Below are 57,671 nucleotides of genomic sequence, written 5' to 3' on the forward strand. Positions count from 1 at the left end.
TTGATTAATAAGATGCTGGGTTCTTTCGGTATGGAACAGGTACCTTTTTACCAAAGCGCCGGGGTGTGGCCCCTATTGCTGGTATTAATAAGGCTTTGGAAAGGGGTAGGTTTTGGAACAGTAGTATTCCTGGCAGCCATATCAGGCATTGGGCAGGAAATGTATGAGGCAGCAAAGGTTGACGGGGCTAACAGATTTCAACAGATTGTCTATCTGACAGTGCCGATGCTTAAGACAACAACAGTAGTGCTCCTCATCTTATCGGTAGGCAGTATCTTTGTAGGAGACTTCGGCATGATTTATGCCCTTCTTGGAGATAACCCTCTTCTTAGAGGTACGACAGATGTTATTGACACTTTTGTATACAGAGCATTAAGGACGCAAAATGACATTGGCATGTCAACCTCAGTCGGCCTTCTTCAGTCAATCCTTGGAGTTATTTTTGCAGTGGGAACGAACTACATAGCGAAAAGAATTGATGAAGACAATAAAGTATTTTAACGTTTTGCAAGCTTACGGAAAGAGGGAAAGAAAATGAAAGATAAAATCTTTGATCGTATTGTGCTGATAACGGCGTATGTGCTTACCGGTACATTTGCTGTAATATGCCTGGTACCGCTGTGGATGGCATTTTGTGCCTCCTTTACAAATGAAAATACCTTAATCAGAGAAGGTTATTCTCTGCTGATAAGACATTTTGATATCACTTCTTATAAGATTATCTTTACAAAGACCAATACTATTTATAAAGCATATTTGGTTACCGTAAGCATGACGGTGCTCGGGACGATGCTAACAGTATTTTTCACAGCCCTTACTGCGTATCCTTTATCGGTTAAGGGATTGAAATACGGCGGGAAGATAAATTTGTACATCTATTTAACCATGCTGTTAAACGGCGGTCTGGTACCGAACTATATTCTTATTACAAGGGTCCTGGATTTAAAGGATAATTTCCTGGTATTAATCATTCCTGGAATGATAAATGCCTATAACATCTTTCTGATGACCAATTATTTTAAAACACTGCCGGCTTCTCTGGCGGAATCCGCTAAAATGGACGGAGCAACAGATTTTAAGATCTTTATCCGGATAATACTTCCGCTTTCTAAGCCGATTCTTGCGACAATAGCGCTTTTTGCGGCAATGGGATACTGGAATGAATGGTATAAAGTATTGCTTTATATAGAGAAACCTGACTTATATACGTTGCAGTTTTTGATTATGAAGCTCCAGCGGGAACTGGATTTTCTCAAATCTGAGTTGGGAGCAAGGGCTATGGAAGCCATGGGGAATGTAACCCTGCCGTCTCTTGGTATCAGAATGGCTACGGCAATGCTTAGTATCGGCCCCATTGTGTTGGTATATCCTTTTTTGCAAAAGTATTTCATGAAAGGAATCATGATAGGCTCTGTGAAAGAGTAGAGGGATTTAATGCAATTATCAGCTGAATTGCGCGCAGGTTGATGATTGTTTAAATAAGTATTTTGACAATTAAGAAGGACATAGGAGAAGGAATTTAAACTAGGAGGTAAAAATTATGAAGAAAGCAGTAGCGGTATTATTATCCATCTTAATGGTAATGACTTTGTTTGCCGGATGCAGCAGTAAGAAAGATGCGAATGAGAATACATCCGGTAATAAAACAGCTGATGTAACAAAAGAAGCAGGGGAGACTACTGATACACCGTCTGCTCAGGCAGCAAAGGATCCTTATGAGATAACCTTTTTATATCCCGGAGAAGCAGCGAAGGATATGGATGTTGTTTTGAATGAGTTTTATGCAAAAACAAAAGATACTTTGAATCTAAAGCTTAATTTTCTTTATGGCGGTTGGGATGATATCGGACAGAAGGTATCCTTAAAAATTTCAGCAGGTGAGAAACTGGATTCCGCATTTCTTGCACAGTGGACTGCTCCGTCTATTCAGGAAGCAGCTTTGAATGACCAGTTGGTAAACCTGGATAAATATTTTAATAATGACCAGTATCCCGGACTGAAAGCAGCTTTTTCCGAAGATTATTTAAGTACAAATAAATTCCTGGGTTCTGACGGGGAATATCATGTTTACGGCATTCCTTTTTCTAATTCTTATGATGCCGGAGCGTATTTGTATTATAGAAAAGATTTAGCCGATAAATATGGAATCACCGTTAAAGGTGTAGATGATATTGAAGCTTATTATGATGCAATTCTGGCAAATGAAAAGGGAACGACTCCTCTGGCATTTTTAGGTTCACAGGATCAGCTAATGAACGCGTTTTACAGTAATAATGAGTTAGCAAAGCACAATTATTCAAGCAGAGGATTAATGCCAGGGGGTGTTCTGGCAGGAGGAGTTATTATTAAGGATGACGGTACTGCTTATGTATCCAGAAGCTATCTGCCGGCACTGGATCCGGAATATGCAAAATATCTGGATGCTAATGATAAATCCAAGAGTGATCCCTATTGGGCATATAAAATAGCAGTCAGATTCTATCAGAAGGGTTATATAAGCAAGGATGTTTTGAATACCACCGATGCACAGGCAGACTTTATGGCGGGCAGGGCAGCAAGTGTAATCCGTGGTGCGGATGTTTTTAATACCATAGCTACTCAGTTTAAAGAATCCTTACCCAATGCAGAGCTTGGTTACATTCCTTTTAATACTTTTGTGGCAAATGAGGCAGAACATCAGTCAGGTACTACTTTCCAGGCATGGAACTTTGCAACGGTTCCTGTTACCTGTGAGAATCCTGACCGTGTAATGGAATTCTATGATTGGATCTTCCAGTCACAGGAAAACCATGATCTCTTTGAACTTGGCGTGGAAGGAAAACACTGGAAAGCAGCAGATAATAGCAAATATGAGGTGACAGCTAACCCGGATACCGGAAATACTTATAATTTCGGCGGTTATTTAATGACCTGGAATCCTACAATGTTAAAAGTATCTTCTTCTATTCCTGATGATGTATACAACTATGTAAAGAAATTCTCTGATGAGAAATATTTCTATAAGGACATTACTTCCGGATTTTCATTCAACAGCGATTCGGTTAAGACAGAAGCAGCTTTAATTTCTGATGCCATATCCATAAGGACTGCTTTAGGAAACGGTATGATGGCAGACTATGAATCTGAAATAGCTAAGCTGGATAAGAAATTAAAGAACTCCGGATGGGAAAAGTACGCAGAAGAATTCGAGAAACAGTTTAACGAATTTTTAAAGACACATCCATATGAAGGTCAGTAATTAAGATAATATTTAAGGCTTTGGGCGGAGAAGCGATTCCCCGTCCAAGCATCTTTCACTATGAAAGGCATGGTTATTGATATGTATGAACAAATGTTACATGAAAGTAACTGCGATGTGGTTGTGGTGGGTGCAGGTCCTTCTGGAATATCAGCGGCAATAGCGGCAGCGAGAAACGGTACTAAAGTCATCCTTCTTGAGGAAGATTCCCTTCCCGGCGGAGCCCCTGTAGATATGTATGTCTGCATGACATGCGGTGATCCGCGTGTGGGCATTTATAGAGAATTGCTGGACTTTTTGAATGAAAACCATACCATTGATATGGAGCCGGTCATTCCCTTTCATGCAGGAATGGACGATAATAATCATTGGTGGATGCCGTATTCTTACGCACATACCATCAGTCATTTTCTAAGCCAAGAGCCGAATATCCGGTTGATTACGGGTGTACGTGCTACAAGTATATTATGTAAAGAGGATTCTAACGGACAAAAAAAAGTATCGGGTGTTATTGCGAGCCACGGATTTGGTACTCAGCCGTTGGTAATTCATGCGAAGGTTACGATTGATTCGACCGGAACAGGTATACTGGCTGAAATGGCTGGGTGCGATGTAAGATATGGAGCTGATACAAAGGCGGATTTTGGTGAAGAATATGCCCCCGATGAAAGAAATAATCGAGTAATGCCCTGTACCCTGATGTATATCACACAACGCATGAGTGGAGATACTATGCCGGATTTTTCGGATTTCAGAGGCGGCGGATTTGTTGAAGATAAACTTTATAATTGGTCATCCAGTATATATACGGAAGCTTTGGCCAGGAATAAAGGAATTTATCTCCATTGGGGAGCAACTGTAGAATGTGCGGATACAAGGGATGATATGCTTTTGGGAGAAGCATATATGCAGGCGCTGGTTCAGATAGAACATAATGCGAAAACTTGGTATGAGCATGGATTTACTGTACAGGCAGCACCTAAAATCGGTGTGCGGGAATGCCGGCGTGTGATGGGAGACTATGTCTTAACGATATATGATATGCTTAAAGGGAATTTTGAATATGATACGATAGCTGTCAGTAATTATGGCGTTGATTTATGGGGCTCTGCAAAGATTGATGAAAAAGGACTTAACAAAAAGTTTCGGACTTATGGCATTCCATATAGAAGCCTGCTTCCCAAACATACCGAAGGTCTTTTAATAGCCGGAAAATGTATCAGCGGCTCCCGCTTTGCATGCAGCTCCTATCGCGTACAGCCTATTGTGGCCTCCATAGGCCAGGCATGCGGAACGGCTGCGGCAATCAGTGTCAAAGATAATATCCAATTACGTGAAGTGTCTGTTACAAAAGTTCAGTCTATATTACAAAAATGTGGAGTGATAGATAGTTTATAATGAAACTTTAAAGACATATCCATATGAAAGTCAATATTAAACAGAAAGCGGCATAGATTTTGGATAGTCCTGCCCCCATCCAAATATCTTAAGAACGGGAGGTTTGCCATGAAGCTTAAAGAACAAAGGGAAGTGTTTGAGAGAGAGAAACAGATATATGAAAGCTGCAAGGTGAAATTCCTTGGTGTAGATGGATTTGATGTTTATAATTCTTCCATTCCGTTTTATTGGAATGGTAAAAGGTACATTTACGGAAGAGTTGAGAAGAGGAATGAATGGGCGAGGTCCTGGGCAAGACTTTTTGAAGAAACCGGCAGGGATGAATGGACATTGGTACAAGGTGATATGATTTACCAGCTGGAAGACCCCTACATAGCAGTTATTAATAGAGAGCTGATTCTTGGAGGTACTCACGTAAGGAAGAAACAAGGAGTCGTTGATACCTATTACGGGTATTTTTACAGAGGTGAAGATATACATGATTTGAACTATTTTACCACAGGTCCGGATTATATGAAGGATATCCGTTTGGTTCAACTAAAAGACAACAGGGTGGGTGTGTTTTCCAGACCCAGGAGTGAGGAAATCAGAGCCCTTCACGGAAGCGAATCCATAATCGGGTTTGCGGTAATAAACGATATCAGTGAATTGAATGCCGATGTTATCAATAATGCAGCAAAGATCGACGGTCTGTTTGAAGAGGATGAATGGGGCGGCTGTAACCAGTGCTATTATCTGGACAGTGGAAAAATCGGTGTTATCGGACATAAGAGTTATAAAAGAACCGATAAAGATGGAAAGGACATTCTGGCATATATGAACATGTCCTTTGTATATGACATGAAAGAGCACAAGGCTTTGGATGTCAAGATTATCGGAACCAGAAGCTGTTATCCGGAAGGTCCTGCAAAAACGCCGGCTCTGGTGGATTGCGCTTTTACATCCGGAATTGTAATGCGGGAGGATGGCAAAGCAGACTTGTACAGTGGTATCGGCGATGCGGAAGTTGGAAGGATCGTAATTGATTATCCCTTTGAGGGATATGGCAAAATAGTAAGCACAATATAACAGCAGGAATGCTTGGATAAGCAGAAAGTAGAATGCAGCGCACATCATGAATAATAGTTTTGGTATGATAGCGGATATACAAAGATGTTCCACCCATGACGGACCGGGAATACGGACAACGGTTTTTTTAAAAGGCTGTAATCTCCGCTGTGCATGGTGCCACAACCCGGAAACGGTTGATAGCAGGGAAGAATGGATGTACTATCCCGAAAAGTGTATTGGATGCGGTTTATGCAGTGAAGGCTGTTATTCCGGAGCCAAGGTGCTTTGCGGCAGAAAGATGACAGTGGAAGAGGTTATACGGACAGTAAAACTTGATGAGCCGTATTATTCCGGCGGAGGAGGAATGACAATTTCCGGCGGGGAGCCGCTATTGCAGCCGGAATTTACTTACAGGCTCCTGGAGGCAGCAAAGAATTGCGGTATACATGCTGCCATAGAAACCAATTTGACATTACCTTGGAAAACAGCAGAACCGATTGCAGAGCTTTGTGATTTGGTGATGATGGATATAAAATTATGGCAGGCGGATTTGCACCGGAAATGGACGGGCGGTGATAACCGGAATGTATTAGCCGGCCTAAAGGAATTATCGGCCAGAAAGAAACCTGTCATAGTAAGGACGCCGGTTATTCCCACTGTAAATGACAGGGTGGAAGAAATAAGCTGTATTGCTGAATTTGCAGCAGGATTTGATAATGTATTGTACTACGAACTGCTGCCTTACCATCCGCTTGGACAGTCCAAACAGCTGAAGGAAGGAGCATTCAAGCCGGAAATATTTGAAAAACCGGATAATTCTACAATGCTTAAGCTTGCATCAGCAGCCAGGAGTTATGGTATTAAGGTTTTGGTAGCGGGAAAAGAAATGCGGGACATTATGGATTATAATCCAAAGAAGGAGTCAGGATGGATAGAATGACATGGCAGGACAGGGCTGATCTGCTGCGTAAGAAGAAGGTGCAGCATACCCAGCAAAAGAAAGAAAAAAACGGATTTATGGATGCTGACGATTATGGTACGGTTCCTATGCCTGACAGCTTTACTTTTCAGGCAATACCAAATCACAGCAATGGTGGATTTTACGGTCCTACAGGGTGGTCTGTTAACTTTGAAGCATATATGAAAGAGTATCCGGTATATGTTGACCCCCTTGAGATATTATGCGGAAGATGGCGGGGGATGTTGATTCAGCATGCCAAGGGGTGGCCGCAGGATCTGTATCCGTATGAGGAATTAAAAAGGGAGCAGGAACTTTATGGCATTACAACCGGTATTGGTGCGGATTCTCATTTTGCCGGAGATTTTTCCATTGGACTGGCTTTAGGCTGGGGAGGCTTGCTTTCTAAGGTACGCGATTACAGGGACCTTCACGGTGAAGAAAAAAAGGAATTTTATGATGCCGAGGAACGAATCATTCTGACGATACAACACTGGATAGGGCGTCATATTGAGGAAATTAAAAGACTGCTCGAGGAAGAAAAAACGCCGGAAATCCGGGAAACCCTTGAAAAGATGCTAAGGTGCAACGAATGGGTGATAGAAGGTGCGCCCAGAACCTTTCTGGAGGCCTGCCAGTGGGTGGCCTGGTTTGCCACGGTGTCCAGGATATATGACAGAGACGGCGCGGGCTTTAATCTGGATGTACTTCTTTTGCCTTATTATGAAAGGGATACAGCAGCAGGAATACTGGATGACGGGGAGGCAAGATTTATAATTGCCAATCTTTTGCTCATTGACACCCATTACTATCAGGTATCCGGAGCAGATATAGATGGAAACGATTTAACAAACCACTTGTCCTATCTGGTATTGGAGGGAGCACATATGCTCAACATCTCCAATAATCTTACCGTAAGGTATCATGACAACATGGACAGGGAATTTTTTCATAAGGCAGTGGAGTATCTTTTTATAGACAAAAATGGATGGCCAAGGTTCTCAGGGGATACCGGTCTTATGAACTACCAGAAGAATAAAGGGGTTACCAAGGGCGACGCCAGAAACCGTATTGCCGTCGGCTGTAACTGGATGGCGGTACCGGGTAAGGAATATCCTTTAAATGACTGTATCAAGATCAATGTGGCAAAGGTACTTGACATTGCCTATCATCAGATGATGCAGGGAGAGGATTATTCTCTTGAGAAATTGATGAAAATCTTTGAAGAACACCTAAAGCGTGCGGTGGAAGTGACTGCCAAAGGAATAGACATTCATTTCAAACATATGCACAAGGTAATGCCGGAGCTGGTTTTGGATCTGATTATGCATGGGACCCTTGAGAAGGGCCTTAACATAAGCCAATGTGCACAACTTTGCACAGTGGGCATTGACGGAGTGGGTCTGGGAACTATTGCCGACTCGCTGGCAGCCATAGAACAGCGGATAGTTTTGGAAAAGAAGCTTTCCTGGCAGGAGCTGTACAAGGCAATACAAAGTAACTTTGAGGGTGTATCCGGTGAACGTACCCGATTGATGCTTAGAGCCTCTGAGCGTTACTGTCAGGGGGATTCTCTGGGAGATAAGTGGGCAGTCAGAGTCAGTGAACTTTTTGCCAGACTTGTAAAGGAACAGCCGGTACCGGAGGGCAGGGAACTGATTCCGGGATGGTTTTCCTGGTCCAGCACTATCATGTTTGGCAAACAGGTCGGAGCCACCGCCGACGGACGCAGGGCCTTTACTCCCGTTACCCATGGAGCGAATCCCAATCCGGGTTTTCGAAAAGACGGAGCTCCCACCTCCATGGCTACGGGTATAGCGAAAGTCCAACCGGGTTATGGCAATGCGGCACCTCTTCAACTTGAGATGGATCCCCACCTGTCGGCTCAGGAAGGCGGTGTGGAAAAGGTAATGCAGCTGCTGAAAACTCATATGGATATGGGTGGTACCTTGATTAATATTAATGTTTTGGACAAAGAAAAACTGATGGAAGCCCATAGAGATCCGTCATTGCATCCGGACCTGGTTGTAAGAGTAACCGGATTTACGGCATATTTTGCAACGCTGTCACCGGAATTCAGGCAGCTGGTAGTAGACCGGTTTGTGGAGGGCCTTTAGAAGGATGTTTCAACAAGAAAGGATGGCTGCGGTAAGCAGCAGGTGTATATATGTTTAAGGAGAATGAGATTGTTTTATTTCAGGGAGACAGTGTGACTGACTGCGGCAGAAACAGGGAAGATGAAAATGATATGGGTCCCGGGTATCCTCTGCTGATTAGTTCGTGGCTTCAGGCCAGATATCCCGAAAAAAATATCCGCTTTATAAACAAGGGAATATCAGGAGACAGGGTTTGTGATTTAGAGGCGAGATGGAATGAGGATTGTACCAGCCTGAATCCTACCTTTGTTTCTATCCTGATTGGCATCAATGATACATGGAGGCGTTATGACAGCAATAATCCGGTTTCAGCAAAAGATTTTGAAGATACGTATAGAAGAATCATCTCACAGGTAAAAGAAAAGACCGGTGCAAAAATAATGCTGTGCGAACCCTTTGTTCTGCCTTTTCCGGAGGACAGAACACAGTGGAGGGAGGATCTGGATCCAAAGATTCACGCTGTAAGGAATCTTGCCAGGGAATTTCAAACCCTGCTCTTACCTCTGGATGGACTATTCAACAGTGCCGCAGCGCAGAAAAGCCCGGAATTCTGGTCAGCGGACGGGGTACATCCTACCATGGCAGGCCATGGACTGATAGCACAGGAATGGCTTAGAAAAGCAGGATTTTGATGGAATGCAGTAAAAACAGTATATTGTAAGTGCAAAGGCAGATACTCTGAAAAAGTATCTGCCTTATGTATTAGTATTCCTGATGCACCATAATTTCTGGTCAGAACTTATACCGCTACATAAAATCTTAATGGAAATTTAAGGAGGAGCATCTGGTTCTAAATGCTGCCGATATGGTAAAGTAATAGAAAGACTTTCTGATTACAGGAGAAAGATTGATAAGGGAGGTTGGTATGTTACTTTTATTTTCGATACTGTTTTTGATTGCAGGTATTTTCTGTGTGTCCTATACCTTAATAATAACAGCCTATTCCGGGGCAGGGACAGCCTTTTTATGGTTTTGGATTATGGCCGGGACGGGGAGCCTTATAGCCTCTGTACTTTTCATGGTATTGCATCGGAAGAATATTTCGTTTCACAGGATATGGTATTGGTTATTTCTGTTTTTGATCCTATGTGCGGCCGGTGTGTTTCTTCTGGTGGAAGGGAATATTTATATTGCGGGGAGAGGGAAGGTTTCAAACAACGCAGAATACATGATAGTGCTGGGAGCCCAGGTTAGAGGAAAGACTGTCTCCAGAGCCCTTAAGAACCGCCTGGATACCGCCTGTAAGTATCTGAAGAAGAACACAGGAACAGTTGTTATCGTATCAGGAGGACAGGGAAGAGGAGAAGAGATATCCGAGGCGTTTGCTATGAAAAATTATCTGGAGAGTAAAGGGATTAATGGAGACCGGATATTGCAGGAGGATACATCGGTTAACACCTATGAGAATCTGAAAAACAGCAAAAAAATCATAGACAGCAGGGGGGACTTTAGAGACAGTTCCGGTAAGGTCGTTATAGTTACTAATAGATTTCATGTTTTCCGGGCAACATGTCTTGCCAGAACCCAGGGAATTAAAGGAGTTCAGGGTCTTGGTGCACCCAATGATGATATTCTGACCCTGCATTATTATGTCAGGGAATTTTTTGGAGTGATAAAGGATGTGCTGCATGGAAATATGAAATGGAATTGGCTGTCATAAGCTTTTATTTTGTGCAAAGTGCACAAAAAATCGCCATAAATTTTTTCGAAAAATTTCGAAAAAAATGTTCTTAAAAATCTTCTCCTATGATATGATAAGGTAGTGGACAATGCTGGAAGAGAAAATCAAACTTTCTTCCTAAAAAATTCCATTATAAGAAAAGGAGAAGGTATATGAGAGCAAAGCAGAAAGAAAAGAGATTAGTCAGTTTACTTTTAATTGTTACCCTGCTCTTTACAATGTTTCCCTCTATGCAGAAAGCGTATGCAGAAGGAAATACCGCAGTAAGAAGCGTAACAGATGAAGTAAGCGGACAAATTGGGGGACAGGCAGTGCCGTTATCTCTTTATCAGGGAGGTATTTACGAAGGTACTGTGAATGCAGTTTCCGGTTCTGCCATTACAATCTATGTAAATGGGCAGGATAAAGGAAGCACAAACTGGTCTGAAGGGAATTCGGGCAGTGTTTATGTGCGTTACAATTCTAAGACTGGAGAAGTTACCAATTCCATTTCGGATCCGGGGGCATATAAGAGTTCAGCTACCTGGGTAGGCAATTTTAGCGGACTTGGATTAGGCATCAATAGCTGGACACCATCCGATGCAAACGGTGACCTTAATTACCTTGGGGGAGGTATCTATGCAAAAACCTTTACTTTTCCGGCCCTTGCAAGTGATGTAACCATTGGGGACGGAGGCTATAAGGTTGCATACAATCACGACTGGGGACAAGGTGAGGTAGGAGATGATAAAAAGGTATCACTTACGGTACCTGCCGGAAGTACCGGTATAACGGTATTTGCGGACACTAATACAGGCTATATAACAGATTCTGTTAATACACCTTCTATACTACAGACGATCTCTTTAATCGGAACCGCCAGAGAAGCAGGAGGCGATGACTGGAATACAGCTTATGACGGATATGATTTCAGGTCCATAAGCCAGAATATTTATCTGTTTGATAAGACTTTTTTGGCAGCTGGTACCTATGAATATAAATACTATAACAGGTCACAGGCTGAGTGGATAGGCAGCAATAATAAAGCCATTAACATTGAAAATGGCGGGCAAAAGGTTCTTTTTCTTTATGATAAGACAAGCGGAAGCTTGTATGATACCGTAAATGATTATAATACCATAGCCGGTATTCTCGGCTTCCCGGCATCTGGTGAGACGGAGACTCTGCCGGATGTCTTTCCCGCCCAGCAGGGAGGAAACAGTGTATGGAGAGTCACGGGTTCTCTCGGAGAGTATGATAACTGGGATATAGGTAATGGCAATACAGTTATGACGCATCTGGTCGGAGAGTACTATGCCAAGTCCATGGTATTACCGGCAGGTACCTATGACTTTAAGTTTACGAAAAACGGTTCCTGGAACAGCGCTATCGGTTCTGACGGAATCAGCGATAACGCTGCTAATTTCAGCATGACTCTGGCGGAAAAATCCAAAGTGAATTTTTATCTCAACGATGAGTTAGAGGGCAAGGATAAGGTACGTACTAATATTACTGCCCTGGAAGAACAGGGTATTAAGCAGTATACGCCTGCCCTTTCAGAAAGCTCCTGGCCAAGGCTGGTAGGAAGTCTTCAGGAAGCATTAAGTGCCGGAGGCAATTGGACACCGGATCAGTCTAATCTGATGTTTGTGGATTACTACTTTAATAATTCCGTCTATAAAATACAGAGAACTCTTCCGAAGGGGTCCTATGAGTGCAAGGTGGTATTCGGAGATAACTGGGATAGCGCCAATTATGGAGACCCGGATAGCAGCAGTTCAAATCTTGCTGTAAATGTACTGGATGATACCGCTGGCGTGACCTTTTCCATCGATACCTTAGCGGAGAAGAAATTACTCACACATAATTATAAACCAAAAGATTCCCTTTATGATGGAGTTATCAACAAATCGGCTCTTTTCTTTGACAGCAGGGATATTACATATAAGAAGCCTTTTGGAGCCGTAAAGGAAAACAGCGAGGATGTTACCTTCCGTATTGCTGCCGAGGCAGGGGATGCACAGCTCGTTAAGTTGGAATTAATCGATTATAACGGTGTTTCCAGAGACTTTGATATGTCCGTGGCAACAGTTCTTGACGGAAAGGATTACTGGGAAGTTACCGTACCAAAAGAAACTTTCAATGAAATCGGTATCTGGAGCTACAAATTTATCGTTATTGACCAAAGTGCGAAGTTCGAGTATGGCGACGACGGTTTAAACGGCGGTACAGGGGCCGTATCTGAGGATGGACAGACACCCTATAACTTAACAGTCTATGACAGCAATTATGAGACACCGGACTGGATGAAAAATGCAGTGGTTTATCAGATATTCCCTGACCGTTTCTACGACGGGGATGCCTCCAATAACCATGCAAAGGATAAGGACGGCAGCAGAGGCGATAAGGTTCAGCTCTTTGACGGGGATAAATGGTCCGCCCTTCCGGAAAACCCGAGACAGTCAGAGGAAGCTAATAAGCCTTATTATCCAAATGCCACAACGGATGGCGTATGGACCAATGAATTCTACGGCGGAGACATAAAGGGTATAGAGAAAAAGCTTTCTTATCTGAAAACCCTTGGAGTAACGGCGATTTACTTAAATCCTGTTTCCTGGGCTGCGTCCAACCATAAATACGATGCCACGGATTACAAGCATCTGGATCCTATGTTTGGAGAGCCGGTATATAATACCCCGGGAGACCCTTCCTCCGGATTAAATTACGAGGCAACCAAAGCCGCCTCTGATAAAGTATATACGAACTTTTCAAAGGTTTGCAAGGAGCTTGGAATCCATTTAATCAGTGACGGTGTTTTTAATCACGTGGGCGATGACTCTATTTACTTTGACCGCTATGAGAAGTACCCGGAAATCGGTGCTTATGAATACTGGAGCAGAGTATGGCAGAAGGTGGAGAACGATAAGGTAACCCAGGCAGAAGCAGAAAAAGCGGTAAAGAATTATTATAAATCTTTAACAAACCCTGCAACGGGCAAGCATTATACCGATGCGGATTTCTGCTATATCAACTGGTTTAAGGTAGGACCCGGAAAGGTCTATGACGATAAAACCGGTGCATTTGTAAGATATGATTACGAAGGATGGTGGGGCTATGACTCCCTGCCCGTTGTTACTGCGGTAGAAGCCGAGAGTACGAACTTAACCAATGACGCGGCTGCTACTATTGCAGGGGCTCATGAGTATAACAATGTAAATTACAGAGAAAATGTTATCGGCTATGATTTGAATGCTTCCAATATAACCAATGTGACAGAAGCTATGAAAAATGCCAATTCCCAGAGGTGGCTCTATATGGGTTCCAGCGGTTGGAGACTTGATGTGGCACCGGATGTATCCGATGATACCTGGAGACAGTTCCGTACTGCGGTTAAGTCGGCAGCCGGCAAGACGGACATCAATGGTGAAAAAATAGATGATCCGGTAATATTGGGTGAGGAATGGAATGTAGCCACAAAATATCTGTTAGGAGATATGTTTGATTCTGTTATGAACTATCAGTTCAGAGCAGCATTGCAGGGATTCCTGGTAAATGGAGGAGATGCCTCGGACTTTAACAATGCGCTGGAGGTAATCAGAGAGAACTATCCAAAGGAAGCCTGGCAGGCAATGCTTAACCTGGTGGATTCCCATGACACCGTAAGGAACATTACAAAGATTGATAACCCGACATGGGAAGAGGAAAACACGAAGAATGCACCGGATGCCTCCGAAAGAGCAATCAAATTACAGGCTTTAACGGCAATATTCCAGTTAAGCTATCCGGGTGCACCAACTATTTATTATGGAGATGAAGTAGGGGTAACAGGTACTAAGGACCCGGATTCCAGAAGGAGTTTTCCATGGGAAAGAGTAACTGAGCAGACAGACGGCTCCTATAAGATTTCTGATGCTTATGCCGGCACCTACGGAAACCTGTTTGACTCCTATGTGAAGGCATCAGAAGTAAGAAATGCCCACTTGGCTCTCTTTGCTACCGGTGATATCAAGACTGCCTATGCCCAGGGAGAGGTTATCGCCTATGCCAGAAAGAGCGCAGAGGAAGGCGGTTTATCCCTGATTAACAGTTCTGATAAGGCAGCGGATGTTGTTGCAGATGTAAAGGACTTTCTTCCGGAAGGGCTGACCTTACAGGATGAGTTAGGCAGCGGTGTTGCCGGTACGGTAACGGACGGAAAGATTACGCTGCATGTACCTGCCTACACCGGACTTATGATGGTATCCACTGCAAAACTTACTGCACTTCCTGCCGCACCGGCAGGTGTTACAGCAACAGCTTCCGAAGGCACTACTGCAACAGTAGACATTAAATGGACCGCAGTAGAGGGAGCAGAAGGATACTATGTATACCGGACACTTTTGGAAGGAAAAGAGGCTGTTTTACTTAACAGCACACCGGTTACGGGAACAGAATACACGGATAGCACAGTAACGAACGGAACCAGATATTACTACTATGTTAAAACTGTTACGGGCAGTGTATTAAGCATCAGCAGCGCTGTAGCCACGGCCATGCCAAGCTTTAAGATAACGGAAGTCACTACTCCGACTGTGGTATCACAGGTTACTATCGGGGTTGGTAAGAAGACCGATTCCATTGAAGTAAAGGTTACGGTACCGGGGCTTACGGACAACGCGTCCTATATAGGGAAGGATGCAGCAGGACTTAAAGGAATGCTGGGTTATTACAAGGATGGAAGCAGCAAGGATTCTGCTTTGTTTACAAAACTGCGTTATGAAAAGGATGAAGGCAGTTCTAAAGTATACACAGCCTTTTTCGAGCCTACGGAAGAAGGCACTTATAAATATTTTGCCAAAGTAACGGTAAATAACGGTTATACCTATGCCGAGTCGCAGGAAAGCAGTATGACGGCGGTAAGTAACTTTACCCAGGCGAAACCGGATGCACCGGTGCTGGAACAGCCAATTCAGGAGTCCAGCAGGGTAACCTTAAAATGGAGCACAGCTTCCGGCAATGAAAGCGGCTTTGAAATTTACCGCACCAAGGTTTTGGCAAGTAACTCCTATGAAGAAAAGATAGCGGTGCTGGATGCAAAGGTAAATACTTACACAGACTTCCTGGTAAGTAACGACACAACTTATACTTACCGTGTGGCTGCCTTTAACAGTGAATATAACAGAAACAGCTCCAATCTGGTAACCGTAACGCCAAAGCTTACCATGGTGGAGGTCACCGTAAGACTGCATATTCCTGATAAAGTGGCACCGGCTGCTACGGATAATATCTATGTTGCAGGTGATGCAAACGGCTGGAATTCTTCCGGCTGGCTGTTAAAGAAGCCAAGCGGGGCAACGGATAATACAATTGTGGAATACACTTTTAAGATGATGTCCGGTAAGAAGCTCCAGTACAAATATACCAGGGGAACCTGGGCGACAGAAGCCTTAACCAGCAATATAGAAGGAGATACCACCTCTCCCGGTAATTACGGATACAGTTCCACGGATACCAATATCAATGTAACGATTACCAACCAGGGCGGCAATAAGATGTTAATCAACGACTATGTACTGCGTTGGGTAGATATGCCGATTATGATAACGGTACCCAGAATATCCTATAACGGGCAGGATATTCAATATACAACGACGGACAGCAGCTTTAATCTTCAGGCCAGCGTTCCTTACGGCGGAGTCTTTACGATTAACGGAAAGGATATCAATACCATCCAGGCAGGAGCATTGGACGCCTACGGTAATGTAAGGCTTAATAACATACCGCTGTCAGTGGGAGAGAATATATTTGCTCTTCATATTGAACCTACGGAAGCAACAAAGGCTATGTCCTGGCTGAAAGATACGGGAAGAATTACAACCCAGATGACAGCCTCCGTAAACATTAAGATTACAAGGACAAAAGACTCCGGAAGCGGGGACAACGGAAACAATAATAATGGTAATAATAACAATAACAACAATAATGGCTCAAATAGCAGTAATTCCGGCAGCAATAATGCTCCTTCTGATAAGCAGGAGCCCGGCATAAACGGAAGCAATATTTCCGGCTGGGAGAATATAAAGAAGGAATTAAAGACTATTGCTGAAAACGCAGGCAGCGGCAGTACCGGTAGTGCCCACAGCGTCAAGATTGCTATGAATAAAGCCACAGCTATGCCGGGAGATATACTTACTTCCATAAAAGGAAAGAATGTTAATCTTGTTTTGGACTATGGTACTTATACCTGGACTATAAACGGCAAATCCATACAGGATAACACTGCATTGGCAGGGGAATATAATCTGTCGGTTTCAGAAGTTACAAATGGAAGCTTAAAGTCAAATGTTACAAAAGCGGTAAGTACAGCCTTAAAAGAGAGCAAACTTAAAAATAAGAATGTCCAGATAAAGCAAATTGAAGTTGCCCAGGATGGAAAGATTCCTTTTACTGCCGACTTATCCCTTACCGTACCGGTAAAATATGCAGGAAAATATATATTCCTTAATTATTATAATGAAAGCACGAAAAAGATTGAGATAGCAGGCTATGGACTGGTTCAGAAAGACGGCAAGGTAACCTTTACCTTTAAACATCTGTCTGTATACTCCCTGACCTCCGTGAATCTGCTTGCTCCTTCTCTTGCTGCAAAGAAGACGGTAAGTGTTGGTAAGACTGTCATACTTAAACCGTCTAACCTTCTTACCGGCGCAAAAGTAACCTACAGCTTAAGTAAGAAAGGTATGGTAACTTTAAGTAAGGACGGTAAGGTAAAAGGGCTTAAGGCCGGAAGCGTTACCGTAACTGCAAAGGTGGTTCAGGCCGGAAGTACCTACAGCTTAAAGACCACGATTACGGTTAAGGCGAAGTAAGAAATAAGACTAAACAATACTTTATAATGGAATAAGAAAAAGCAAAAAAGGGCGTATATGACACGTCCTTTTTTGTGTCAGTGCTTTAGAGATATAAAATTCAAGATTTTGGCTGGATAATCGTAGAATTTGGATGACGTCCCTATGAAAATATGATATAAATATAAAAAAGGACACAGAGGCATTGAGGAGTAATATACAGGGTGGAATGGGTTCGCAAAGACAGGTATTTGATATTAGGAGATATGAAAGATATGGAAGACGTATTTTATAAACTGATTATGAAGAATTCACCAATGGCATTTGCTTATCACAAAATCCTTCTGGATGAATCAGGTGAGCCTTGTGATTATGTGTTCCTTGAAGTAAATCATGCTTTTGAAGAGATGACAGGGTTAAATGGAAAGCAAATAATCGGTAAGCGGGTAACAGAAGTGATTCCGGGAATAAGGGAAGAAGAATTTGACTGCGTTGCAGCTTATGGATTAACTGCACTGCAGGGTGGAAGGGCAGAATACGAACAATATTCTGATATATTGGGGCGCTGGTACCGTATTCAGGTATATTCTCCGGAACGGTATTACTTTGCCGTTAACTTTTTGGATGTAACGAAAGAAAAACAGCAGGCAGCAGAAAGTGAAGAACTGTTAAAACAGCTGCAGGAAAAGGAGCTTCAGTTCCACAGTATTATCGATAGGCTGCCTTTTTCTCTTTGCATAAACCGTCTTAACGGAATTATCCTGTACATTAACACAGCGGGTAAAGAGCTTTTTCAAATAGAAGGAGAAAGCATCCATGAGAAAAGTACACTTCTTTTCTGGGTGAATAAAAAGGACAGGCTTCAATTTATTCATGCCTTGGAAGAAAAGGGTATGGTAAAGGATTTTGAGATGTACCTGCAGACACAAAAAGGTAAAAGGTTCTGGGCCATGGGAAGCAGTATATTCATTAAATACCAAAATGAGCACTGCATACTCACGGTTCAGCATGATATAACGGAACGTAAAAACATGGAAAATGCGTTAAGAATCAGTGAGGAAAAATTTCGGCTTATTTTTGAAAATGCCGCAGAAAGTATCTTAATTGTACAGAATAATAAAATGCAGATGTTTAATTCCATGGCGCAAAAAACGACAGGGTATTCCCCGGAGGAAATGCTTAGGCTGCCCTTTGTGGACTTTTTCCATCCGGAGGACCGGGACTATGCCGCAAGCTGCTATCATGACAGGCTGGCCGGCAAAAGTATATCCGGCAAGCCCCAATACCGGATTACTCGAAAAGACGGTGAGATTTTGTGGATTGAAGCAAATGGTGTCAAGGTTACCTGGAATGGACATCCAGCAATCCAATACTTTATTATTGATATTACAGAACAGAAAAAAGCAGAGGACGCGCTAAAAGCCAGTGAAGAAAAATACCGGCTGATTACGGAGTTTGCTTCGGATATGATATGGGTTTTTAACTACACAAACTATAAATTCACCTATGTCAGTCCTTCTATTTTTCATATGTTGGGATACCAGCCGGAAGAAGCTCTGCAGCTTTCCTTAAACGAGCTGATACCGGAAGAATTCCTGCACCAGATAGAGCAAAGAAACATTAAACATGCGAAGGAATTTCAGGAAAATTCCCAGGAATCCCGCTTTTATATTATGGAAATGCAGAATATCCGCAAAAATGGTCAGCATATATGGGTGGAAATTTCCTCCAGATACCGCTACAATTCAAAGCAGGAAATTGAAATTATCGGAGTCAGCCGTAATATTGAGGAGAGAAGAAATGCAGAGCAAAAAGTCCTGTATTTAAGCTATCATGATCAGTTGACAGGACTCTATAACCGAAGGTTTTATGAGGAAGAGCTGAAGAGACTGGATACGCCAGAGAACCTTCCCATTACACTGGTTCTTGCTGACGTCAATGGCTTAAAGCTTACCAATGATGCTTTTGGGCATCTGGCAGGAGATCAGCTGCTAATCCATATTTCTAATATTTTGCCAAGGGAATGCCGCAAATATGATATCATTGCCCGGATTGGCGGAGATGAGTTCGTTATTTTGATGCCAAGGACCGGAACAAAGGAAGCGGATGAGGTTATCTCACGGATTAAGAGAGCTATGGCAGCAGGAAGCAGTGACAGTTCCGTCCTTTCGGTTTCTTTTGGATATGCGACGAAAGCAGTAAAAGAACAGGATATGGAGAATGTCTTTGTTGAAGCAGAGAATACCATGTATCAGCATAAGCTCAATGAAAGCAGCAGTATGCGCAATAAAACCATAAAGATAATCACCCAGGTTTTCTATAGCAAAAGTAAAAGAGAAGAAGCCCATAATAAAAGAGTCGGGAAGCTTTCCGGGGAAATTGCGAAAGCAATGGGAATGAGGGAAGAGGATATTAATGAAGTAATAACAGCAGGTTCCCTCCACGACATCGGAAAGATAGGGATGGAGGAAAAGCTGTTCGAAAAACAGGAACCTCTTACAGAACAGGAGTGGATTGAATACAAGAGGCATCCGGAGATTGGCTACCAGATATTAAAAAGCTCCAATGAGTTTACTCACATCGCTCAATATGTCCTATGTCATCATGAGCGAACAGATGGCTTAGGCTATCCAAGGGGCATTATCGAAAAGGATATTCCCATTCAGGCCAGAATTTTAAGTCTGGCGGATGCATATGACAGGATGTTAAATCCCCGGACATATAAAAAAGGAATGGGGGAGGAAGCGGCTGTCAGAGAAATTATTAAGAATGCAGGAACACAATTTGACGAAACTGTTGCCAGGATTTTTGTGGAAAAGGTTTTGCATAAGCCGTGGAGAGAGGCATGAGTTGTTTTTGGATTGTTTAATGGTTAGGCGGCTTTCTGTTGTCTGAAGTACAAAGGGTGTTACAAAAGTACAATCAGGCAAAGTTGCCGCCAAGGAGGTTGGGGCGGATTTAAATCCTGAACTTCTCAACTATTCCAATAAGCTTTTCAGAGCTATCTCGCGTGCTTTTTACCATAGCCATTATTTCACTTGAATTTTTCACTACCACTCTGGTATTTTGAGCAATGTCATGTGTACCTTCTGCGGATAACCCGTTCGCTATCGCAATTTCAGAAATGCTCTTTGTGATATTTTCAAGTGATGCGGCCAATTCTTCGGAGGTGGCACTTAAATCATTTGCAAAATCACTGAACATCTCTGCATCTTTAAAGTATTGTTCGCCCGTATCTACCATTAATACATAATCTTTCATGACGTTGCCCTCAACATAGTTTAACACCTGTTCAGAGCCTGTTGCCAATTTTTCAACAGAAAGAACGACCTGTTTTGTTACATTCTGGATTTCATTTACAGTATTTTTGGAGTTCTCTGACAAATTTCTGATTTCTTCCGCAACAACAGCAAACCCCTTTCCGGCCTCGCCTGCTCTGGCAGCCTCAATAGCAGCATTTAGTGCCAGCAGGTTTGTCTGGGAGGTAATTTGCAATATGGAATCGGACAGGATATTGATTTTTTCGATAGCCTTTGAATGCTCGATTGCTTCTCTAAGCTGTTCGTTTACACGGTGATGGGTCTCTGTTGCTATTTTTTGCGATTCAAAGGTATTTTTACAGAGCTGTTCGGCCCTTCTGCTTATTTCTACTGCTGAAGCAGCGCCTTCCTGTGCTTTTCTTGCGATGGAGTCGATTGCAGTTTCAATCTCTTTTGCTGTAACGTTCATTTCCTGGGCTGAAGCTGCTGTCTGTTCCATACTTGCCGACATCTGTTCCGTGGTTACCAGAACATCTCCTATTTTTGTATTCATCTTGTCCATGTTGTTTTCCACGGCTGCTATATTTTCCTCAACAAGGAAAGACTCCTTGATAACAACATGTATGATTGACTTTAACGACTCCTGCATTCCGTTAAAATTGATTGCCAGCTGGCCGATTTCATCCTTGTGCCTTTCATCTATCCGTTGGGTCAGATCGCCATTGCCGGAAGCAATCTCTCTAATCTTTGAGGCTATGCCATTGATTCTTCCAAAGAATGTATTGAGAAATAAAATAGTTAATGTACATATTACCAAAACAAAGGCAATGGTTGTAATAACTGCGGCTTTAATGATGCTGTCTAAAGAACTTGTATATTCCTTCACAGGCACATCCAGAACCATAAACCAATCGGTGGAGGGAACAGCTTCCGCAAACAGTATTCTTTGTTCTCCGTTTATGGTTATTTTCTGGCTGCCGCTTTTCGGGGAAATAAGATTTTTAATTGCATTTTTATAAGCTTTATCACCTTTTTCAAGCATATTATATTGTAAAATCATATCTTTTTGGGGATGGTGCAGAACCAGTCCGTTTTTATCAATAATAAACACGGTGTCTGTTTTTCCGAGATGGAATTTGGTGTTAGTTTCAAATGCAGTATCTATTGGGCTTGCACCGCTTACAAGACCTATTATATTTCCGTTGTCATCCTTTACCGGAACTTCGGCAGTAATAATATACCGGGAGGAATCTGCTTTGTCGACAAAGGGGTTTGAAATAAAGCTTGAACCCTTCATAATTTCCGGAAAGGATTCTTCGGTATGGATATCAACTGTAAAGCTGCCGCCATTTCCATCCTGCAATATCAGATTACCCTTTGTATCGCACAATCCGATTGTGGAGTATTGGTCTTTTAACCGTTCCTGTTCGCTGTTTAAATAAGTCATGGCAATGGCAGTATCCATTGATTTGACTTCTTTGGTGTTTGCCATAATCGTTACTTCTGCGAGGCGGGTCTGGACCCATGTCGACAGCTGGTAAGCATTGACTTTAACTGTTTGGGCTGCACTGTTGTTCATTGCGGATAGTATTTCATGGAGAGATTTCTGATAATTCAGCCAAGTAATAAAACTTGTACTAAAGAGCAGAACAGCAAACACGGCGATGATAACTTTTAAACGAAGAGAATTCTTGAACTTTAGTTTGTCCATTAATAGTACCTCCATTATTTACATTATTAAGGAATTGAGAATTCTGGCGGATGGTTAAATAGTAATTTACTATAATTATAGCACGAATTTTGCAGAAAAGTGTCTTATAATAAAATAATTAACATGATATTTACATGTATTTTATTGTGAGCGTTCTTTCCGGAAAATAAGAAAAAGGCAACTGGTGGTGTAGAACCGGCACAGTTGCCTGAATTGCAGATGTTTTCATTTTGATTTAATAATATTGATTTAGTTTTGGTGTTCTATTGTATTTGTTCCTTTTTCCTTGAAAATAAACGGAAAGCTGTAATAACAGCACCTGCAAGGCAGATAGTAAATGCCGTCAGATATACTATCCGCATAGCAAAAAGAAAGGCAGAAGTTCCGGCTGTGGTGATATCGCTTACATGGTGGCCGACTTTGGCACTCATTCCCTGATATAACAAAGTAGTTGCAAGAGTAATTCCGACAATCATACCAAGGTTACGGACAAGAGCACTGATGCTGCCTCCGATACCCAGTTTATTCCTTGGAAGGGTGGACATGACAAGGGAAGTGTTAGGCGACTGGAATAATGCGTTGCCTAAGGACATAATGGCCATATACATTCCCATTGCCCAGTAACTGGGACTTGCGCTTAGGGTAGACATTAACAGCAGGCCTGTACTAATGAGGACAAGTCCAATTAAGGTTAATATTTCAGAGCCGATTTTATCGGAGATATAACCGCTTATCGGAGCCGCCAGTGCCAGAATAAGCGGATATATCGAGAGGAAGGCTCCGGCATTCTTGGGAGATAAGCCCAGTGCATCCTGAAGGTAAAAGGGCATTACAATATTGGAACAAAAGATAGCGATAAAGCTTATGAAGCTGCAGATTAAGCTTATGCTAAACCATTTGCTCTGAAAGAGTGAAAGCTCTAATAAGGGCATTTCAATACGCTTTTCCCGTCTTATGAACAGGCAGAATAAAATTACAGATACAAAGAGGCTTATTAATACAGAGGGAGAGGAAAAGCCTACTTGCTGCACCTGTCCTAAGCCGCCGAATAAAAGGACAATAAATGCCAGGAATAGAAGAGAACCAGGCATATCAACCTTTTCATCAATTCTGTTAGCAGAACGGGGGAGGAGCTTAAAAGAGAGCAAAATAACGATAATGCCGATGGGAATATTAATCCAGAAAATATATTCCCACTTGGTATAATCCACAATAATTCCGCCGAGGGAAGGGCCCACCAGAGAACCCAGGGCGACAAAGGCTCCATTGATTCCAAGGGCCCGGCCTCTTTCGTTGTCGGGGAATACCTGAGTGATAATTCCCTGGCTGTTAGACATAAGACCTGCAGCGCCGATGGCCTGTATTACTCTTGCTATTAAAAGGATAACGAGAGTATCAGAGATTCCGCATAACAGGGAGCCCAGAGTAAATACCACCAGGCCTATTTGAAAGATAATAGTCTTCCCGTAAATATCGCCCAGTCTTCCAAACAGCAGCATGGTCGCCGATACGGCAATAAGGTAGATGCTTACCACCCAGGCAATAGCCCCTGATGACACCGAGAGATCTTTTGACATGGTCGGAAGTGCTACGTTTACAATGCTGCTGTCCAAAGTGGACATAAAGACAGACATAACGATAACAAATAAAATGCCCCATCTAACTCGCGGGGGCATGGCAGTCTGATGATGTTCTTTTATGTTTCTAATAGTATCCATAAGTATATATTCCTTTACTTTTCTTCTGCACGTGCAAGAATGGTATCCAGCATGCCGTATAATTCTTCCAGCTTATCTTCCGGTATATCAACTGTAATCTGGTCAATCCAATCATACAAAGCTTTTCTGATTACAGGCACAGCTTCCTTTGCTTTGTCGGTCAGATAAAGCTTACAGGCTCTTTGATCCTTGCTGTCCGGGAGTTTCTTTATATAACCTAAAAGAATGAGTTTTTGTATTGTACGCGTAGACATAGCCTTATCCACATGTATCCGTCTGCTTAATTTCTCCAGGTTAATCCCTTCCTCGTCGGACAGAGTAAGGATAAACGGATAAGAGCCGCTGCTTAACTCCAGAGGCTTTAAAGCAGTATCCATATGCTGCTGAGTACATTTTGTAATATGTCCTACCCGTCTGCTTAAAGAATTATTCACATTCACACCGTACCTTTTCCTGTTATATTATTTTAAGATGTCCGCATTATTATACATCCTATAAAATTGAGTTGTCAACTTTATTGTTAAAGTCTAAACATAAAAAGGGCTTTTATTATTCACCTATAAATGGTATAATGAACAATACTAAATGAACTCACTGTAATATAATTGATGTTATTATGCAATGATAAAGAGGATGAAGGAAATGAAAAAGAAAGTTAAAGTAAAGGGAGCCTTGCAGTCATATCTTAGATGGCCCCTCTTTTTGTCCTTGCTGCTAATAGCCATGGATATAGGTATAAATCTGGCAGACAGAAAAGCCGGCATGATGATGAACGGCTTTGTTGTTGTTTATATCGTGATAGCGATGGCATTGTATTTCTTCAAAAGACCCAGTATATTGGGAGATATTGTCCGGTATGCTGCCGATTATGGACAGGTTCAAAAGCAGCTCTTAAAAGATATGGCTCTGCCATACGGTGTATTAGACTGTCAGGGACGGCTTCTATGGGGAAATAATGATTTTATCGAAGTAGTCGGAGATGAAAAGCTGGCGAAGAAATCCATCAGCCGTATATTCCCGGAGATTACAGAAGGAGTTCTTCCTGTTGATATGCAGGATCAGGTTATCCACCTGACGAAGGATAACAGCTCTTATAAGATTCTTCTGCGGAAAATCATAGCCAACAGCTTTTTTGAGGACCAGGCATGGGATATAGCAGAAGATGGGCACGAAGATGATTCCAACAGTCTGATAGGCATGTACATCTATGATGAAACAGAGATTATGTCATTGGCAAGGCTGAACCAGGAACAAAGGATGATAGTAGGTCTTTTGTATATTGACAACTATGAAGAAGCCCTCGAGAGTATTGATGAGGTAAGGCGTTCTCTTCTTGTTGCATTGGTTGACCGTAAGATTAATAAATACATGCAAAGTATTGATGCCATAGTCAAGAAGGTGGAGAAGGATAAATATATTTTTATATTTAAGCATAAATATCTGACCCAGCTGCAAAATAATAAATTCAATCTTTTAGAGGAAGTAAGAACCATTAATATAGGAAATGAAATGTCTGTAACCATCAGTATTGGGCTTGGAGTCAATACAGAGTCCTACCAGACTGGATATGAATATGCAAGAGCTGCCATAGACCTTGCTCTGGGAAGAGGCGGTGACCAGGCGGTGGTAAAGGACGGCGATAAGATATTCTATTACGGCGGAAAGAGCATTCAGCTGGAAAAGAGTACCCGTGTAAAGGCCCGTGTAAAGGCTCATGCCCTAAAGGAATTCGTAGAGGCAAAGGATAAGGTCGTAATTATGGGGCATGCCATCGGAGATGTGGATTCCTTTGGTGCGGGAATCGGTATTTACCGTATTGCAAAGACGTTAAATAAAAAGGCGCATATTGTTATCAATGAGGTTACTACTTCGGTACGGCCGTTAATGACCAGATTTATCAATAATCCTGATTATGAAGATGATATGTTCCTAAAGAGTGAGCAGGCTATAGGACTTGTAGATAATAACACGCTTTTGGTAATTGTAGATGTAAACAGGCCGAGTTATACGGAATGCAAGGAGCTCTTAGGTCTGACCAGAACCATTGTGATATTAGACCATCACAGGCAGACAGGGGAAGCAATTGAGAATCCGGTACTTTCCTATATTGAACCTTATGCTTCTTCCTCCTGTGAGATGGTTGCAGAGGTATTACAGTATATTGGAGACGGACTTCGGTTAAAGCAGGTGGAAGCCGATGCCATGTATGCCGGTATTATGATCGATACCAACAACTTCCTGACAAAAACAGGGGTAAGAACCTTTGAAGCGGCAGCTTTCTTAAGAAGAAGCGGTGCGGATGTTACCCGTATCCGGAAGGCCTTTCGCAGTGACATGGATGAATATAAGGCAAAGGCAGAAGCTGTCAGTGCGACAGAAGTTTACATGGAGCATTATGCCATAACAGTATGCGGCGGTGTAGGCATCAATAGTCCCACGGTACTGGGAGCCCAGGTCGCAAATGAGCTTCTTAATATTACGAACATCCGGGCATCTTTTGTATTTACTGAGTTTAATGATAAGATATATTTAAGTGCAAGATCAATCGATGAAGTGAATGTACAGCTTATCATGGAAAAATTGGGAGGCGGCGGACACATGAGTGTTGCCGGTGCGCAGTTTACCGGCTGTACCCTGTCAGAAGCCATATATAACTTAAAAACAACCCTCTCAGTCATGAAAAAGGAAGGCGAGCTGTAAATACGATATTTTGAATAAAGGAGGCATATTTTTATGCAGATTATATTAACACAGGACGTAAAGGCATTGGGAAAGAAAGGCGAGATGGTTAACGTAAGTGACGGTTATGCCAGAAACTTTATACTTCCAAAGAAATTGGGATTGGAGGCCAGTGCAAAGAATCTGAACGATTTGAAGCTTCAAAAGGCTGCGGAAGAAAGAAGGCAGAAGGAAATATTAGAAGAAGCACAGGTACTTGGCAAAGAATTAGAAAGCAAGACATTGGAAGTTAAGATAAAGACAGGCGAAGGCGGAAGAACCTTCGGTTCCATATCCTCAAAGGAAATTGCGCAGGAATTAAAGACCCAGTATGGACTGGATATCGACAAGAAAAAGCTTCAGATAAATGACCCGATAAAAACTCTTGGTACCCATACTGTTCCGGTTAAGCTGCATCCACAGGTGACGGCGGAATTAAAGGTCAAGGTAACAGAGCTTTAAGCAAGGGTTAAGTTAAGGGAGGAAATATTGTGGATGAGGCATTTATAAAAAAAGTTCTTCCTCACAATGGGGAGGCCGAGCAGTCAGTGGTAGGCTCTATGATAATGGATAAGGATGCTATTGCAGCTGCCGCAGAACTCGTTACCGGAGAGGACTTTTATGAGCAGCGTTTCGGAGTGCTCTTTGATGCCATTTTGGAATTGTACAATGAAGGGAAACCGGTAGATTTAATTACCCTGCAAAATAAATTAAAAGAAAAAGAAGTGCCCGAGGAGCTGTGCAGTCTGGAATTCTTCCGGGATATTATAGCTTCCGTGCCTACTTCGGCAAATGTCCGCTATTATGCCGGCATTGTGAAGGAGAAATCCACCTTGCGGCAGTTGATCAAGGTTACGGAATCTATTACGAATGAATGTTACATTGATAAAGAAAAGTTGGAGAACATTTTAGAAGATTCTGAAAAGAAAATGTTCGATATCCTGCAGAAAAGAAATACCGGTGACTTTACAAGTATCAGGGATATCGTATTCCAGTCCCTGGAGAGTATTGAAGCAGCGGCACGCAGCAAGGGAAGTGTTACAGGAATTGCCACCGGTTTTTATGATTTGGACTATAAAACAGCAGGGCTTCAGCCCGCTGATTTGATTCTGATAGCTGCCAGACCCTCTATGGGTAAGACAGCCTTTGTATTAAATATCGCAGAGCATGTTGTATTAAAAGGAAATGTTACAACGGCGATTTTCAGTTTGGAAATGTCAAAGGACCAGTTGGTAAAACGTATTATGTCCATGCACTCCAAGGTTAATTCCCAGTCTATAAGGACGGGTGATTTATCGGATGAGGATTGGATCAAACTGGTAGAGAGTGCCAGATCTATCGGTAATTCCAATCTGATTATTGATGATACTTCCAGCATATCTATCAGTGAGCTGCGCTCAAAGTGCAGAAAATTCAAGCTGGAATATAACCTTGGGCTGGTAATCATCGATTACCTCCAGCTTATGACCGGCAGTAAAAAGAGTGAATCCAGACAGCAGGAAATATCAGAAATATCAAGATCTTTAAAGGGAATTGCCAGGGAGCTCCATGTTCCGGTAATTGCGCTTTCACAGCTAAGCCGTGCGGTAGAACAGCGTCCTGATAAACGTCCCATGCTCTCTGATCTTCGTGAATCCGGTGCTATTGAGCAGGATGCCGATATTGTAATGTTTATTTACAGAGATGATTATTACAATCATGATTCGGAAGAGGCAGGAATTTCTGAAATCATAATCGGTAAGCAAAGAAATGGTCCTACCGGTACCGTCAAGCTTGCATGGCAGTCCCAGTACACCAAGTTTGCTAATCTGGAGAGAAGCTGACAAAATATAAGCATATACTTTAAAAAAAGATTTTCGGAAGCAGATAAATCCTTCCGAAAGTCTTTTTTTGTTTGCAGGTGCAGTCTTTTCTTTTATGATGTCGATGAAAAATGGAAAAAAATACCTGCTTATTATTGCATTGGACAGGCTCTATGCTATAATAAAACTGATGGAAATAAATAACAATTACCAGAGGAGGATGAGGAATGCAGGAAATGCGATATATGATATCGGAGGCCTCAAAGAAAGTGGAAGTTGAACAGTACACACTGCGTTATTGGGAAGATGAGCTTGATTTACATATACCTCGGAATGAAATGGGACACAGGTACTATACCTGGGAGGATATAGAAGTATTAAAAGCAGTGAAGATATTAAAGGAAAAAGGCTATCAGCTCCGTGCTATAAAAATCCTTTTACCGGAATTAAAAAAGGTGAAGAATCTGGATGAAAAAGAGCTGGAAAAAATGAAAGAAGAATGGGACAAAAAATATGTAAATGAGCTTATTGGGGAGGAGTCTGTGCCGGCTGTTTCTGTGGCAGAGAAGAATTTGCCGAAAAGAGAAGAGGAAAACGTATATCCGAAACCGGAACAAAAATTAGGACAGTTTAAGGCCATTATGCAGAGCCTTTTTATGGAAGCCTTAAGAGATAACAATGAGGTTATGGCAGAAACGGTAAGTGAAAATGTAACAGACCATGTAATTAAGGAAATGGATTACCTGCTTCGTATCAAGGAAGAGAGAGAAGAAGAAAGGTACAAGCAATTCGACAGAACCTTAAGAGAATTACAGTTAGGAAGGGCAGAGGCAGCAGCGGGACTTATGAAAAAGCGAAAAAAAGCCTTTGGCAAGTCAAAAAAGTTCGGACAATAAAAAAAGACCGCTGCTTATTTTAAAGGTTAAGCGGGCAGTCTTTTTCTTTGAATATATTAAGCCTCAATAGCACCTGTAGGACATGTAGCAGCACAAGCACCGCAATCAAGACAGGCATCAGCATCGATTTCGTAGTGGCTTCCACCTTCAGAAATTGCTCCAACGGGACATTCGCTTGCGCAAGCGCCGCAGCTAATACATTCATCACTAATTTTATATGCCATAATTATGTACCTCCTTTAATTTTATCATCTATTATTTTAATATAAACAGGCCTATAATACAAGTAAAATATGCATAAACTTCGAAAACAAATACTGCCTTGACGATAAGATTCACTTCGATTATAATGTAATAGATAACTATACAGAAGTGAGTTTTTGATAAACAAGGAGGTATTAATATGGCACAGGTATCAAAGGATATGACAATTGGTGAGATAATTCTAGTTGATCAGGGTGTTATTCCTATTCTTTTAGCCTCAGGCATGCACTGCATCGGCTGTCCTTCTTCACAGGGAGAAACTTTGGAAGAAGCAGCAATGGTACATGGAATGGATGCAGACGAGTTAATGGAAACAATTAATGAGTATTTGCAAAATAAATAGATCAAAAAAAGATTCTGTAACAAACTGTTGCAGAATCTTTTTTATTTCGTATTAATAATACAAAGATTGTAGTACCGGAAGTTCCTTTATAAAGTGGATAATACCTGTATGGCTTTCCCCTTGATAATCTGTTCAAAATGTTCCTCATAATAGTAGGTACTTGCATAGGTAGTAAGTTCAAGCTTTCCGTACTCGGAAACAATATTGCATATTTTATTAAACTCCTCCGGAGTATGCTCGGATTTGGAGATTACCAGGTAATAAACAGAGTTTAAAGGGTTTTTATACAGCGTATTATAACCATCGTAGCAATGGGAGATTACTGCGGCAAGCTTTTCAACTTCATCTAATGATTTAAAGGAATATACTTTCATAAGGTTGGTCTGATAGGATACGGATTTTGCTTCAGTCAGGTTTTCAGAAGGTTCCTCTTTGTTAATGGATAAAGCCTCTGCCAAAGGTATAAAATCCTCATTCTCCTCGGGGGTGCTATCAGAAAGCAAGTCATCTATCTGTCCAAAAGAACTAATGATCTCGTCGGCATAGGAATCCTCGCCGTCTTCTTCGTATACATTGTCATTGTCATGGTCATCCGGAGAAAACTTAGAGAATCTTGTATCCAGTTCGTCAGGGTCCTCCACCTTTGTTATAACCAGAATTAGGCATTCCGGTGAAACAGGGATTGCTTCTATCATTAACGGTATATCTTCTGCTTCAAATCCAAACTCGTAATTTGCCTGCTGCATCATGTCACGGAACAAGGCTTTTGCCTTCTCACTACCATAGGCTAGTTCGCTGATACGTAACTCCCGATCCACTAAATCATCTCTGCTCAAAGTACAGCGAATCTGACGTTCGCTAATTTTCTCTATCTTCATAGAATCACATCCTTTTCTATGTGCTGGCCTGCGGTAATGTATAGCTGCCATACAGGCATTCTATTGCTGTAACAGACTATGAGTGCTGCAACATTGATACTATAGTGATGTTGTATTCAAAGTATAATTTATTAGTATTACTTAGTCAAGTGATTTTTTCCGCCAAATTCTTGGATTTTCTCACATATCTGGATTTTGGAAAGACTTTGTTCGATACATAATAATCGCGATAGGAATATCTTTTTATTTATTCTAGTATATGCTTTCAAATAAGAAACATTTACTTTTTTTCAATCTCTTTCGGCATATTGACGAAGAAATGAAAGAAAATTTGTGAATTACCATGAGTAAAAAAAGATTGTGAATAATTGGATATCCCTGTATAATAAAAGAAGGAATCCTTGATATTTCTTTCCATAATAAATCTAATAAGAAAGGAGAGAATGAACGATCCGGTTTGGTTTGATAAATACAGTATTATAAGGCCCCTGGGAAAGGGCGGAAGCGGAGAGGTGTTTTTAGCAAAACATATAAAATTAGCTTCGCTTTGTGCAATCAAAAGAATTCATAAGGGAAATCCCCTTCACGAACAGCTTCTTAAAGAGGCTGTTATCCTAAAAAGTCTGTCACATCCATGTATTCCAGTCATTTATGATTTTGAAGAAGATGCAGAACATTCCTATATTATTGAACAGTATATGGAAGGAACCCTGCTAAAAGAATTCATCAGGCAGGAAGGCCGGCCAAATGAAAGACTGGTGCTTTCTATCGGAATTTCTATCTGTGATTTATTTCTTTATTTATATTCTTTGGACAGTCCGCTTTTGTATCTGGACTTAAATCCCGGAAATATTATCCTGAATAATACAAAGGTAAAGCTGATTGATTTTGGTGCCTGTGTTTATAAAGAAAAGGCGGAAGAACGTAAGTTTTCACAGGGAACAAAAGGCTTTTTTGCACCGGAATTAAAAAATGGCGTACCCGATGAAAAAAGCGATATATATGCCATTGGTGCCCTTTTGTATTATATCGTTATGGGTGGAATACCTTCTAAAACCGGTACCTTTTTACCGGATACGGCTGCGGGAAGGCTATACTCCGCCGGTTTGCTAAGTACTATCCAAAAAGCTTCAAGATATTATTCTGTTTTTCGCTACTCCCATGTTGCCGGGTTAAAGAAGAAATTATTAGAACAAAATCGGAAAATCAAAGGCGGTAATGTAGTATCAGGCGAATCCTTAAAAGTGGCAATTGCGGGAGCGCAAAGCAGAATAGGGGTAACCCATCTGGCTCTGCTTCTAACCAATTATCTGAATAGCAAAGGAGTAAAGTGTCTTTACAGGGAGAATAATCCATCCGGGCACCTAAAGGCGATTCTGGACCGGCAAGGTGCCAGGCTGCAGGCTGACGGTATCTGGCATCTAAGGGGAAGTTTCTTTCTTCCTTATTCGAAGCTGGCAACTGTTCCCCAAACGGATAGTTTCCGGATAACCATATATGATTATGGAGTGGACTTTTTGGAAGAAGAATTTACCAAGGCAGATGTCAGGCTGCTGGTATCAGGAGCAAAGGATTGGGAGACAGAAAGCATGGAATCCTTAAGCGGTAAGTTATTGTTAAACTTCTTAAGTGGAAAGCAGTACAGGGATTTCTGCAAGGAAGAAAAAAACAGGAGAAATTACCGTCAATACTATCGCATTCCCTATGAACCCGATCCCTTTTCGGAGGATTTATCCCGGGAAATGAAGGATTTTCTCGAGGAATTACTGGAGAAGGAATAGAGGGCCTGCCTTACGGAGGTGATAAATTGCGTCTGTTCAAAGAAAGCAAAAGGGAATATAAAGGGCATGGAAGGCTGGTTATAGGGATAACAGGAACCCATAGAGGTGCGGGGGTGACCCATTTGGGACTTGTGCTGACCGCCTGTATCAGTGAAGGGTTAGGCTTAAGTACCGCATTTCTTCACTGGGCAGACAATAAAGATATCTGTTTTTTAAAGAGCCGCTTCCTGGCGGAGCAGGAGGACGTTTCCCCGGGAGAACCCTTTACGGTATCGAGGGCCTCTTTTTATCCCTGGATGAGGAGGGAAAGGGTGGCGGAGGTACTTGCTAAGGGCTATGAATGCATTATTATGGATTTTGGCAGTTCCTATAAAGAGCATAGGGAGGAATTCCTGCGCTGCGATATAAAAGTAGTGGCAGGAAGCCTTGCCCCATGGAAGCGTTATCTCCTGGAGGAATTCATTGTTGATTCTGAAAGAATAACCGGAAGCATGGATTGGATTTATGCAATAAATCACAGCAACTCCAAAGAAAGAGCTGCAGCAAGGGATTTTCAGAGAACTATTCTTCCCGTTCCCTATGGACCGGACCCTTTCTTTCTGTCACCGGATGCCATGAATTTTACAAAGAACCTATTAATAAATCGCTGCCCTTGAGGTTAAGTATAACATATCACAAATGACCTGCTTATCCAAAAAGGCAAAAGACCAGAAGACAAAGAGTTCAAGGTAAATGTTAAAAGTTAAAAAACAGGAAATAAAAAACAAAGGTCTGCAAATAAGTATCCTCAATACACACAGGCAGATGAAGGGAAAGGGCTTGCCGGAAAAGGCAGGCTCTTTTCCTTATTAGTATAAAATGATTTGCTTTAAAGGTCTAAAGAAAATTCAAAAAATGCATAACTATACATGCCAATAAATTGAATAATATGACAGATGTTGACATGCATTAAATAATTTGTTATATTTTACCATGAAAGAATTATAAAAATAAAATATATTTATAGTTTTCTCAAATTTATAATAGGAGAGTGGGACATGAAAATGAAGAAACGAAAGATGAAAAGTTATGTTTCAATGATTTTAGCATTAATTATGGTTATTTCTTATTTAACTCCCTTACAATCGCAGGCGGAAGGTTTGGCATCAGCCGAAAGTGCGGCGGGATTGTCAGAAACGGTAATGGCTTCCGGCTGTAATGCGGTCACAGGAGGAGCCATTAATGTCAACAGCAATATATTTACCGGTGATGGATATGCGGTTGAATTTGTTGTTAACAGTCAGTGGGACGGTGCATATAATGCGAACATAAAAATTACAAACAGCAGTAATTCGGCCATAGAGGACTGGTCCCTTGAATTCGAATCTAAAAATGAAATCACTAATATATGGAATGCCAACATACAGTCCCATGAAGATAATGCATACAAAATAAAGAATGCTGTCTGGAATCAGGATATACCCGCAGGGGGAAGCGTCAGCTTTGGTTTTACTGCCAAAGGAGACGATGTTGATTATCCGTCCGGTTACACGATGCCGGGAAAAGAGGTCTTATCGGATAATACGGACTACAGTATCCGGTATGTAATAGACAGTGATTGGACTACAGGCTTTACAGCCCGTATAGAGATAACCAATACAGGAGAAGCGGACATTGAGGATTGGAGTCTGGATTTCGACCTGGATAACAATATCAGCAGTATATGGAATGCGGTTATAAAAGAGCATACAGGCAATCATTATGTGTTAAAAAATACAGGATATAATCAAAATATTGGTACCGGTAAAAGCGTATCCATCGGTTTTGTTGTTTCCGCCGGAAGCTCTGTCAATGTGGTAATGAACGCAGTTTTAAACCAAATAAAAGACACGGGGAATCTGCCAGGCGAAGATAACACTCCGGAACTGGAAGACATCGGTACTGCTTACTTTCAGGATATTACGGATGATGATGTAATAACTGATGAGGATACCGGGCTGATTTATGCAAAGAACCAGCTTCTAATCAGTGCGATGGACGGCCTTGATTACAGTGTAGTGGAAGACATAGCAAAAGATATAAATGCCAGAATAGTAGGGTACCTTGAGCTGACAAATGATTATCAGCTGCAATTGAATGAGAATACGGATATCGAAACATTAAATGAGATTATTGATTATGTTTCCAGCTTTAGCTTTATCGAAAGTGCCTCCTTGAATACGGCCTTTCTTTCGGAGGAGGATGTGGTCAAAACCAATGATACAGAATATGCCGGGGATGATTGGAGTGAATCAAAGCCGGGAGGTAATAACTGGGGCCTGGAGGCAATCAGGGCATTATCTGCATGGGATTTTTACAGCAATATGCAGTCGGTTAAAATTGGGCTTCTTGATGGTTCTTTTGATGAAAACCATGAGGATTTGCAGTATGCCCATACATGGAACAATGCTTCTACAGGCGGAGAGTCCCATGGTACCCATGTATCAGGAATAATGGCTGCGAAATTTAACAATAAAAAGGGGATTGCAGGGGTAGTTCCTAAAAAAGCCTTATATGCGTTTTCTACAGATGGTACTGCAACCTCTAAGTATTCAACGGTAATGGAGTATAAATATGGCTTTGCAAATTTAATCGGAAATAATGTCAAAGTTATAAATGTAAGCCAAAATACGGGCTGGCTGCAGTGTTACGCTGCTTCACATGGAAATACCAAGGCTAAAAGTTATGTGATAACTAATGCGGGAATTTTGGAGGAATTTCTGCAGAAGCTAATTAATAAGGGGTATGACTTTGTAATAGTGGCAGCGGCTGGAAATGTGAATAATGATCATTATTTTACAAAGGTTCCGCTTGCAACATACGGCTATATTGAAACTAAAAATCCATATGACGAACACGGTGATGCCTTAGCCTTTTATAACAGCTTTCTAAATGCCATTACATTAAGTGACGTAAAGAAAAGAATAATAACCGTTGGCTCTATAGGCCTTAATTTTTCAGGTGGATATACGCTTTCAAAATTTAGTAATATTGGTGACAGGGTGGATATTGTGGCGCCTGGTGAAGACATAAACAGCTGTTATGTGAATAATCGCTACGGCAAAATGGGTGGAACATCTATGGCTGCACCTTATGTTGCCGGTACAGCAGGATTATTATACAGTGTAAATCCGGCACTTTCCGGACCGGAAGTTAAGCGGATAATAACTTCAAAGTATTCCCGGTCTGTTTCAGAATATCCACTATTAGATGCCTATGCCTGTGTCAAATATGCAAAGGATGCCGTTGGAAACACACCGCCTCAGGGGCCTCCCACCGGTATCGTAACAGGGCTTGTAAAGGGTATTACAGGGACTGGGTTGTCTAGTGTAAATGTAACAGCCATACGTATCAATTCGGGACAGGCAAATCTGGATAACCATTCCTCCGTAACGACAACAAGCAGTAACGGAGAATATGAATTTGTGCTTCCCGAAGGAACCTACAATATTTTAGTAAGCAAAAAAGGCTATTACCCTCAGCTGGTAAAGAATGTCCTGATTACTGCCGGGCAGACGAACTATATGGAAAATATCATAATCAGTGATATTACCGCAGGAGTTTTGTCCTCAGAGGTCAACGGCAGAGTTACCAATGCGCTGACCGGAGAGATGATTGCCAATGCCCAGGTAAGGTTCCGGAAAAGCTGGAATAATACCTCGGGAGCATATGTGAGTAAATTGTTTTCGGGAACAATAAAGGCAAATACCAATTCCCACGGTACTTTTGAGGTCAGCCTGCAGATTGGAAATTACACGGCAGAAGTTGTCAAAGATGGTTATATTACAGGATACTATAATATTATATCCACCTTAAATCCCGGTACCCAGAATATGGTTCTGACACCGGTTATTCAGGATAACCAATACCGGATAGTCCTGACTTGGGGAAGTACACCCGCTGATTTGGATTCTCATTTGGCAGGGAAGCTGGAGGATGGTACCGCATTTCATATCTATTACAGTAATAAGGTTTTCGGCTACAAGGGCTCTACCATTGCGCAGCTGGATTTGGATGATACCTCAGGCTATGGGCCGGAAACAATTACCCTGACACTAAAAGCGGATATACCGGGAACCTATCGTTATATTGTCCATGATTATACCAATAGAGCCAGCTTTACTTCCAATGCCTTATCCCTGTCCGGTGCCAGTGTGAAAATCTACCGTGGAAATGACCTAATAAAGACTTACAATGTGCCAATAAATGAAAGAGGCAATCTGTGGCGGGTTTTTGAGATTAATAATGGGGTAATCAATACCTTAAATACGATGAGCTATCAATCATCTTCCGACAATATTAACTAAGGAGAAATTGTATGAAAAAAGTTTTATTAAGGGTACTTCTTTTTATTACGTTAATTATGGGGCTAGGATATGGGTATTTAAAGTATCGTTATGAAAAACAAGAAATGCCCCATATCGTGTTTATACAAAATAATTGGTTTGCAAATGAATATGAATATGGTAGTTTTATTGATAACAGGGGGAATATTTATGAGTTTAAAGTACCAGGGGAAAACAGAACAGGTGAAAAAGAAAAATACAAATATTTGGAAAAAGAATATTTGAACTCATTAGCAGAATCGAAGGTAGTAAGAACAGTAGAACTTGATAAATTAGAAAAATACTATTCTATTGTCAAAAAAGCATCGACCTTTCGAATAAAGCTTACCGAAACACATCCGGGTTTGGATGTTTATCTGGGATACCATGAATGGTGTGCTTTCCGCTATAGTCTGTTAGGAAAGCTTCAGGCTGTAACACTGTATGGAACAGGAGATACAGAAGTCATAAATAAAAGCAGGTACGCAAAAAGGGCCGCCAAGTTAGTACAAGAAATGCTTCCGGAAATTCCGAGACCGGAGCAATAGGAATTTCTAAATTTAAAACATATAGCACTAAATGGAAAGTTATTGTTAATAAAGAAAGTGCAATCAATTATTTGGGATGATATTGACTGCACTTTCCTTTGTGACGATCATATGCATCAATTTGGGTCATGCAAATCCGGATAGCTATTCCTATATAACGGCAACAAACAGTAACGGAGAATATGAATTTGTGCTTCCGGAAGGAACCTATAATGTTTTAGTAAGCAAAAAAGGCTATTACCCCCAGCTGGTAAAGAATGTCTTGATTACTGCAGGGCAGACAAACTATATGGAAAATATCATAATCAGTGATATTATTGCAGGAGCGTTGTCCTCAGAGGTCAATGGCAGAGTTACCAATGCGCTGACCGGAGAGATGATTGCCAATGCCCAGGTAAGGTTCCGGAAAAGCTGGAATAATACTTCAGGAGCATATGTGAGTAAATTATTTTCGGGAACGGTAAAGGCAAATACTAATTCCCACGGTACCTTTGAGGTCAGCCTGCAGATTGGAAATTATACGGCAGAAGTTGTCAAGGACGGTTATATTACAGGATACTATAATATTATATCCACCTTAAATCCCGGTACCCAGAATATGGTTCTGACACCGGTTATTCAGGATAACCAATACCGCATAGTCCTGACATGGGGAAGTACCCCAGCTGATTTGGATTCTCATTTGGCAGGGAAGCTGGAGGATGGTACCGCATTTCACGTCTATTACAGCAATAAGGTTTTCGGCTACAAGGGCTCTACCATTGCACAGCTGGATTTGGATGATACCTCGGGCTATGGGCCGGAAACAATTACATTGACACTAAAGGCGGATATACCGGGAACCTACCGTTATATTGTCCATGATTATACCAATAGAACCAGTTTTTCTTCCAATGCCTTATCCCTGTCCGGTGCCAGTGTGAAAATCTACCGGGGAAATGACCTAATAAAGACCTACAATGTACCTATAAACGAAAGAGGTAACCTGTGGAGGGTGTTTGAGATTAATAATGGTGTAATCAATACCTTAAATACAATGAGCTATCAATCATCTTCTGACAATATTAATTAAAGGGGGAATTATATGAAAAAGGTTTTATTAAGGCTGCTTCTTGTTGCTGTAGTAATTATAAGTTTGGGCTATGGTTACTTAAAGTACCGGTATGAAAAACAAGAAATGCCCCATATTGTATTTATGCAAAGCAACATTCTAACAGGTAAATACGAATATGGTAGTTTCATTGATAATCAGGGGAATGTTTATGAGTTTAAAGTTCCTGAGGAAGACAGGATGGATGAAAAAGAGAAGTACCGATACCTGGAAGAAAATTGTCTGAATCCATCAGCGGAACCGAAGGTTATGAGAACAGTTGAACTTGATAAATTAAAAGAATGCTATTCTCTTGTCAAAAAAGCATCGACCTTTCGAATAAAGCGTTCTGCGACAGATCCATATGACGATGCTTATTTGGGGAATCATAAATGGTATTCATTTCGCTATAGTCTATTGGGAAAACTCCAGGTGGTAACATTGTTTGGAACCGGAGATTGGGGAGTTGTAAATGAGAGCAGATATGCTCAAAAGGCAGCCAAATTAGTACAGGAAATGCTGCCGGAAATCCCGAAACCGGAGCAATAGGGATTTCTAAATTTAAAACATATAGTACTAAATAAAAAGTTGTTGTTAATAATGAAAGTGCAATCAATTATTTGGGATGATATTGACTGCACTTTCCTTTGTAACGGCTATATGTATTAATTTGGGACAGGTGAACCTGGATAACTATTCCTCCGTAACGACAGCAAGCAGTAACAGAGAATATGCATTCGTGCTTCAGAAAGGACCCTATAATGTTTTAGTAAGCGAAAATTCTATTATCCCCAACTGATTTGGATTCTCATTTGGCAGGGAAGCTGGAAGATGGTATCGCATTTCATGTCTATTACAGCAATAAGGTTTTCGGCTACAAGGGCTCTACCATCGCACAGCTGGATTTGGATGATACCTCGGGCTATGGGCCGGAAACAATTACTTTGACGCTAAAAGCGGATATACCGGGAACCTATCGTTATATTGTCCATGATTATACCAATAGAACTAGCTTTACTTCCAATGCCTTATCCCTGTCCGGTGCCAGTGTGAAAATCTACCGGGGAAATGACCTAATAATGACCTACAATGTACCCATAAATGAAAGGGGCAATTTGTGGCGGGTTTTTGAGATTAATAATGGTGTAATCAATACCTTAAATACGATGAGCTATCAATCATCTTCTGACGATATTAATTAAGGGGGAACTATATGAAAAAGGCTTTATTAAGGCTGCTTCTTGTTGCTGTAATAATTATAAGTGTGGGCTATGGCTATTTAAAGTACCGGTATGAAAGACAGGAAATGCCCCACATCGTATTTATGCAAAATAGTATTTTGACAAGTAAATATGAATATGGTAGCTTTATCGATAATCAGGGGAATGTTTATGAGTTTAAAGCACCTAAGGAAGACAGGATGGATGAAAAGGAGAAGTACCGGTACTTAGAAGAAAATTATCTGAATACGTTAGCAGAGTCGAAGGTTGTAAGGACAGTAGAACATGATAAATTAAAAAAATGCTATTCCTTTGTCAAAAAAGCGTCGAACTTTCGGATAAAGCTTACCGAGAATCATCTATATAAAGATGTCTATATGGGAGATCATGAATGGTATGCTTTCCGTTATAATATGCTGGGAAAGCTTCAGGCTGTAACACTGTATGGAACTGGGGATATGGAGGTTGTAAATAAGAGCAGATATGCAAAAAAAGCCGCCAAGCTAGTACAGGAAATGCTACCGGAAATTCCGGAGCCGGAGGAGTAAACTTGAAAAGGAAAATATATAAAAAATATTTATATATGCCGCTTTTGGTGATTGTATTAATTATGGGGCTAGGTTATGGTTACTTAAAGTACCGGTATGAAAAACAGGAAATGCCCCATATAGTATTTATGCAAAACAATCGTTTTGGAAGAGAATATGAATATGGTAGCTTTATCGATAATCAGGGGAATGTTTATGAGTTTAAAGCACCTAAGGAAGACAGGATGGATGAAAAGGAGAAGTACCGATACCTGGAAGAAAATTATCTGAATACGTCAGCAGAGTCGAAGGTTGTAAGGAAAGTAGAACTTGATAAATTAAAAAAATGCTATTCCCTTGTCAAAAAAGCATCGAATTTTCGGATAAAACTTACCGAGAATCATCCATATGAAGATGTTTATATGGGAGACCATGAGTGGTTTGCTTTCCGCTATAATTTGTTCGGGCAGCTTCAAGTTGTAACACTCTATGGAACCGGAGATTGGGAGGTTGTAAATAAGAGCAGATATGCAAAAAAAGCCGCCAAGTTAGCACAGGAAATGCTGCCGGAAATTCCGAGACCGGAGGATTAAGCATAAAAAGGAAGATACAGGAAAAATTGCCAATAAAAGAGCGCATAAGCCCCATTGCCGTTTCCTTTTATACAAAAAAGTCGAATTTCATAATGACGCCCGGTAAATTCAATGCTATAATAGTATAAGATTTGATACTTATGAAAGGGGTCAACATGAGAAGACAAAGGAATATGACAGTGGCGGGAATAGCTGTTGCGCTGATAATATTACTGGTTATAATACTATCTGCCATTGTAAAAAAATTCACTCCAAGCAACGAACATATGGCATTGACTGATTATTACCATGTAAAGGGTGAGGAAGTTCAGGTAGTGCTTCAAGATACGTTATATGAAAAACAGGGAATATTAAAAGACGGTCAGGTGTATCTTGACTATAATACGGTAGCAGACATATTCAATAAAAGATTCTATTGGGATTCCAATGAAAATATTCTAAGCTATACAACCCCTACGGAAATTATAAGAGCGGAGATCGGAAACAGCTATTATAATGAAAATAACAGCCAGGTCAAGACGGATTACCAGCCGGTCATTATGGAAGACCAGACAGCTTATGTAGCCATTGATTTTGTAAAGCAATACTCGGATATGAGCTATACTCTTTATAAAGACCCTTCCAGAGTCGTGATTGGCTATAAGTGGGGAGATGTTCTTACAACCAAGACAAAGAAAAAGACTCAATTAAGGTATAAAGCAAGCATCAAGAGTGACATCCTAAAGGATTTAAAAGAGGGAGAAGAGATTACCTTAGTTGATACCAGTGAAGCAACCAGCGGGAAGTTCTATAAGGTAATAACAGAGGACGGCGTTATCGGATACGTTAAGGCTAAGAAGGTAGCAAAACCCTATTATACAACTCTTAAGAGCAGTTTTAAGGCACCTTCCTATTCCCATATAACACAGGAGGGAAAGATTAATCTGGTATGGCATCAGGTTACCAATAAACAGGCAAACGGCAATTTGCTCTCCATGCTGGAAGGGACCAAGGGAGTGACCTGCGTATCTCCTACCTGGTTCAAACTTTCTGACAATGCGGGAGGAATTACTTCCCTGGCAAGTGAAAGCTATGTGGAACGGGCGCATAATCTTGGAATACAGGTATGGGCGCTGGTAGATGACTTTAGTACGGATGTGGACAAGAAGAAAGTACTTTCCTCCACTTCCAGCAGAAAGAAATTAGTCAACGAGCTTATAGCAGAAACGATTAAATATGGAATTGACGGTATCAATATCGACTTTGAGAAGATTCCGCAGGAAGCGGGAGAGGATTTCATCCAGTTTATCCGTGAACTGTCCGTAAAATGCAGAAGTAACGGTATTGTTCTTTCTATAGATAATTATGTGCCTGCCAGCTACAATTCCCACTATAACTGGGAAGAGCAGGGAGAAGTAGCGGATTATGTAATTGTCATGGCATACGATGAGCACCACAGCAATTCGGAAGAGAGCGGTTCGGTATCTTCTGTAGGATATGTAAAAGAGGCGGTCAGCGGAATATTAAAATCCGTACCGAAGGAAAGAGTAATTATGGGTCTGCCTTTTTATACAAGATTATGGAAGGAAACAAAGGATGATGATGGAACAGTAAAGATTACCTCTGAAGCCTACGGGATGAATGCAGCCCAAAACCTCCTTACGGATAACGGAGTCACAGCGAAATGGGACAATAAGACAGAACAGTATTACGGAGAATTTGAAAAAGACGGTGCCCTGTATAAGATGTGGCTGGAAGAAGAGGATTCCTTTGAAGCAAAGCTAAAAGTAATCGCAAAAGAAGATATTGCAGGTATTGCAGGCTGGAAACTGGGCCTTGAAAAGGATAATATCTGGAACGTAATCACAAAATATATAAATTAGACACAACATCTGCAAAGTGAATCATAGGGCAGGGCTTTTACTCATAGAATATAGTAAAACAACCTGAATGGATTTACATTGTGAAAAACCACAGAAAGCTTTACAGGAATTATTTCCACATATTGTTTTTGTGCTTTGTCTGCCTGGCAGTTTATACCCTTAATGACCCTTCTATTGATGTTATGCAGAGGGAAACCAAGACCGGTAAAACTGACGGGCAGATAACTGTTATTTTAGATCCCGGACATGGAGGATTCGATCCCGGAAAGGTTGGGATTAACGGAGCTCTGGAAAAGGATATTAATCTGTCGGTGGCCCTAAAACTAAAAAGGCTGTTAGAGCAAAATGACATCAAGGTGATTATGACAAGGGACAGTGACAGCGGACTTTACAGGGATAGTGACAATAATAAAAAGGCAGCCGATATGCGAAAAAGGGTGGATATCATTAATAACAGCAGTGCCGTTTTAGCTGTCAGCATCCATCAAAACAGCTATACCAGCGAAGCAATCAAAGGTTCACAGGTGTTTTACTATACGAGATCCAAAGAGAGTGAAGAATTCGCAAAGATAATGCAGGACCAGTTAAAGGATACCTTACAGGACGGGAACAAAAGAGAAGCAAAATCCAATGACTCTTATTACATGCTAAGGAAAACAGAATGCCCTATTGTAATTGTAGAATGCGGTTATTTATCCAACAGTAAGGAGGCGGCTCTTTTACTAAAGGAGGATTACCAGGAAAGGCTGGCATGGGCAATTCATCTTGGAATATTCCGATATCTTAACACCCTTGACAGGTAGAAAGCAAAAAGCTGGTATTCCCTGGTGTATGGTGTTATAATGTAGCTGTTACTAAAGTGCAGGAATCAGGTAAAATGTTATGGATACGAAGATTATAAAGATAGATAGTAATAATATTGACAGTATAAAGCTAAAAGAAGCGGCAGACATATTAAAAAGCGGAGGATTGGTGGCTTTTCCCACGGAGACAGTATATGGACTGGGAGCGGACGGACTCAACAGGGAAGCGTCTGCGAAGATATACACTGCCAAGGGAAGGCCTTCTGATAATCCTCTCATTCTTCATATAAGCTCCATGAAAGCACTGGATGATTTGACAGAAGGAGAATCGTTACTGGGAAAGAAGCTGGCACAGGCCTTTTGGCCGGGACCTTTAACCCTCATATTTAACAAAAGCAGCAGGGTCCCCCTTACGACTACGGGAGGGCTTAATACCGTAGCCATTCGTATGCCTGCTCACCCGGTAGCCTATGAGCTTATCAGACAATCAGGTGTTTATGTGGCAGCACCCAGTGCCAACGCCTCGGGAAGGCCAAGCCCTACCACAGCCTTGCATGTAATAGAAGACATGGAGGGAAGGGTTGATATGATAATTGACGGGGGAAAGGCAGATATTGGATTGGAATCCACCATTGTAGATGTTACCGGAGATGTACCGGTTATATTAAGACCGGGATTTCTTACGCTGGAAGATATAAAGAAGGTTACCGGAGAGGCAGAATATGATAAGAGTCTGTTTCAAAAACCTACGGAAAATTTCAAACCCAAGGCCCCGGGAATGAAATACCGGCATTACGCCCCAAAGGGCCAGCTTACAATTTATGAAGGTGAAAGCGGTAGTGTGATAGAGGCAATTAATAAAGCGGCAGCTAAGAAGCAGTCAGAAGGTTTTAAGGTAGGAATCATTGCGACGGATGAGACGCTTAAGGCTTATAAGGACGGTATTATTAAAACCATAGGTACCAGAAAAGACGAGAAAACCATAGCGGGAGGGCTGTTTCAGATTCTGCGCGAATTTGACACAGAACAGGCAGATTACATATTTTCTGAAAGTTTTTATGATAATTCTTTGGGACAGGCCATTATGAACCGTCTCTTAAAAGCAGCCGGTTATCATATTGAGAAAGTGTAAGGCAGGCGGATGCCTTTGAAACAGAAATGCAAAGAAGGGAAAGGTTAGGGGTATATATATGATAAAATATGAAAAGATTATATTTGTCTGCACCGGAAATACCTGTAGAAGTCCCATGGCAGAGACCATATATAAGAGCATGGAAACGAACAGCGACATCACGGTAACTTCCAGAGGGTTGGTGGTTCTTTTTTCGGAACCTTTTAATCCCAAAGCAGATACAGTACTAAAAAATCATAACCTGGAACTGGAAGGGCATTTTTCCAAGCCCCTTAAAAATTCAGACATTGACGAAAACACATTGGTGCTTACTATGACGGAAAAGCAAAAGCAAAGTGTGATCGAGGACTTTAAAGACACCGGAAATATCTATACAATAAAAGAGTTTGTCGGTGAAAGCGGTGATGTGACAGATCCTTATGGCGGTACACTCATTGATTATGAGGATTGCTATGTAGAATTGGCAAGACTTGTGAAAAAGACCGTATATAAGCTCAACGAGGAGGAAAATACATGATAGCATTAGGTTGTGACCATGGCGGATATGAATTAAAGCAGGAAATAATAAAGCATCTTGAAGGCAGGGGAGTACTATATAAAGACTACGGTACGTATACAGAGGACTCCTGTGATTATCCGGTATATGCAAAGAAGGTTGCCGAGGCAGTATTAAGTAAGGAATGTGAGTTTGGTATATTGATTTGCGGAACGGGAATAGGTATTTCCATAACTGCCAATAAGATAAAGGGTATCCGTGCAGCTCTTTGCCATGACTGCTTTAGCGCAGAGGCTACAAGATTGCACAATGATGCCAATATCTTAGCTATGGGAGCCAGAGTAATCGGGCCAGGACATGCACTGAAAGTCGTGGATACTTTCTTAGATACTCCATTTTCACAGGATGAAAGGCATATAAGAAGAATAAATCAGATAGAAGATTAAGATATCGGAATAATCTCCACTTATCGGGTAAGAATATCATATAAAGTGATGGTATAAATTACCTTGGGTGGAGGTGTTTTATGAGAATAAAGCAAGGTATTTACAGGCAGTTAGGAAAAACTTTATTTAACCGGAAACAGAAGGCTTGGCTTTATATTCTTGGTGTGTTGTGGATGGCGGTTATTGTACAGGTGGGGGTAAACCATCTGCTGCTTCCAAAAACAAACCTTTTGCAGGCTTTTGTAAGCACAAATACTAATGTATCTGCCTTTGAACTGGAGATGTGTGCAAGCTATGGAAAAGGCTATTTGACTGACGAGGCGGAGGAAAACCTTGTATACTATCTGGCGGACAGCATAGGACTTAAGATGGAAGAGCCACCCACTGTATCAGACAATGGGCAGGAAACGGAAGTTGTAGTTGAAAAAACAGGCAAAAATGCCTATACCTCAATTAAAGTGGTTACCCTGGCACAACAGGGAAAAGATAGCGCAAAGGATTTGCATCATTATATTCTGATCAGGCTGAAACTTTATGAAAATACAGAAAGCCTGCTGGAATACCGTAAGATACTGGAAAAGGCGTTAAAGGAGCTGAAGGCAGAAAATATACAGACGACCATGCAGCTTTCCAGTACTTATAAAGGGCATCTGACCTTGAAGGATATGAATAAGATTGCAGATGATATGATAGAAAGCCTGGGAGGAAAAGTGGCGTATGCAAACAGGGAAGAAGAACTTTTCACTGTTTATGCCTATAGCGGCCTTTTAAAGGAATATATAACTTCCATGGGTACTAAAATAAATATTCACATTGCAATACAATATGATAAGGATACCGATAATACCGTTGTTTATCTTGGAACACCGGTAATAAACGGAGGATATTAAGCCGCTGTTCACGTCTTAGCTGCCTTTTTTGGAAGGAGTTAAGATGTGAAACAACGGTTTTTCTTACTTTTAATTATTTAAAACCAACGTTTTCTGCCTCTGTAACGTTTCCGGCGTTCAAGCATTTCATTGTACAAAAGTATTTCTGTCATATCTTTCATCCAGTCGGAGTTATCGGAAATGCTGGACTCTTTGACAAACTCAAGGCTATGATAGATTTTATCGGCAAGCTTTCCTAAATAAACCCTATCAGGGTATTCGTCAAACATAAAACTACCGTCATATTCCAGCTTATCACATTCTTCTTCAACCAGAGAGAGCATCATCTTTACCTTCTTAGGATACAATTGCTTCATGTAGTCAAAATCCTTTGCAGCATCCTCACAGTTGTCGTAACCGTATAAAGGCATCATGGGAACGGCAAGGGGAACATGGTATGGAGACATATCAGTCATATAGATGTTGTTAGCCATGTACCCCTGTGGATAACCGTAATCGTATTCTGGCCTATGATTTGCTTCACTGTCAGAATAGTTCTGCACTCGGGGCATAAATCCAGGTGTTTGCGGAACAGTCGGGAGTATGGTGCCAGGGAAAGAGCTTGAGGGATTCGGCAAGGTGGAAATGGGATTTCCCGGGGTACTAGGTATAGTGGTATCTCCCGGTACGGAAGGGATATCGGGGATAGAAGGAATGGTTGGAAGCGAAGGAAGTGTAAAAATAGGGCTTGTAGGAGTAGTTAGCGGAGCCGTTGGCATGGTAGAGTTTAATTGGTCAAAGGGTGTTGTTGGCATTGTAGGTGTTGTAAATCCCGGAACAGTGGGAGCCGTTGGCGAGGAGCTTCCGGGAGCAGCCGGTGTAGTGGGCCTTACAGGCATTGTTGGAATTGTGGGCGAAGTGGGGCTCATAGGCATTGTTGGAATTGTAGGTGTCATGGGCCTTGTAGGTGCCATTGGAATTGCAGGCATGGTAGCCCTTGGCGGAACCGTACCTGTGCCCGGTGTAGCAGGCTGTGTCGGCCTGGTAGGGGAAATCGGCATGGTAGGCTGCGTAAGAAGGCCCGGGGGCATACCGGGAGCAGTAGTTCTGGGTAAAGTGGACTGGATTGGTGAGGTGCCCGGAGGGGTCGGCCTTGGTGAACTGGGTCTTTGGGGTATCACCGGAACTGTTCCGGTAGGAAGAGTAGCGGGGACCGTAGGGAAGGTCTGACTTGGTGTGCCTGGGACTGGAGAAACGGGGCCAGGGGGTGTTGGAGTGGTGAAGGTATCCTGAAAGGAAGTTACCTTTCTATCAAAATCCGACGGAGAAATTCCGGTAAAACTAAGATTCATAGGTGACTTTGTCCCCAGAAGATCTGCATAAATAGAATCCACAAAAGCTGGTTTGCTCTCGGTGGAATGATTGGCAGAGTGAGTAGTGTAATTAGGAATACCGGACTTATTGTAAGGATTGTTGGAAGGTGAATATTCCGGACGAGAATATTTCATTAGATCCTCCTTTAAGATGCAATATCATTTTATAACTAATATATGCAGATGTGTTCCCATCGTTCACCTTAAGAATAAAAATAGTAGGAATATTTTATCTGTTATGATACAATGGTTTTGGCAAAAGAATGATAGAAAGAGGTTATAATCTAAGATGGAAGGCAATAATTTATCCATTATAGGAGAAAATTTAAATATAGATTTTATAGATATGATAATCAGCAATCCCGTAAAGGGAAAGGATATAAACAAGATTACAGTCCGGCCGGTTACCATAAAGGGAAAGGAATTATACCAGGTCTGTGAATATAGAAACAATCAGGTATTTCATAAGAACGTGGATAAAGATACCCTGATAGGGCTTTTAGACCAATGGATGGGGAAAGAGATGAAGCAGCTTCTTTTAAGAACCGGAAAAAGCCAGGTGACTCTCTTAGTCAGCAGCAAGGGAAAAGAAACCTTGAAGGTAAAACAGCAAAAGGCTGGGGAAGAGAAGGCAGAGCTGCAAAAGAGCACTGCCCATAACCGCGAAAAGGTATATATTATACAGGAGGGAACTTTCGTTCCTTTTCTGTTTGACCTTGGAGTTATCACAAAGGAAGGGAAGATCGTAAAGGATAAATATGATAAGTTCAGGCAGATAAACCGGTTTCTGGAGTTTGTGGAAGATGTACTGCCTGCCCTAAAGAAGGACAAGGAACTTACCGTTCTTGATTTTGGATGCGGGAAATCTTACCTGACCTTTGCCATGTATTATTATCTGAAGACCGTTAAAGGATATTCCGTCCGTATCATAGGCTTGGATTTAAAAAAAGAAGTAATTGCTAATTGCAATGCACTGGCACAGAAATACGGTTATGATAGGCTTAACTTTTTGACAGGTGATATAGCGGATTATGAAGGAATAAACAGTGTAGATATGGTTGTGACCCTTCATGCCTGCGATACTGCAACGGATTATGCCTTGTACAAGGCCATAAAGTGGGGAGCACAGGTGATTCTGTCGGTGCCTTGCTGCCAGCATGAGTTAAATAAACAAATAAACAATGAGATATTAAATCCCATTCTGCAATACGGACTGATAAAGGAAAGAATAGCAGCCCTGGCAACGGATGGGCTAAGAGCCGAACTTTTAGAAGCAGCAGGCTATAAGACGCAGATCCTTGAGTTTATTGATATGGAACATACACCAAAGAATATATTGATTCGCGGTGTAAAAAGAAATGATTCCGATACAGACGGTAAGACGGGTAACAGGCAGATAGCAAAAAAACTGGAAGAAATCGACCGTCTGATGGAATTTCTTCAGGTCAGCCCCAAACTATATGAATTATTTCGTAATCATCTGCCACAGCAGGATAGTGAGGAAGTGGATATATGCTAAAGCACATTTACCGGATAATTATTCTTATATTTATATTCAGCGGAGCGCTTTACTATTTCTCTAAGGATATTGAAGAGGAAGTAAATCAAACTCAGGGTACAGTTTCTATGGGAAAAGCTTCTTTTCCCGTTGTTATGATAAGACAGGGGGGGAAGGAGTATAATCTGCTCCACGGCTACAGCAACAATCTGGATGCCAGTCTTGTAAGAGAAGCTGTAACGCCTCTGGGCTCTGATCAAAGCTTTGATGTGGTAATTGACGGGAAAGAAAATGATGTAAAGCGTGTTATTTATGAATTAAGAGATACAAAGAATAACAGTCTTTTGGATACGGATACTATAAATGCATTGGAAAAGGAAGAAGATTATAAAACGGCTCATATCAAGCTGAAAACTGACCTTACAGGGGGGAAGGAATATTCCGTTAAGCTCACCCTTGTAACCAGTAAGAGCAGAAAGATAAATTTCTATACACTTGTAAAGAAAGTGGAAAATTCTTACCTGGCGGAAAAGCTTGATTTCATAACAGATTTTCACGACTCTATTATGGATAAGAAGAAAGCCACCGGTATTATTGCCTATTTGGAGCCTGAAAGCAGTGCGGACAGCACCTCTTTGGCACATGTGGATATCCATTCCAGCTTTGAACTTATAAGCTGGGGGAATTTAAACCCGAAAGTTGTAGGACCGGTTATCCCAACAATTGATGAGATTGATTCGGATACAGCTTCCGTTACATTAGGCTATACCGTAAAGGCAAAAACGGAATCCGGGGAAGAATTATACCGTGTAAAAGAATTCTACCGGGTCAGATATACCAGCACCAGGATGTACCTGTTAAATTACAACAGGACAATGGAATCCTATTTTGATGTAGAGCTTACCAGCCTGGCAAAAAGCGAATTTAAGCTTGGAATTACATCAGATCAGGATATTGATTATGTAACGGACAGTAAGAAAGTCAAGATTGCCTTTGCCAGAATGGGTGAGTTGTGGTACTACAATCTGACGGAAAATAAAATGACAAGAGTATTTTCTTTTAGAGAAAGTGATACCGATTATATAAGGGATATTTACGGAGAACATGATATTCAGATATTGAAGATGGATGATGACGGCAATGTAGACTTCATGGTCTATGGCTATATGAACAGAGGAGCCTATGAAGGCTGTGTAGGTATGATATTCTACCGCTTCTACAGCAACGAAAACCGTATCGAAGAGCTTTTGTATATTCCTATGAACATAACTTACCAACTGCTCAAAGAGGAACTGGACGGCTTTAGCTATGTGAATAACAAACAGGTATTTTACTTTATCCTGAATAACAAAATATATTCTTATAATCTTATAACGGATAATCTGAGTGCTATTGCAGAAGATGTAAAAAAGGATAACTATATCGTTGATGTGAACAAGCATTATATTGCATGGGAAAACGCCCGGGATAAAAAGGATGTTACAGAAATAGAAGTACTGGATTTGGAAAGCGGCATGAAGGACAGCCTTAAGGCACCGGAAGGCGAAATCATCAATCTTTTGGGAAAGATTGACGATAATCTCATTTATGGATATGGAAAAAAAGATAACTATACAACTGCAACGGATGGAACTCTTTTAACCCTTTTATATAAAGTTGAGATTGCGGATAAGGACAAGAACATACTAAAGGAATACAAAAAAAGCGGATATTATATAACCGGAGCATCGGCCCAGGGTAATATCATAACTTTAAACAGGCAAAAGAAAGATGGCGGCGGAGATTATGAGGAAGCGGATGATGATTATATCCTAAACCGTGTAACCGGAAGCTATAAGGCATTCGGTATCACTCAGAGGGTAACAGAAAAGACACTGACAGAATCCTATATCGCTCTCCCGGGAGGCTATACCATGACGGAGCTGCCTGCCTTATCAAAGACAAAGAATACGATTATTACAAAGGATACTACTCTAAGATTAAAGGATTCTGTACTGACACTGCCTCCTTTTATTGTTTATGCAGGAGGGGAGAGTGCAGGTGCCTATGACAGGGCAGGAGAAGCAATTAATGAGGCTTACAATCTTGCAGGAATTGTTGTAGGTGACAAACAGCAGATTGTATGGGAGAGAGTTGTAAGAAGTTCGCAGATAAGTCTGTCAGGGATCAAACCGATCTATGAATACGGCGACAGCTTACGGGCATGTGTGGCAATGTTAAGCAGCTACAAAAAGGGATATGAGGACACAAACCCGAAGGGAGATTCTCTTACGGCAATGTTAAAAGAAAAGTTCGGGGAGTCCTATCTTAATATCTCGGATGCGGCTTTGGACCAGGTGCTGTATTACCTGAATAAGAACCAGCCGGTAATAGGGATGAAGAGCAAGAACCAGGCAGTTCTGATTGTGGGATGCGATATGTACAATATTACTGTGATTGACCCGGACCTTGGAAAAACAATGAAGATAGGTCTAAAAGATGCCGGAGAAATGTTTGAAAAGGCCGAAAACAGGTTTTTTACCTATTTACAGGATTGATGTTTTAAAAAAACTCTATATAATAAGTATAGATATACCAAATTTTGAGAAAATAAAGAGACAGACTTTTTAGCTGGAAGAAATCAATGAAAAGAAAGGACGCCACAAAGTTATGAAGTTATTAAGTGTTGCGATACCATGCTATAATTCACAGGAATATATGGAACACGCCATCAAGACTCTTTTAACCGGGAAGGATGAAATGGAAATTATCATAGTAGATGACGGCTCAAGTGATAATACAGCTGCCATAGCAAATGACTATGCAAAACGTTACCCGGATATTATCAAGTTTATTCATCAGGAGAACGGAGGACACGGCGAGGCTGTAAATACAGGACTTGCAGCTGCTACCGGACTGTATTTTAAGGTAGTGGACAGCGACGACTGGGTAAATGAAGCTGCGCTTGAGAAGGCTCTTTCGACCCTTAGAAGCCTGGTGGCTGACGGCAAAACGGTGGACCTTTTTATTGCTAACTACGTATATGAAAAACCAAGCCTTAATAAACATAAGGTAATGGATTATAAAACAGCCCTTCCGCAGGACAAGGTATTTACCTGGAATGACATTATGTATTTTAAACAAAGCCAGCATATCATCATGCATGCAGCCATTTACCGGACAAAGCTGTTAAAGGATTGTGGATTAAGACTTCCAAGCCATACCTTCTATGTGGACAATATCTTTGTATACCAGCCCCTTCCTTATGTCAGAACCATGTATTATCTGGATGTAAACCTTTACCGCTATTTTATTGGGCGTGACGACCAGTCAGTAAATGAAAAGAATATGATAAAGAGGATTGACCAGCAGATACGTATTACAAAGATAATGATTGACTATAAGGATATCATGGCAATTAAGAACCGGAAACTTAAAAATTACATGATAAAATATCTGACTATGATGATGACGATTTCTTCTGTATTTCTTATTAAGGAGAATACAACCGAGAGCCTTGCAAAGAAGAAGGAACTTTGGGAGTACTTAGAGCAAAGTAATAAGAAGCTCTATAAAAAGATTCATAACAAAGTATTGGGAAGATCCATGACACTGCCAGGAAGAACCGGAAGAAAAATCGTAGAGATGGGATATAGAATATCAAAAAAAATCTATGGGTTCAGCTAATGCTGACCCATAGATTTTTAAGATAAGTTCAAGATTTCTTTTTCCTTCGCTTTTGCTGTGTGCTTACCGGTTACCCAGACATAAACTACAAGGTACATAACCAAGGCAAGCAGAGCCCCCATAATCACATCAAATGCAGAATGCTGTTTTAAAAATACCGTGGACATACATATTAATACGGTCAGTATGTTGGCGCCTGCGGTCAGCCACTTTTTCTTTTTTAAGACTTCACTCTTATTGATAGCAATAGCAGCCCCAATGGAATTTAGTACGTGGATACTGGGGCAGACATTGGTGGCCGTATCCGTTGAATAAAGAATTGCAATAATACGGATTAAGATATTGTCTCTTCCGAGGTCGTTCAGATTGGGCCTTAGGTCTTGTCCATTGGGCCATATTGTGTAAATGATAAGGCATATGGTCATACCAATGAATAAAAAGGCTGTGACTTTGTAGAAATCACTTCTTGAAGTCAGGAAGAAATAAGACACGGTGGCAAAAATGTATAAGAACCATAGCATGTAAGGAATCAAAAACCATTCGTTAAACGGAATTATGTCATCCAGCTTTATATGGATGACATGGTAATTTCGCGTAACAGTCCTTTCCAGATAATAAAACCACACCATATAGACGATGAAGTAGGACAAAACCCAGGCATGTTTATATTTATGAATTAATTTTTTCAATCAAAGGCCTCCGATTATTTATTCAATTAGGGTATAGATACAATACACGAATTATAGCATAGGAGGGACAAGATAACAATAATCTTCAAAGATTCTTTTGAGGATATTAAGGAAAATGTAAGAAACATGGAGGTTGGTGTGAATTATTGAAAAACATAATTCACACTCTGATTGATGGCAGTGCCACATCTGCAAGCAGATGCGGAATGCAATGGGAGCTAGGTTGAAAAAACAAAAAGCTGTTTTTTCAACTACCAATTAACGAATATCCAATCGAAGGTTGGATATTCAGGAAAGAGGTTAGTATGAAAGTTGTAATACAAAGGGTAAAGCATGCCTCTGTTACGATAGAGGAAAAAATAAAGGGCAGTATAAACAGAGGATTTTTACTGTTAATCGGGATAGGAAAGGAAGATACCAGAGAAACCGTAGATAAATATCTGGATAAAATATTAAAGCTTAGGATATTTGATGACGAAGAAGGGAAGACGAATCTGTCCTTAAATGATATTAACGGAGATATCATGGCCATATCCCAATTTACGCTTTATGCGGATTGCAGAAAGGGAAACCGTCCGAACTTCTTAAATGCTGCGGGACCGAAAGAAGCAAAGGAGCTGTATGAATACTTTCTTAAAAGCTGCAAAGAGAAGTACGGGCGTGTGGAGTCCGGTGAATTTGGAGCAGATATGAAGATAGACCTGTTAAATGATGGGCCGTTTACTGTAGTATTAGATAAAGAAATGTTGGGCTATTGACAGAAAAAAAGATTTGAAGAGACTCTTCTTATTATATAGGAAGAACTGTCGAACGGTTATAAGGCATTCTTCTTGTAATATAGGAAACCTTTCTTTATAATGAAATGTAACGTGAAAATCATAAAACAATTTTCACTTTCTATGGAATTGTAAAGGGAGGGAATATGGCAGGATATAAGCGCTGTATTATCAGCTTCTCTTTCCTCTTTATCAGCATTTTTTTCCTTTCTTTCGGGGCGCTTTCTATGAATAGAAGAGTAATTGCCCATGCCGGAACCGGGAAGGCAGATAGCATGTCTTTTGAAACGAAGGGGGAAGAACCGGTAATCCGTTTTGGAGAGGAAAAATTGTCAGCTTATTTTGGAAGGGAAGAGGGAGAACTTACGATAGATGGCACAGAGGAAATTCCTCTTATAGAATTCTTAAAGGGGGAGAAGTTGTCCATAATCTTTCACCTGAAAGTCCCATCCGGGAATAGCAGTAAAACACTGGAAGAAAAAGAGCCTTGTAAGGTGGACTTAGAATTATCCAAATACCCCGTTTACTGGCGCCTTGTCACAGAAAAGGAAGTATTAGGGGTTGGAAATTATGAGGTGAAATCACCGGAAAAGTTCAGAGAATTGCTGCCGAAAGCTATAAACGGTGTAGAAGCAGAATATCAGGTGCTAAGGGCAGAAAAAGCCTCACAGGAAATTCTGCTTGAGATGGGGCGGAAAGAAAATTGCAAGGAGGGAAAGGTGTTAGAGGACAAGCTTAAACTAAGCAGTTTGCCTCCGGAGCTAAGACTTAAGGATTTTGGAAAGAAGAAGGGAGAGACAGTGGGGAAGCTTGAGTTGATGGCAGATTATTCCTTTCGGTTACCGCTTCTTCGAACAGAAGAAAAGGGTCAATACACACCGGCAATTCAGGGAAAACTTACGCTGGTAATCTGGCGTGAAGTCTATTACGATTGAGGAAGTAAAGTAAGATACAAAAGATTTAAACTGCGAAAAGCAGTTATTTTTTTATCTCATAGGAAATTACGTCCTATAAGATAAAAAGCCAGACTCTTTCTTACAATCTCTTAATTCATACTAATCATATATGAAAAATAAAATAATCATTGACAAACAAAAATACCTGTGCTAGATTATAATTAGACAACAAAAAAACAATAATAAATAATAAAAAGGTAAGGAGAATAAGTTATGGGAAAAATCGCAAAGAATCTTACAGATTTAATCGGAAGAACCCCGTTGCTGGAGCTTGTTCAGTTTAACGAAGCAAATGAGGTAAAGGCAAAGATACTAGGTAAACTGGAATATTTTAATCCTGCCGGAAGTGTAAAGGATAGAATTGCCAAGGCTATGATTGATGATGCAGAAGAAAGAGGAATCTTAAAACCCGGTGCGACCATCATTGAACCGACCAGCGGAAACACAGGAATTGGCTTAGCATCTGTAGCAGCAGCCAGAGGCTATAAGATAATACTGACAATGCCTGAGACGATGAGCATTGAAAGAAGGAATCTCTTAAAGGCTTATGGAGCAGAGCTTGTATTGACAGAAGGACCTAAGGGTATGAACGGAGCGATTGCAAAGGCAGAAGAGCTGGCAAAAGAAACTCCCGATTCTTTTATCCCCGGTCAGTTTGTTAACAGTGCCAATCCTAAAGTTCACAGAGAAACCACAGGACCTGAAATTTGGGAAGATACGGACGGAAAGGTTGATATTTTTATAGCAGGTGTCGGCACCGGTGGAACAATCACAGGTGTTGGTGAATTTTTAAAGAGCCAGAATCCGGATATTAAGATAATAGCAGTAGAGCCCAGTGCATCTCCGGTATTATCCAAAGGAACTCCCGGACCTCATAAGATACAGGGAATCGGTGCAGGCTTCGTACCTAAGACATTAAACACAGAGGTTTATGATGAAATCATAACCGTTGATAATGAAGATGCATTTGCTACAGGCAGGCAGATTGCCAAGACCGAAGGACTCTTAGTGGGTATTTCTTCCGGTGCGGCAGCATGGGCAGCCATTCAGGTTGCAAAACGCCCTGAAAATGCAGGGAAGACGATTGTTGCACTGCTTCCTGATACCGGCGAGAGATATTTATCCACACCGTTGTTTTCTGAATAAATAAAATAGCTTATATAAAAGAATAAAAAGGTCTGCGGTATTTTTAAAGGCATGGTTAAAGGATATGCCATTTAAAGATACTGCAGGCCTTTTATGCTTTCATTACTCTAAAAAATTTAACTCTCCTTGACAAAAGAGAAAGGGTTGGATACTGTTAAAGAGAAGGACAATTAGCAGCAAAAACAAAAGAAAAATTATCTGAAAGGGGATTATATATGAAGGAAATAAAAACAGTGGAAGAATCTATGACAGAGCAGGTTCACCTTCTAATGCCCGCCCACATTAACGGAAGCGGCCGGCTCTTTGGAGGACAGCTCATGGAATGGATTGATATTGTGGGAGGAATTACAGCAAAACGTCATGCGGAATGTGATATTACTACGGCAGCCATAGACAATCTTCAATTTAAGGCGGGGGCTTTTATTAATGATACGATTGTGCTGACAGGCAGAATAACCTTCGTGGGAAATACCTCCATGGAGGTAAGGGTGGATACCTATCTGGAAGAGCTTTCAGGAATGAGGAAACCCATAAACCGGGCATATCTCGTATATGTAGCAATAGATAAGGACGGCAGGCCGGTGGGGGTACCAAAGCTTCAGCTGGAAACCGAAGTGCAAAAAGCAGAATGGGACGGAGCAATAAAGCGGAGCAAGCTTCGTAAATTAAGGCGTACAGAAGGCTTCTAACGGACTTTTCTTCTGGCATATAAGAGGACAAACAGGCATATATTAGAAAAAACACGCTTGGGGGCCCTGGTATGCATCCTTATATGGAAGAGAGAATTATTGAGCTAGCCAATTATACCATTGAGAAAAAAGCCACGGTACGGGAGACTGCTATACGGTATGGTATCAGTAAATCAACCGTACATAAAGATTTACAGGACAGACTGCCATGTATTAATAAGCAGCTTTATTCTGAGGTAAATGAAGTACTTATGTTAAACAAAGCGCAACGGCACATAAGAGGCGGACTGG

Annotated in this window: 48 protein-coding genes (2 of these 48 running past the window's edge); 41 read left to right on the forward strand and 7 right to left on the reverse strand. The window is 41.2% G+C overall.

Annotated features, from left to right (window positions below):
• From BUF11_RS11255 to BUF11_RS11305, 11 genes are all read left to right on the forward strand, one after another.
• Positions 1 to 501 carry the 3' portion of an ABC transporter permease gene (locus tag BUF11_RS11255; RefSeq protein WP_073588949.1) on the forward strand. The gene continues 456 nt to the left of window position 1, outside the view, so the window shows 501 of its 957 coding nt (coding positions 457–957); its start codon lies off the left edge, out of view; its stop codon occupies positions 499 to 501.
• A 33-nt stretch (positions 502 to 534) separates the two neighbouring features.
• Positions 535 to 1,425 (forward strand): carbohydrate ABC transporter permease, encoded by an 891-nt coding sequence (locus tag BUF11_RS11260; RefSeq protein ID WP_073588950.1) that lies wholly within the window; start codon positions 535 to 537, stop codon positions 1,423 to 1,425.
• A gap of 115 nt (positions 1,426 to 1,540) precedes the next feature.
• Complete coding sequence (locus tag BUF11_RS11265; protein WP_073588951.1) at positions 1,541 to 3,238, forward strand: ABC transporter substrate-binding protein; 1,698 nt, start codon at positions 1,541 to 1,543, stop codon at positions 3,236 to 3,238.
• A 60-nt stretch (positions 3,239 to 3,298) separates the two neighbouring features.
• Positions 3,299 to 4,636, forward strand: a complete 1,338-nt coding sequence (locus BUF11_RS11270) for an FAD-dependent oxidoreductase (RefSeq protein WP_073588952.1) — start codon at positions 3,299 to 3,301, stop codon at positions 4,634 to 4,636.
• Between the two features lie 108 nt (positions 4,637 to 4,744).
• Positions 4,745 to 5,704, forward strand: coding sequence for a DUF1861 family protein (locus BUF11_RS11275; protein WP_073588953.1), 960 nt, complete (start codon positions 4,745 to 4,747; stop codon positions 5,702 to 5,704).
• Between the two features lie 46 nt (positions 5,705 to 5,750).
• Complete coding sequence (locus BUF11_RS11280) at positions 5,751 to 6,626, forward strand: glycyl-radical enzyme activating protein (protein WP_073588954.1); 876 nt, start codon at positions 5,751 to 5,753, stop codon at positions 6,624 to 6,626.
• The gene (locus tag BUF11_RS11285) at positions 6,614 to 8,761 is read left to right on the forward strand and encodes a pyruvate formate lyase family protein (protein ID WP_084558608.1); all 2,148 of its coding nucleotides are present in this window, start codon (positions 6,614 to 6,616) and stop codon (positions 8,759 to 8,761) included. Before BUF11_RS11280 ends, BUF11_RS11285 begins: the two co-directional genes overlap by 13 nt.
• A gap of 50 nt (positions 8,762 to 8,811) precedes the next feature.
• The gene (locus tag BUF11_RS11290; protein WP_073588955.1) at positions 8,812 to 9,432 is read left to right on the forward strand and encodes an SGNH/GDSL hydrolase family protein; all 621 of its coding nucleotides are present in this window, start codon (positions 8,812 to 8,814) and stop codon (positions 9,430 to 9,432) included.
• A 233-nt stretch (positions 9,433 to 9,665) separates the two neighbouring features.
• A complete protein-coding gene (locus tag BUF11_RS11295) occupies positions 9,666 to 10,460 on the forward strand; it encodes a YdcF family protein (protein ID WP_073588956.1) in 795 nt (264 codons plus the stop codon).
• A 173-nt stretch (positions 10,461 to 10,633) separates the two neighbouring features.
• Positions 10,634 to 17,308: an alpha-amylase family glycosyl hydrolase gene (locus BUF11_RS11300; RefSeq protein ID WP_073588957.1), complete on the forward strand. Its 6,675-nt coding sequence runs from the start codon at positions 10,634 to 10,636 to the stop codon at positions 17,306 to 17,308.
• A gap of 254 nt (positions 17,309 to 17,562) precedes the next feature.
• Positions 17,563 to 20,136, forward strand: a complete 2,574-nt coding sequence (locus tag BUF11_RS11305) for a PAS domain S-box protein (RefSeq protein ID WP_175562041.1) — start codon at positions 17,563 to 17,565, stop codon at positions 20,134 to 20,136.
• Positions 20,137 to 20,245: 109 nt separating this feature from the next.
• On the opposite strand, the gene BUF11_RS11310 is transcribed toward BUF11_RS11305, so the two are convergent.
• The 3 genes from BUF11_RS11310 to BUF11_RS11320 all read right to left on the reverse strand — a co-directional run bounded on the left by BUF11_RS11310 (position 20,246) and on the right by BUF11_RS11320 (position 24,416).
• Positions 20,246 to 22,258, reverse strand: a complete 2,013-nt coding sequence (locus BUF11_RS11310) for a methyl-accepting chemotaxis protein (protein ID WP_073588959.1) — start codon at positions 22,256 to 22,258, stop codon at positions 20,246 to 20,248.
• Between the two features lie 263 nt (positions 22,259 to 22,521).
• Positions 22,522 to 23,976, reverse strand: coding sequence for an MFS transporter (locus BUF11_RS11315; RefSeq protein WP_073588960.1), 1,455 nt, complete (start codon positions 23,974 to 23,976; stop codon positions 22,522 to 22,524).
• A gap of 14 nt (positions 23,977 to 23,990) precedes the next feature.
• The gene (locus tag BUF11_RS11320) at positions 23,991 to 24,416 is read right to left on the reverse strand and encodes a MarR family winged helix-turn-helix transcriptional regulator (RefSeq protein WP_084558610.1); all 426 of its coding nucleotides are present in this window, start codon (positions 24,414 to 24,416) and stop codon (positions 23,991 to 23,993) included.
• Positions 24,417 to 24,618: 202 nt separating this feature from the next.
• Here BUF11_RS11320 and BUF11_RS11325 point away from each other — a divergent pair, with 202 nt between their 5' ends.
• From BUF11_RS11325 to BUF11_RS11340, 5 genes are all read left to right on the forward strand, one after another.
• Complete coding sequence (locus BUF11_RS11325) at positions 24,619 to 26,676, forward strand: DHH family phosphoesterase (RefSeq protein WP_073588961.1); 2,058 nt, start codon at positions 24,619 to 24,621, stop codon at positions 26,674 to 26,676.
• Positions 26,677 to 26,709: 33 nt separating this feature from the next.
• Positions 26,710 to 27,156, forward strand: a complete 447-nt coding sequence (gene rplI / locus BUF11_RS11330) for a 50S ribosomal protein L9 (RefSeq protein WP_073588962.1) — start codon at positions 26,710 to 26,712, stop codon at positions 27,154 to 27,156.
• Between the two features lie 29 nt (positions 27,157 to 27,185).
• Positions 27,186 to 28,517: a replicative DNA helicase gene (dnaB, locus tag BUF11_RS11335; RefSeq protein ID WP_073588963.1), complete on the forward strand. Its 1,332-nt coding sequence runs from the start codon at positions 27,186 to 27,188 to the stop codon at positions 28,515 to 28,517.
• Positions 28,518 to 28,611: 94 nt separating this feature from the next.
• Entirely contained in the window at positions 28,612 to 28,776 is a 165-nt protein-coding gene (locus BUF11_RS24340) for a hypothetical protein (protein WP_175562042.1), read from the forward strand.
• Positions 28,724 to 29,392 (forward strand): helix-turn-helix domain-containing protein, encoded by a 669-nt coding sequence (locus BUF11_RS11340; RefSeq protein WP_073588964.1) that lies wholly within the window; start codon positions 28,724 to 28,726, stop codon positions 29,390 to 29,392. The genes BUF11_RS24340 and BUF11_RS11340 overlap by 53 nt, the downstream gene beginning before the upstream one ends.
• A gap of 56 nt (positions 29,393 to 29,448) precedes the next feature.
• Here BUF11_RS11340 and BUF11_RS11345 read toward each other — a convergent pair whose 3' ends face one another.
• On the reverse strand, positions 29,449 to 29,616 hold the full coding sequence (locus tag BUF11_RS11345; RefSeq protein WP_073588965.1) for a DUF362 domain-containing protein: 168 nt from the start codon (positions 29,614 to 29,616) through the stop codon (positions 29,449 to 29,451).
• 179 nt (positions 29,617 to 29,795) lie between these two features.
• Here BUF11_RS11345 and BUF11_RS11350 point away from each other — a divergent pair, with 179 nt between their 5' ends.
• Positions 29,796 to 29,999: a DUF1858 domain-containing protein gene (locus BUF11_RS11350; RefSeq protein ID WP_073588966.1), complete on the forward strand. Its 204-nt coding sequence runs from the start codon at positions 29,796 to 29,798 to the stop codon at positions 29,997 to 29,999.
• Between the two features lie 86 nt (positions 30,000 to 30,085).
• Here BUF11_RS11350 and BUF11_RS11355 read toward each other — a convergent pair whose 3' ends face one another.
• Positions 30,086 to 30,877 carry an adaptor protein MecA gene (locus BUF11_RS11355; protein ID WP_084558611.1) on the reverse strand — a complete coding sequence of 264 codons (792 nt, stop codon included), beginning with the start codon at positions 30,875 to 30,877 and terminating at the stop codon, positions 30,086 to 30,088.
• 443 nt (positions 30,878 to 31,320) lie between these two features.
• Between BUF11_RS11355 and BUF11_RS11360 the strand changes: the two genes are divergently transcribed.
• The 15 genes from BUF11_RS11360 (at position 31,321) to BUF11_RS11430 (ending at position 46,608) form a co-directional block, all read left to right on the forward strand.
• The gene (locus BUF11_RS11360; RefSeq protein WP_139243392.1) at positions 31,321 to 32,658 is read left to right on the forward strand and encodes a serine/threonine-protein kinase; all 1,338 of its coding nucleotides are present in this window, start codon (positions 31,321 to 31,323) and stop codon (positions 32,656 to 32,658) included.
• 26 nt (positions 32,659 to 32,684) lie between these two features.
• Positions 32,685 to 33,314: a hypothetical protein gene (locus tag BUF11_RS11365; RefSeq protein ID WP_073588969.1), complete on the forward strand. Its 630-nt coding sequence runs from the start codon at positions 32,685 to 32,687 to the stop codon at positions 33,312 to 33,314.
• A 381-nt stretch (positions 33,315 to 33,695) separates the two neighbouring features.
• The gene (locus BUF11_RS11370) at positions 33,696 to 36,983 is read left to right on the forward strand and encodes a cellulose binding domain-containing protein (RefSeq protein ID WP_073588970.1); all 3,288 of its coding nucleotides are present in this window, start codon (positions 33,696 to 33,698) and stop codon (positions 36,981 to 36,983) included.
• Between the two features lie 11 nt (positions 36,984 to 36,994).
• Positions 36,995 to 37,549, forward strand: a complete 555-nt coding sequence (locus BUF11_RS11375; RefSeq protein WP_073588971.1) for a hypothetical protein — start codon at positions 36,995 to 36,997, stop codon at positions 37,547 to 37,549.
• 76 nt (positions 37,550 to 37,625) lie between these two features.
• Positions 37,626 to 38,621, forward strand: coding sequence for a carboxypeptidase regulatory-like domain-containing protein (locus BUF11_RS11380; RefSeq protein WP_084558612.1), 996 nt, complete (start codon positions 37,626 to 37,628; stop codon positions 38,619 to 38,621).
• 12 nt (positions 38,622 to 38,633) lie between these two features.
• Positions 38,634 to 39,188, forward strand: coding sequence for a hypothetical protein (locus tag BUF11_RS11385; protein ID WP_073588973.1), 555 nt, complete (start codon positions 38,634 to 38,636; stop codon positions 39,186 to 39,188).
• 263 nt (positions 39,189 to 39,451) lie between these two features.
• The gene (locus BUF11_RS11390) at positions 39,452 to 39,841 is read left to right on the forward strand and encodes a YfaP family protein (RefSeq protein WP_073588974.1); all 390 of its coding nucleotides are present in this window, start codon (positions 39,452 to 39,454) and stop codon (positions 39,839 to 39,841) included.
• 11 nt (positions 39,842 to 39,852) lie between these two features.
• Positions 39,853 to 40,407 carry a hypothetical protein gene (locus BUF11_RS11395; protein WP_073588975.1) on the forward strand — a complete coding sequence of 185 codons (555 nt, stop codon included), beginning with the start codon at positions 39,853 to 39,855 and terminating at the stop codon, positions 40,405 to 40,407.
• A gap of 2 nt (positions 40,408 to 40,409) precedes the next feature.
• A complete protein-coding gene (locus BUF11_RS11400; RefSeq protein ID WP_073588976.1) occupies positions 40,410 to 40,979 on the forward strand; it encodes a hypothetical protein in 570 nt (189 codons plus the stop codon).
• Positions 40,980 to 41,134: 155 nt separating this feature from the next.
• On the forward strand, positions 41,135 to 42,841 hold the full coding sequence (locus BUF11_RS11405; protein ID WP_073588977.1) for a glycosyl hydrolase family 18 protein: 1,707 nt from the start codon (positions 41,135 to 41,137) through the stop codon (positions 42,839 to 42,841).
• 80 nt (positions 42,842 to 42,921) lie between these two features.
• Positions 42,922 to 43,644, forward strand: coding sequence for an N-acetylmuramoyl-L-alanine amidase (locus BUF11_RS11410; RefSeq protein WP_073588978.1), 723 nt, complete (start codon positions 42,922 to 42,924; stop codon positions 43,642 to 43,644).
• Positions 43,645 to 43,723: 79 nt separating this feature from the next.
• Entirely contained in the window at positions 43,724 to 44,776 is a 1,053-nt protein-coding gene (locus tag BUF11_RS11415; protein ID WP_073588979.1) for an L-threonylcarbamoyladenylate synthase, read from the forward strand.
• A gap of 58 nt (positions 44,777 to 44,834) precedes the next feature.
• Positions 44,835 to 45,293, forward strand: coding sequence for a low molecular weight protein arginine phosphatase (locus BUF11_RS11420; protein WP_073588980.1), 459 nt, complete (start codon positions 44,835 to 44,837; stop codon positions 45,291 to 45,293).
• A complete protein-coding gene (gene rpiB / locus BUF11_RS11425) occupies positions 45,290 to 45,718 on the forward strand; it encodes a ribose 5-phosphate isomerase B (RefSeq protein WP_073588981.1) in 429 nt (142 codons plus the stop codon). Before BUF11_RS11420 ends, rpiB begins: the two co-directional genes overlap by 4 nt.
• An 80-nt stretch (positions 45,719 to 45,798) precedes the next feature.
• Positions 45,799 to 46,608 (forward strand): YwmB family TATA-box binding protein, encoded by an 810-nt coding sequence (locus BUF11_RS11430; RefSeq protein ID WP_073588982.1) that lies wholly within the window; start codon positions 45,799 to 45,801, stop codon positions 46,606 to 46,608.
• Positions 46,609 to 46,685: 77 nt separating this feature from the next.
• Here the strand turns inward: BUF11_RS11430 and BUF11_RS11435 are convergent, their stop codons facing one another.
• Positions 46,686 to 47,081, reverse strand: a complete 396-nt coding sequence (locus tag BUF11_RS11435; protein ID WP_073588983.1) for a hypothetical protein — start codon at positions 47,079 to 47,081, stop codon at positions 46,686 to 46,688.
• Positions 47,082 to 47,190: 109 nt separating this feature from the next.
• Here BUF11_RS11435 and BUF11_RS11440 point away from each other — a divergent pair, with 109 nt between their 5' ends.
• The 4 genes from BUF11_RS11440 (at position 47,191) to BUF11_RS11455 (ending at position 53,124) form a co-directional block, all read left to right on the forward strand.
• Positions 47,191 to 47,817, forward strand: a complete 627-nt coding sequence (locus BUF11_RS11440) for a hypothetical protein (protein WP_073588984.1) — start codon at positions 47,191 to 47,193, stop codon at positions 47,815 to 47,817.
• 432 nt (positions 47,818 to 48,249) lie between these two features.
• Entirely contained in the window at positions 48,250 to 49,479 is a 1,230-nt protein-coding gene (locus BUF11_RS11445) for a class I SAM-dependent methyltransferase (protein WP_073588985.1), read from the forward strand.
• Positions 49,473 to 51,995, forward strand: coding sequence for a hypothetical protein (locus BUF11_RS11450; protein ID WP_073588986.1), 2,523 nt, complete (start codon positions 49,473 to 49,475; stop codon positions 51,993 to 51,995). Before BUF11_RS11445 ends, BUF11_RS11450 begins: the two co-directional genes overlap by 7 nt.
• A 112-nt stretch (positions 51,996 to 52,107) precedes the next feature.
• Positions 52,108 to 53,124: a glycosyltransferase family 2 protein gene (locus BUF11_RS11455; protein WP_073588987.1), complete on the forward strand. Its 1,017-nt coding sequence runs from the start codon at positions 52,108 to 52,110 to the stop codon at positions 53,122 to 53,124.
• A gap of 17 nt (positions 53,125 to 53,141) precedes the next feature.
• On the opposite strand, the gene BUF11_RS11460 is transcribed toward BUF11_RS11455, so the two are convergent.
• Entirely contained in the window at positions 53,142 to 53,813 is a 672-nt protein-coding gene (locus BUF11_RS11460; protein ID WP_073588988.1) for a phosphatase PAP2 family protein, read from the reverse strand.
• Between the two features lie 305 nt (positions 53,814 to 54,118).
• Between BUF11_RS11460 and dtd the strand changes: the two genes are divergently transcribed.
• The 5 genes from dtd to spoIIID form a co-directional block, all read left to right on the forward strand.
• Positions 54,119 to 54,571, forward strand: coding sequence for a D-aminoacyl-tRNA deacylase (dtd, locus tag BUF11_RS11465; protein WP_073588989.1), 453 nt, complete (start codon positions 54,119 to 54,121; stop codon positions 54,569 to 54,571).
• A gap of 164 nt (positions 54,572 to 54,735) precedes the next feature.
• Positions 54,736 to 55,524, forward strand: coding sequence for a hypothetical protein (locus BUF11_RS11470; RefSeq protein WP_073588990.1), 789 nt, complete (start codon positions 54,736 to 54,738; stop codon positions 55,522 to 55,524).
• A gap of 234 nt (positions 55,525 to 55,758) precedes the next feature.
• Positions 55,759 to 56,691: a cysteine synthase A gene (cysK, locus tag BUF11_RS11475; RefSeq protein ID WP_073588991.1), complete on the forward strand. Its 933-nt coding sequence runs from the start codon at positions 55,759 to 55,761 to the stop codon at positions 56,689 to 56,691.
• A gap of 215 nt (positions 56,692 to 56,906) precedes the next feature.
• Complete coding sequence (locus BUF11_RS11480; RefSeq protein ID WP_073588992.1) at positions 56,907 to 57,380, forward strand: acyl-CoA thioesterase; 474 nt, start codon at positions 56,907 to 56,909, stop codon at positions 57,378 to 57,380.
• 71 nt (positions 57,381 to 57,451) lie between these two features.
• Positions 57,452 to 57,671, forward strand: partial view of a sporulation transcriptional regulator SpoIIID gene (gene spoIIID / locus BUF11_RS11485; protein WP_073588993.1) — the 5' portion only. 50 nt of this gene lie beyond the right edge of the window; only the first 220 of its 270 coding nucleotides appear in the window; its start codon is at positions 57,452 to 57,454; its stop codon lies beyond the right edge, outside the window.

The organism is Anaerocolumna xylanovorans DSM 12503 (assembly GCF_900143645.1).
GTDB lineage: Bacteria > Bacillota > Clostridia > Lachnospirales > Lachnospiraceae > Anaerocolumna > Anaerocolumna xylanovorans.

Excerpts from the sequence above, each read along its gene's own strand:
- BUF11_RS11260 (WP_073588950.1), top strand. The coding sequence starts at position 535 with ATGAAAGATAAAATCTTTGATCGTATTGTGCTGATAACGGCGTATGTG.
- BUF11_RS11265 (WP_073588951.1), top strand. The coding sequence starts at position 1,541 with ATGAAGAAAGCAGTAGCGGTATTATTATCCATCTTAATGGTAATGACT.
- BUF11_RS11270 (WP_073588952.1), top strand. The coding sequence starts at position 3,299 with ATGAAAGGCATGGTTATTGATATGTATGAACAAATGTTACATGAAAGT.
- BUF11_RS11275 (WP_073588953.1), top strand. The coding sequence starts at position 4,745 with ATGAAGCTTAAAGAACAAAGGGAAGTGTTTGAGAGAGAGAAACAGATA.
- BUF11_RS11280 (WP_073588954.1), top strand. The coding sequence starts at position 5,751 with ATGAATAATAGTTTTGGTATGATAGCGGATATACAAAGATGTTCCACC.
- BUF11_RS11285 (WP_084558608.1), top strand. The coding sequence starts at position 6,614 with ATGGATAGAATGACATGGCAGGACAGGGCTGATCTGCTGCGTAAGAAG.
- BUF11_RS11290 (WP_073588955.1), top strand. The coding sequence starts at position 8,812 with ATGTTTAAGGAGAATGAGATTGTTTTATTTCAGGGAGACAGTGTGACT.
- BUF11_RS11295 (WP_073588956.1), top strand. The coding sequence starts at position 9,666 with ATGTTACTTTTATTTTCGATACTGTTTTTGATTGCAGGTATTTTCTGT.
- BUF11_RS11300 (WP_073588957.1), top strand. The coding sequence starts at position 10,634 with ATGAGAGCAAAGCAGAAAGAAAAGAGATTAGTCAGTTTACTTTTAATT.
- BUF11_RS11305 (WP_175562041.1), top strand. The coding sequence starts at position 17,563 with ATGGAAGACGTATTTTATAAACTGATTATGAAGAATTCACCAATGGCA.
- BUF11_RS11310 (WP_073588959.1), bottom strand. The coding sequence starts at position 22,258 with ATGGACAAACTAAAGTTCAAGAATTCTCTTCGTTTAAAAGTTATCATC.
- BUF11_RS11315 (WP_073588960.1), bottom strand. The coding sequence starts at position 23,976 with ATGGATACTATTAGAAACATAAAAGAACATCATCAGACTGCCATGCCC.
- BUF11_RS11325 (WP_073588961.1), top strand. The coding sequence starts at position 24,619 with ATGAAAAAGAAAGTTAAAGTAAAGGGAGCCTTGCAGTCATATCTTAGA.
- rplI (WP_073588962.1), top strand. The coding sequence starts at position 26,710 with ATGCAGATTATATTAACACAGGACGTAAAGGCATTGGGAAAGAAAGGC.
- BUF11_RS24340 (WP_175562042.1), top strand. The coding sequence starts at position 28,612 with ATGATGTCGATGAAAAATGGAAAAAAATACCTGCTTATTATTGCATTG.
- BUF11_RS11340 (WP_073588964.1), top strand. The coding sequence starts at position 28,724 with ATGCAGGAAATGCGATATATGATATCGGAGGCCTCAAAGAAAGTGGAA.
- BUF11_RS11345 (WP_073588965.1), bottom strand. The coding sequence starts at position 29,616 with ATGGCATATAAAATTAGTGATGAATGTATTAGCTGCGGCGCTTGCGCA.
- BUF11_RS11350 (WP_073588966.1), top strand. The coding sequence starts at position 29,796 with ATGGCACAGGTATCAAAGGATATGACAATTGGTGAGATAATTCTAGTT.
- BUF11_RS11355 (WP_084558611.1), bottom strand. The coding sequence starts at position 30,877 with ATGAAGATAGAGAAAATTAGCGAACGTCAGATTCGCTGTACTTTGAGC.
- BUF11_RS11360 (WP_139243392.1), top strand. The coding sequence starts at position 31,321 with ATGAACGATCCGGTTTGGTTTGATAAATACAGTATTATAAGGCCCCTG.
- BUF11_RS11370 (WP_073588970.1), top strand. The coding sequence starts at position 33,696 with ATGAAAATGAAGAAACGAAAGATGAAAAGTTATGTTTCAATGATTTTA.
- BUF11_RS11375 (WP_073588971.1), top strand. The coding sequence starts at position 36,995 with ATGAAAAAAGTTTTATTAAGGGTACTTCTTTTTATTACGTTAATTATG.
- BUF11_RS11380 (WP_084558612.1), top strand. The coding sequence starts at position 37,626 with ATGATATTGACTGCACTTTCCTTTGTGACGATCATATGCATCAATTTG.
- BUF11_RS11385 (WP_073588973.1), top strand. The coding sequence starts at position 38,634 with ATGAAAAAGGTTTTATTAAGGCTGCTTCTTGTTGCTGTAGTAATTATA.
- BUF11_RS11395 (WP_073588975.1), top strand. The coding sequence starts at position 39,853 with ATGAAAAAGGCTTTATTAAGGCTGCTTCTTGTTGCTGTAATAATTATA.
- BUF11_RS11405 (WP_073588977.1), top strand. The coding sequence starts at position 41,135 with ATGAGAAGACAAAGGAATATGACAGTGGCGGGAATAGCTGTTGCGCTG.
- BUF11_RS11415 (WP_073588979.1), top strand. The coding sequence starts at position 43,724 with ATGGATACGAAGATTATAAAGATAGATAGTAATAATATTGACAGTATA.
- BUF11_RS11420 (WP_073588980.1), top strand. The coding sequence starts at position 44,835 with ATGATAAAATATGAAAAGATTATATTTGTCTGCACCGGAAATACCTGT.
- rpiB (WP_073588981.1), top strand. The coding sequence starts at position 45,290 with ATGATAGCATTAGGTTGTGACCATGGCGGATATGAATTAAAGCAGGAA.
- BUF11_RS11430 (WP_073588982.1), top strand. The coding sequence starts at position 45,799 with ATGAGAATAAAGCAAGGTATTTACAGGCAGTTAGGAAAAACTTTATTT.
- BUF11_RS11435 (WP_073588983.1), bottom strand. The coding sequence starts at position 47,081 with ATGGCTAACAACATCTATATGACTGATATGTCTCCATACCATGTTCCC.
- BUF11_RS11440 (WP_073588984.1), top strand. The coding sequence starts at position 47,191 with ATGGTGCCAGGGAAAGAGCTTGAGGGATTCGGCAAGGTGGAAATGGGA.
- BUF11_RS11445 (WP_073588985.1), top strand. The coding sequence starts at position 48,250 with ATGGAAGGCAATAATTTATCCATTATAGGAGAAAATTTAAATATAGAT.
- BUF11_RS11450 (WP_073588986.1), top strand. The coding sequence starts at position 49,473 with ATGCTAAAGCACATTTACCGGATAATTATTCTTATATTTATATTCAGC.
- BUF11_RS11455 (WP_073588987.1), top strand. The coding sequence starts at position 52,108 with ATGAAGTTATTAAGTGTTGCGATACCATGCTATAATTCACAGGAATAT.
- dtd (WP_073588989.1), top strand. The coding sequence starts at position 54,119 with ATGAAAGTTGTAATACAAAGGGTAAAGCATGCCTCTGTTACGATAGAG.
- BUF11_RS11470 (WP_073588990.1), top strand. The coding sequence starts at position 54,736 with ATGGCAGGATATAAGCGCTGTATTATCAGCTTCTCTTTCCTCTTTATC.
- cysK (WP_073588991.1), top strand. The coding sequence starts at position 55,759 with ATGGGAAAAATCGCAAAGAATCTTACAGATTTAATCGGAAGAACCCCG.
- BUF11_RS11480 (WP_073588992.1), top strand. The coding sequence starts at position 56,907 with ATGAAGGAAATAAAAACAGTGGAAGAATCTATGACAGAGCAGGTTCAC.